This is a genomic window from Polyangiaceae bacterium (genome assembly GCA_020633235.1).
Taxonomy (GTDB): domain Bacteria; phylum Myxococcota_A; class Polyangia; order Polyangiales; family Polyangiaceae; genus JACKEA01.
Window position 1 is genome coordinate 1,544,617 of record JACKEA010000001.1, and the last position, 57,671, is coordinate 1,602,287.

The 57,671-nt window shown below is 66.8% G+C and carries 46 protein-coding genes and 4 tRNA genes (2 of these 50 only partly in view); 29 read left to right on the forward strand and 21 right to left on the reverse strand.

Translation table 11 applies throughout. The features are described 5' to 3' along the window. A protein-coding gene (locus H6717_06790) for a tetratricopeptide repeat protein (GenBank protein ID MCB9576718.1) crosses the window boundary here: on the forward strand, positions 1-271 show its end. 11,021 nt of this gene lie to the left of the window's left edge; 271 of the gene's 11,292 nt are visible here — the last part of the coding sequence; its start codon lies off the left edge, out of view; its stop codon occupies positions 269-271. Positions 272-311: 40 nt separating this feature from the next. On the opposite strand, the gene H6717_06795 is transcribed toward H6717_06790, so the two are convergent. Then, the gene (locus H6717_06795; GenBank protein MCB9576719.1) at positions 312-1,049 is read right to left on the reverse strand and encodes a hypothetical protein; all 738 of its coding nucleotides are present in this window, start codon (positions 1,047-1,049) and stop codon (positions 312-314) included. 92 nt (positions 1,050-1,141) lie between these two features. Between H6717_06795 and H6717_06800 the strand changes: the two genes are divergently transcribed. Continuing rightward, complete coding sequence (locus H6717_06800) at positions 1,142-2,434, forward strand: sigma 54-dependent Fis family transcriptional regulator (protein MCB9576720.1); 1,293 nt, start codon at positions 1,142-1,144, stop codon at positions 2,432-2,434. Positions 2,435-2,480: 46 nt separating this feature from the next. On the opposite strand, the gene H6717_06805 is transcribed toward H6717_06800, so the two are convergent. Beyond that, the gene (locus H6717_06805; GenBank protein ID MCB9576721.1) at positions 2,481-3,614 is read right to left on the reverse strand and encodes a hypothetical protein; all 1,134 of its coding nucleotides are present in this window, start codon (positions 3,612-3,614) and stop codon (positions 2,481-2,483) included. 81 nt (positions 3,615-3,695) lie between these two features. Continuing rightward, positions 3,696-4,709, reverse strand: coding sequence for a hypothetical protein (locus tag H6717_06810; GenBank protein MCB9576722.1), 1,014 nt, complete (start codon positions 4,707-4,709; stop codon positions 3,696-3,698). 208 nt (positions 4,710-4,917) lie between these two features. Between H6717_06810 and H6717_06815 the strand changes: the two genes are divergently transcribed. Then, positions 4,918-6,570, forward strand: coding sequence for an N-acetylmuramoyl-L-alanine amidase (locus H6717_06815; GenBank protein MCB9576723.1), 1,653 nt, complete (start codon positions 4,918-4,920; stop codon positions 6,568-6,570). Positions 6,571-6,675: 105 nt separating this feature from the next. On the opposite strand, the gene H6717_06820 is transcribed toward H6717_06815, so the two are convergent. Then, positions 6,676-7,548 (reverse strand): hypothetical protein, encoded by an 873-nt coding sequence (locus H6717_06820; GenBank protein ID MCB9576724.1) that lies wholly within the window; start codon positions 7,546-7,548, stop codon positions 6,676-6,678. Between the two features lie 195 nt (positions 7,549-7,743). Between H6717_06820 and H6717_06825 the strand changes: the two genes are divergently transcribed. Then, complete coding sequence (locus H6717_06825) at positions 7,744-8,106, forward strand: TraR/DksA C4-type zinc finger protein (protein ID MCB9576725.1); 363 nt, start codon at positions 7,744-7,746, stop codon at positions 8,104-8,106. A gap of 163 nt (positions 8,107-8,269) precedes the next feature. On the opposite strand, the gene uvrA is transcribed toward H6717_06825, so the two are convergent. Next, positions 8,270-11,134 (reverse strand): excinuclease ABC subunit UvrA, encoded by a 2,865-nt coding sequence (gene uvrA / locus H6717_06830; GenBank protein ID MCB9576726.1) that lies wholly within the window; start codon positions 11,132-11,134, stop codon positions 8,270-8,272. Between the two features lie 102 nt (positions 11,135-11,236). On the opposite strand from uvrA, the gene H6717_06835 reads away from it, so the two are divergent. The 10 genes from H6717_06835 (at position 11,237) to H6717_06880 (ending at position 20,999) form a co-directional block, all read left to right on the forward strand. Beyond that, entirely contained in the window at positions 11,237-12,166 is a 930-nt protein-coding gene (locus tag H6717_06835; GenBank protein MCB9576727.1) for an SUMF1/EgtB/PvdO family nonheme iron enzyme, read from the forward strand. Positions 12,167-12,169: 3 nt separating this feature from the next. Then, positions 12,170-13,000 (forward strand): SUMF1/EgtB/PvdO family nonheme iron enzyme, encoded by an 831-nt coding sequence (locus H6717_06840; GenBank protein ID MCB9576728.1) that lies wholly within the window; start codon positions 12,170-12,172, stop codon positions 12,998-13,000. A 207-nt stretch (positions 13,001-13,207) separates the two neighbouring features. After that, positions 13,208-13,281: transfer RNA gene (locus tag H6717_06845), tRNA-Ile, on the forward strand. Between the two features lie 59 nt (positions 13,282-13,340). After that, positions 13,341-14,102 carry a hypothetical protein gene (locus H6717_06850; GenBank protein ID MCB9576729.1) on the forward strand — a complete coding sequence of 254 codons (762 nt, stop codon included), beginning with the start codon at positions 13,341-13,343 and terminating at the stop codon, positions 14,100-14,102. Between the two features lie 33 nt (positions 14,103-14,135). Then, positions 14,136-15,440, forward strand: coding sequence for a serine/threonine protein kinase (locus H6717_06855; GenBank protein MCB9576730.1), 1,305 nt, complete (start codon positions 14,136-14,138; stop codon positions 15,438-15,440). 44 nt (positions 15,441-15,484) lie between these two features. Beyond that, the gene (locus tag H6717_06860) at positions 15,485-15,985 is read left to right on the forward strand and encodes a hypothetical protein (protein MCB9576731.1); all 501 of its coding nucleotides are present in this window, start codon (positions 15,485-15,487) and stop codon (positions 15,983-15,985) included. Positions 15,986-16,005: 20 nt separating this feature from the next. Beyond that, complete coding sequence (locus H6717_06865; protein MCB9576732.1) at positions 16,006-18,255, forward strand: serine protein kinase PrkA; 2,250 nt, start codon at positions 16,006-16,008, stop codon at positions 18,253-18,255. After that, positions 18,252-19,499: an APC family permease gene (locus H6717_06870; GenBank protein ID MCB9576733.1), complete on the forward strand. Its 1,248-nt coding sequence runs from the start codon at positions 18,252-18,254 to the stop codon at positions 19,497-19,499. The genes H6717_06865 and H6717_06870 overlap by 4 nt, the downstream gene beginning before the upstream one ends. A gap of 39 nt (positions 19,500-19,538) precedes the next feature. Further along, positions 19,539-20,867: a TonB family protein gene (locus tag H6717_06875; GenBank protein MCB9576734.1), complete on the forward strand. Its 1,329-nt coding sequence runs from the start codon at positions 19,539-19,541 to the stop codon at positions 20,865-20,867. A 58-nt stretch (positions 20,868-20,925) separates the two neighbouring features. Next, positions 20,926-20,999: transfer RNA gene (locus H6717_06880), tRNA-Met, on the forward strand. A 6-nt stretch (positions 21,000-21,005) separates the two neighbouring features. On the opposite strand, the gene H6717_06885 is transcribed toward H6717_06880, so the two are convergent. From H6717_06885 to H6717_06895, 3 genes are all read right to left on the reverse strand, one after another. Beyond that, positions 21,006-22,910: an OPT/YSL family transporter gene (locus H6717_06885; GenBank protein ID MCB9576735.1), complete on the reverse strand. Its 1,905-nt coding sequence runs from the start codon at positions 22,908-22,910 to the stop codon at positions 21,006-21,008. 90 nt (positions 22,911-23,000) lie between these two features. Beyond that, positions 23,001-26,732, reverse strand: coding sequence for a VCBS repeat-containing protein (locus tag H6717_06890; GenBank protein ID MCB9576736.1), 3,732 nt, complete (start codon positions 26,730-26,732; stop codon positions 23,001-23,003). Positions 26,733-26,820: 88 nt separating this feature from the next. Further along, entirely contained in the window at positions 26,821-27,429 is a 609-nt protein-coding gene (locus tag H6717_06895) for a response regulator (protein MCB9576737.1), read from the reverse strand. Positions 27,430-27,678: 249 nt separating this feature from the next. Between H6717_06895 and H6717_06900 the strand changes: the two genes are divergently transcribed. Further along, positions 27,679-28,203, forward strand: a complete 525-nt coding sequence (locus H6717_06900; protein MCB9576738.1) for an HD domain-containing protein — start codon at positions 27,679-27,681, stop codon at positions 28,201-28,203. Here the strand turns inward: H6717_06900 and selD are convergent. Further along, positions 28,190-29,149: a selenide, water dikinase SelD gene (selD, locus tag H6717_06905; GenBank protein ID MCB9576739.1), complete on the reverse strand. Its 960-nt coding sequence runs from the start codon at positions 29,147-29,149 to the stop codon at positions 28,190-28,192. The two genes, H6717_06900 and selD, sit on opposite strands and share 14 nt — an antisense overlap. 91 nt (positions 29,150-29,240) lie before the next feature. After that, positions 29,241-29,675 (reverse strand): hemerythrin domain-containing protein, encoded by a 435-nt coding sequence (locus tag H6717_06910; protein ID MCB9576740.1) that lies wholly within the window; start codon positions 29,673-29,675, stop codon positions 29,241-29,243. Between the two features lie 57 nt (positions 29,676-29,732). On the opposite strand from H6717_06910, the gene H6717_06915 reads away from it, so the two are divergent. Together H6717_06915 and H6717_06920 are read left to right on the forward strand one after the other, a co-directional pair. Beyond that, positions 29,733-30,113, forward strand: coding sequence for a VOC family protein (locus tag H6717_06915; protein ID MCB9576741.1), 381 nt, complete (start codon positions 29,733-29,735; stop codon positions 30,111-30,113). Between the two features lie 152 nt (positions 30,114-30,265). Continuing rightward, positions 30,266-30,751: a DNA-binding response regulator gene (locus H6717_06920; GenBank protein MCB9576742.1), complete on the forward strand. Its 486-nt coding sequence runs from the start codon at positions 30,266-30,268 to the stop codon at positions 30,749-30,751. A gap of 64 nt (positions 30,752-30,815) precedes the next feature. Here H6717_06920 and H6717_06925 read toward each other — a convergent pair whose 3' ends face one another. Further along, complete coding sequence (locus H6717_06925; GenBank protein ID MCB9576743.1) at positions 30,816-32,153, reverse strand: tryptophanase; 1,338 nt, start codon at positions 32,151-32,153, stop codon at positions 30,816-30,818. Between H6717_06925 and H6717_06930 the strand changes: the two genes are divergently transcribed. Together H6717_06930 and H6717_06935 are read left to right on the forward strand one after the other, a co-directional pair. Continuing rightward, the gene (locus H6717_06930) at positions 32,152-33,456 is read left to right on the forward strand and encodes a TIGR04053 family radical SAM/SPASM domain-containing protein (protein MCB9576744.1); all 1,305 of its coding nucleotides are present in this window, start codon (positions 32,152-32,154) and stop codon (positions 33,454-33,456) included. The two genes, H6717_06925 and H6717_06930, sit on opposite strands and share 2 nt — an antisense overlap. A 125-nt stretch (positions 33,457-33,581) precedes the next feature. Beyond that, a complete protein-coding gene (locus H6717_06935; GenBank protein MCB9576745.1) occupies positions 33,582-35,693 on the forward strand; it encodes a GHKL domain-containing protein in 2,112 nt (703 codons plus the stop codon). Here H6717_06935 and H6717_06940 read toward each other — a convergent pair whose 3' ends face one another. The 3 genes from H6717_06940 to H6717_06950 all read right to left on the reverse strand — a co-directional run bounded on the left by H6717_06940 (position 35,694) and on the right by H6717_06950 (position 37,585). Next, on the reverse strand, positions 35,694-36,407 hold the full coding sequence (locus H6717_06940) for a Crp/Fnr family transcriptional regulator (GenBank protein MCB9576746.1): 714 nt from the start codon (positions 36,405-36,407) through the stop codon (positions 35,694-35,696). Positions 36,408-36,628: 221 nt separating this feature from the next. Then, positions 36,629-36,702, reverse strand: a tRNA-Pro gene (locus H6717_06945). Positions 36,703-36,808: 106 nt separating this feature from the next. Next, positions 36,809-37,585, reverse strand: coding sequence for a class I SAM-dependent methyltransferase (locus H6717_06950; GenBank protein MCB9576747.1), 777 nt, complete (start codon positions 37,583-37,585; stop codon positions 36,809-36,811). Between the two features lie 1,476 nt (positions 37,586-39,061). On the opposite strand from H6717_06950, the gene H6717_06955 reads away from it, so the two are divergent. Further along, positions 39,062-40,489, forward strand: coding sequence for an IS66 family transposase (locus H6717_06955; protein ID MCB9576748.1), 1,428 nt, complete (start codon positions 39,062-39,064; stop codon positions 40,487-40,489). 9 nt (positions 40,490-40,498) lie between these two features. On the opposite strand, the gene H6717_06960 is transcribed toward H6717_06955, so the two are convergent. Further along, a complete protein-coding gene (locus tag H6717_06960; GenBank protein MCB9576749.1) occupies positions 40,499-40,894 on the reverse strand; it encodes a hypothetical protein in 396 nt (131 codons plus the stop codon). Positions 40,895-41,035: 141 nt separating this feature from the next. Between H6717_06960 and H6717_06965 the strand changes: the two genes are divergently transcribed. From H6717_06965 to H6717_06980, 4 genes are all read left to right on the forward strand, one after another. Next, a complete protein-coding gene (locus tag H6717_06965; protein MCB9576750.1) occupies positions 41,036-44,383 on the forward strand; it encodes an FG-GAP repeat protein in 3,348 nt (1,115 codons plus the stop codon). A gap of 329 nt (positions 44,384-44,712) precedes the next feature. Further along, on the forward strand, positions 44,713-45,132 hold the full coding sequence (locus H6717_06970) for a hypothetical protein (protein MCB9576751.1): 420 nt from the start codon (positions 44,713-44,715) through the stop codon (positions 45,130-45,132). 269 nt (positions 45,133-45,401) lie between these two features. Further along, positions 45,402-45,635 carry a hypothetical protein gene (locus tag H6717_06975; GenBank protein MCB9576752.1) on the forward strand — a complete coding sequence of 78 codons (234 nt, stop codon included), beginning with the start codon at positions 45,402-45,404 and terminating at the stop codon, positions 45,633-45,635. A gap of 81 nt (positions 45,636-45,716) precedes the next feature. Continuing rightward, complete coding sequence (locus H6717_06980) at positions 45,717-46,811, forward strand: tyrosine-type recombinase/integrase (GenBank protein MCB9576753.1); 1,095 nt, start codon at positions 45,717-45,719, stop codon at positions 46,809-46,811. Positions 46,812-46,860: 49 nt separating this feature from the next. Here the strand turns inward: H6717_06980 and H6717_06985 are convergent. The 3 genes from H6717_06985 to H6717_06995 form a co-directional block, all read right to left on the reverse strand. Further along, positions 46,861-46,934, reverse strand: a tRNA-Pro gene (locus H6717_06985). 78 nt (positions 46,935-47,012) lie between these two features. After that, positions 47,013-47,996, reverse strand: coding sequence for an electron transfer flavoprotein subunit alpha/FixB family protein (locus tag H6717_06990; GenBank protein MCB9576754.1), 984 nt, complete (start codon positions 47,994-47,996; stop codon positions 47,013-47,015). Positions 47,997-48,011: 15 nt separating this feature from the next. Further along, positions 48,012-48,842 carry an electron transfer flavoprotein subunit beta/FixA family protein gene (locus H6717_06995; protein ID MCB9576755.1) on the reverse strand — a complete coding sequence of 277 codons (831 nt, stop codon included), beginning with the start codon at positions 48,840-48,842 and terminating at the stop codon, positions 48,012-48,014. Positions 48,843-49,092: 250 nt separating this feature from the next. Here H6717_06995 and nadB point away from each other — a divergent pair, with 250 nt between their 5' ends. The 5 genes from nadB to H6717_07020 all read left to right on the forward strand — a co-directional run bounded on the left by nadB (position 49,093) and on the right by H6717_07020 (position 53,739). After that, a complete protein-coding gene (nadB, locus tag H6717_07000) occupies positions 49,093-50,703 on the forward strand; it encodes an L-aspartate oxidase (protein ID MCB9576756.1) in 1,611 nt (536 codons plus the stop codon). Continuing rightward, on the forward strand, positions 50,703-51,521 hold the full coding sequence (locus tag H6717_07005) for a CPBP family intramembrane metalloprotease (GenBank protein MCB9576757.1): 819 nt from the start codon (positions 50,703-50,705) through the stop codon (positions 51,519-51,521). Before nadB ends, H6717_07005 begins: the two co-directional genes overlap by 1 nt. Then, complete coding sequence (locus H6717_07010) at positions 51,518-52,600, forward strand: patatin-like phospholipase family protein (protein MCB9576758.1); 1,083 nt, start codon at positions 51,518-51,520, stop codon at positions 52,598-52,600. Before H6717_07005 ends, H6717_07010 begins: the two co-directional genes overlap by 4 nt. 98 nt (positions 52,601-52,698) lie before the next feature. After that, complete coding sequence (locus H6717_07015) at positions 52,699-53,184, forward strand: hypothetical protein (protein ID MCB9576759.1); 486 nt, start codon at positions 52,699-52,701, stop codon at positions 53,182-53,184. Positions 53,185-53,277: 93 nt separating this feature from the next. Continuing rightward, on the forward strand, positions 53,278-53,739 hold the full coding sequence (locus H6717_07020; protein MCB9576760.1) for a hypothetical protein: 462 nt from the start codon (positions 53,278-53,280) through the stop codon (positions 53,737-53,739). 3 nt (positions 53,740-53,742) lie between these two features. Here H6717_07020 and H6717_07025 read toward each other — a convergent pair whose 3' ends face one another. The 3 genes from H6717_07025 to H6717_07035 form a co-directional block, all read right to left on the reverse strand. After that, positions 53,743-55,065: a DUF1501 domain-containing protein gene (locus tag H6717_07025; GenBank protein MCB9576761.1), complete on the reverse strand. Its 1,323-nt coding sequence runs from the start codon at positions 55,063-55,065 to the stop codon at positions 53,743-53,745. An 11-nt stretch (positions 55,066-55,076) separates the two neighbouring features. Continuing rightward, complete coding sequence (locus H6717_07030; protein ID MCB9576762.1) at positions 55,077-57,371, reverse strand: DUF1588 domain-containing protein; 2,295 nt, start codon at positions 57,369-57,371, stop codon at positions 55,077-55,079. Between the two features lie 170 nt (positions 57,372-57,541). Continuing rightward, on the reverse strand, positions 57,542-57,671 hold the 3' portion of the coding sequence (locus H6717_07035) for a hypothetical protein (protein MCB9576763.1). 227 nt of this gene lie beyond the right edge of the window; the window shows 130 of its 357 coding nt (coding positions 228-357); its start codon lies beyond the right edge, outside the window — the gene reads right to left on this strand; it ends in the stop codon at positions 57,542-57,544.

Consider the following 57,671-nt stretch of genomic DNA (forward strand, 5'->3'; position numbering starts at 1 on the left):
GCTCGAGGGGTTGCGCATGGTGGTCAAGCGTTTCATCGAGGAAGGCGCCAAGGCCAACATCAAGCGCTGGAACCAGGCCGTGGAGGTCACGGCGTGTCGCGCCGGCTTGTTGGTCTCCGGAGATCTGGAGATCGCGAAGAAGATCATCGCCAGCGAGCCTCAGCTCCCGGGTGACCTATCGCCCCAGGACAAGATGAAAGAGCTGCTCGTGTTCAGCGTGAGCGAGAGCTACGCGGAGCTCCGCAAGACCCTCGGGATCGCCGTCGGCTAGCCAGACGCTCTGCTCCGTCGGGGCGGAGCGTCAGCCGAGCTTACTTGCCGGGCGTGTCGAAGACGACTCGCGCGCCCAGCACGAACTGCCAGTGGTTGGCGGAGCTTCCGAGGTCCCCTGGCGAGCGCGTCATGTAGCGGCCCATGTCGAGCTCCGCCGTGGGGCCAAAGCCGAACTTGTCGAAGGCGTACCAGTCGCCCCCGAGTTGGAGGCGTAGCCACTCGATGCCCGAGTAATCCACCGTGGTCGTTCCGGTGTCGATGCTCGTCATCCGGTAGCCGATCCCGGCGCTCATCCAGGGATCGAAGCGGACCCCTTGAACCAGGTGATAGCGGACAAACGCTCCGAAGGCGGTGCTGCGGGTGGAGCAGTCCGAGCAGTCGTTGCCAGCCCCCAGCATCAGCAGTTGGCCCCACGCTCCGACGACGACGGAGCGGCTCACGCCATAGCCGACGTCGACTCCAACGCCGGGGCCAGACCCGACCGTGTCCCGCTGTGGCACGCCCGCCTCGAGGCTCGCGAAGGGGATCGCCCACAGGGCGGATGCCGCCAACGTGAGGTGTCCGCCTAGCGTGTCGAGCGCGGGCGGAGTGAGCGGTTGCTCCGGAACGTCATCCTCGTCCGGCTCCTCCGTGGGGGTGACCTCTCCAACGGGGGCTTCGGAAGGCTCCACCGGTTCGGTGGTTTCTTCCGTGTCGTCCAGCGGCTCTTGGGCCACGGCCAGCCGCGAGAGGGAGAGCACCAGGGCGGCTGCCAAGGCGGGACGGAAAGAAGGCATGGGCGCTTGTTACCACGCTCGGGACCGGCCGAAACCCCTTCCTTTGGTCGCGGGTGGCAACCGCGTCGAGCATGGGCCGATAGACCCCCACGATGTCGGATTGGGAATGTGAGGCTCCCCCGGACTCCTCGGATTTCGAGGGCGAAACCCTGGAAATGGCATGCCGCCACCCGGCCCGCGGACCGTGGGTCCTCGAGGTCGGTTCGCAACGTGTCGGCAGCGCCTTTCAGCTCGGTCGCGGCGATTCGGTAGTCGTCGGCAGCGGGCGCCTCGCGGACTTCAAGATCGCCGACCGTGCCGTGAGCGCAAAGCACTGCCGCCTGGTGGCTACCGAGGACGGCGTGACCGTGGAGGACCTGAGCTCGAAGAACGGAGTATTCGTGGGTGGGGCGCGAGTGAAGACCGCGTTGCTTCCGGGTCTCGGAGCGACGCTCGTGCTCGGCGGCACGACTTTGGTGCTCCGCGCGGAGCCCGAGGTCGATGGTGTTCCCGACGTGTCCTTGCCAGGTCTCGTGGGAACGTCCGCGGCCATGCGCCGAGTCGCGCAGGTGGTTCGTCGGCACGCGCGCTACCGCGCGCCGATCCTGTTGCAGGGAGAATCCGGAACCGGCAAGGACGTGGTGGCACGGGCGATCCACGGTCTATCGGGCCGATCGGGCGACTACGTTCCCATCAATGTGGCGGCCATTGCCGAGACCCTGGCGGACGCCGAGCTCTTTGGGCATCGCCGCGGAGCCTTCACGGGCGCGGTGGGTTCCCGGGACGGAGCATTTCAGCAAGCACACCGCGGCACACTGTTCTTGGACGAGGTTGCCGAGCTCCCCCACAGCATCCAGGTGAAGCTACTGCGCGTGGTGGAAGACGGCGTCGTGCGACCGTTGGGGGGACGACCCGCGACGGTAGACGTACGCATCGTGTCGGCCTCCTGGGCGGATCTCGCGGAGCGCGTCGGCCAGAGCCGGTTCCGAGGCGATCTGTTCCATCGCTTGAGCGTCGTCGTGATTCGGCTCCCCCCGCTCAGGAATCGCAAGAACGACATTCCCGCACTCGCGGAAGCGTTGCTCGCGCGCTTCGAGCCCGAGGTCGGTCCCCGCACCATTTCCAGCGCCGCCCTCGCGCAGCTGGTTCACGAGGATTGGAGCGGCAACGTTCGCGAGCTAGCGGGCGTGTTGTACCGCGCCGCCGTATCCGCGCACCGAGGCCGCATCGAGGCCGCCGATGTCGAGGTCTCGCTCAGAAGGGACGAGGGGACGCGCCCCGAGCCCATGAGCCCCAGCGCCGCCCGCGCCTTGGTCGACGCCCACGACGGCAACGCTTCCGCGGCGGCGCGCGCAGCCCGGGTGCCGCGCAGTACGTTCCGCGCGTGGCTCGAGAAGTCGGATTAGCAGCGCGTCCAGAAACAACGCCAGTTGTTCCCGGACGGGCCCTGACTCAGAAGCTACCGACCAAGTTGAGGCTGCTCGCGTGGGGCGACGCGACGGGCACGAGCCCCGCGCGGAAGACCTGCGCCTGAGTCGAGTCCTTCGGCTTCTTGCTGTCCACGAAGTAGTAGACGATGGTGCCCCCCGCCGCAGCGCCAGCGACCACGAAGCTGACGATCGAGAGCGTCTTCTGGCTGTCGCCGGAGTCGACGTTGTCCTGATACTTCGTGCAGGCGCCGGAGAAGTCCACACCTTGGTAGAACTGCGGCGGAGTGCAGGGGCCGTTGACGTTCAGCTGGTTCGCCTTGTCGACGATCTGGGTCTTGATGCTGTCGGCGTTGTCGTAGTTCGACTTCGCTGACAGGCCGAAACCGATTCCTCCGGCGAGGCCGAGCACCGTGAGGCCGCCACCGACCCATGCGAGCTTGTTTTCGGCTGCCCACTCGAAGAACGGCTGCCGCTCGTCACCGCTGTCGAACTGCACGGAGCCGCCCGCTCCGCCGCCCGGCCCCGTCGCCGGTCCGGTGGGACCGCCGCCCGGTCCCATCGGGTTCTGGCCGGGGTTCTGCCCCATGGTGTTGCCTGGTCCCGGCACGGGGGTCGGCACCGGGGTCGCTCCGCTGGGACCCGAGAACGAGAGCGTCACCGAGCCGGTCTGCCCTGCGAGCGCAGTGACCGTCGCGGTGGCGACGTTCCCGTCCTTCTTGGCTTCGAGGGTGTGGGAGCCGGGCGTCAGATACACCGCGCCGGGGAGAGGCGAGCGCCCCTCCGAGGTGCCGTCGACGAAGACCTCGGCGCCTTCCACGTCGACAGTCACGTTCATCTCCCCGACGGCAGCCTTGGCCGCGGTGAGGCCCTTCTGGGCCTCGCCGCGTTCTGCGTCGCTGCCCGGCGCTTCGCGCAGGTACTGCGCGAAGTGCTTGGCCGCTTCTGCCTGGTGCTTCGAGCGCAGCTCGCTTTGAGCGAGGTTCAACAGCACCGCCGGATGCTTCTTCAGCGCGTACGCCTGCAGGAACGCTGCGCGCGCCTTTTCGTACTGCTTCTGATCGTAGAATTTCACGCCCTCTTGAAACCGCTCGCGGGCCATCTGGGTCGCGACGTCATCCTGGGCCAGGGCGGGCTCGGACCAAGCGACCACGGACACAGCGGGGGCTGCCGCAGCCAATACCAATGCGAGGATAGGTGCTCGTGAAGTCATGTCGGTATGGAGATGGGAAGGAGTGGATCAGAAAGGAGTTTCGCGGACGATACCCGAAGGCTTGCCAGCCGGCTTGGTGGCGGGCTTCACCACGGGCTTGGTGGTGGGCTTCGGCTTCGGTTTGGGAGCTGCGACGACCGGCGTGGGCTTGGGCTTCTCGGGCTCGGCAGTCTTTTCGGGCTCGGCAGTCTTTTCGGGCTCGGCAGTCTTCTCGGGCTCGGCAGTCTTTTCGGGCTCGGCAGTCTTCTCGGGCTCGGCAGTCTTTTCGGGCTCGGCAGTCTTCTCGGGCGCTGCGGTGGTGGGCTCTTCCGTCTTCGCGGGCACCGCTTCCGTCCGTCCGGAGCTGGTATCCGTCGTGTCGTCCCCCTTGGTGAGGGCGCGGATGCCGACGAACAACAGCACCAACACCGCCACCCCGAGGACGGCTCCGACCACCACCTTGTTGCTCTTGGCAACGGGGGGCGGCAGCACGGGATCGTCGTCTTCGTAGACGGGCGCGGCCTCTTCCACGGGAGCCGGCGTCTTCTTTTGTCGGGCCGGCGCGACAACGGGCGCTTCGGCCGGGACCGGCTCCGGTTCGGCCTTGGCCGCGGCAGGTGGCGCCTTTTCTGCCTCCGGCTCGACCTTCGCCGACTCCGGCGCAGCCGCCTTCTCGGCCGCCGCGGCTTCCTGCTCGGGCGCGGGGGTATCGGCTTTCGGCCCGTCGGTATCGGCTTTCGGCGCGTCGGCCTTTTCCGCCAGGGCCTGCTGCACTTCGGGGGGCGGTGCCACCCCGATCATCGTCTTCTTCGGGACCGACTTGGAGACGGCGGCCACCACCGGCATGGGGGCGATGCTCTCGCTCTTGTCCGGTTCCGGGTCGGGCTTCTTCGCTTCAGCGGCTGGAGCCTCGGCCTTCGCGGGAGCCTCCGTCGGCTTGGGGGGCTCGGCATCGGTCTTTGCGGAAGCTTCCGGCGCCTTCGCCTCGGCCGCGGCTTCGCCGTCACCTTCCCAGAAGGGGGTGAACGAGTCTGCGAGCCGATCGGCTTCGTCGTCACTCACATTTGCGCTCGATGAACGCCCCGTTTCCGAACTATCGGCCATCCTTACCCCGGTGCGCCCGCGCCCTGCGAGCCCCGGAAGGCTAGCACCGGCTCACCACTCGGCGCAACGGCGACAGGCCACGGATCTGGCCGGAAACCGGACGGATTTTCGGATGCCGGGGCCATTATTCGGCCCACTTCGGCATTCGGCGCTAGACCTCGAAACGATGCGCTGGTCGTGCCTGGCCCTGTTGGCCGTCGTGGGTCTCGGGCAGGGCTGCCGGAAGGCGAGCCCGGCGGCCGGCCACGTGGCGCCCGCCACCAGCGCCGTCGAGCTCGGGGTGCTGCCGTCCCGCCCAGAAGCGGTGGCTCACGCGGATCACCTTGCCGTCCAGGGGAGCAAGTCCGGCGGAGAGCGGGGCGCGGCGTTGACGCTGACAGCCGCAGAGCTCCGGGCGCGCCTGTGGCGCTTGGAGGGCAGGGAAGCCGACGCCCTCGAAGCCGTGGAGCTCTACCGCGGGGTGGAGCAATCTGGCGCGCCGAGCGCGTGCGACGCTCGACTCGATCGGGCGTTGTTGGAGGGCGAGCTGCGGGCGGATCCCGCCGAGACCTACCGCGCCGTGTACCAGACTCGCGTCGCCCACCCGAAGACGCCCTGCGCGAAGCGCGCGGGCAACGTGCTCGATGCTCTCGCGGCGTTTCGGCCGTTGCCCAACGTGCTCGCAGAGCTCGAGCGCAAGGTGGGTTCCCCAGACGGGGCGACGAGCGACGGAGGCGCGAGCGCGGCCACCGTGAAGCACGACCCCGCGGGGCCCGTGGTGGTGCCGACGCTGGCGGGTGCCGTCCCCAAGGGACCAGTGCGCATCACCCGCATCGAGAAGTACGGAGCGAAGGACGCTGCCCGCGTCGTGGTGTTCATCAACCAGCCGGCGACCTTCGACGTCGGCTTCATCGGGCGACAGGACGGGCGTGGTCCGCGCCTCTACGTCGACGTCGACAAGGCCAAGTACAAGGGCGCCCTCGAGATGAACGTCGGCGGCTTGGTGGAGCGCGTGCGCATCGGCAAGCACAAGTCGGCGACCCGCGTGGTGCTGGACCTGACGACGGACGTGTACCGCAAGGTGTTCTACCTGCCGGAGCCGTTTCGGCTCGTGATCGACGTGTCCAAGACCCCGCCGCAGCAGCTGGCGCAAGGTGCCGAGGCGTCGCGTACGATTCACCGGGTGGTGCTCGACCCGGGCCACGGGGGCCATGATCCCGGCGCCATTGGACCGAGCGGGCTGCGGGAGAAAGACGTCACCCTCGACATCGCGCACCGCGCGGCGCCGCTGATTGCCCGCGAGCTCGGCGTCGCGACGCTCCTGACGCGCGATTCCGACGACTTCATTCCTCTCGACGAGCGCGCCGCGCGCGCCAATGCCTTCAAGGCGGACCTGTTCGTTTCCATCCACTGCAACGCGAGCGAAGACGAAAATGGTCACGGGGTGATGACTTTCGTCCTCGACGAATCGCGGGACCAAGGGGCGCTCCGGGTGGCGGCCCGGGAAAATGCGGCGTCCCCCGCCGCAGCGGCGGAGCTGGCCAACGCGCTGAGTCAGGTGGCGGACGCGTCGAGTACGGCCCGCTCCGTTCACTTTGCCGAGCTGCTTCAACGCGCCGCTTCCGCGTCACTCCAACCCAAATATCAAAATGTGAGCGATCACGGAGTGAAGCGTGCGGGATTCTACGTGCTCGCGGGGGCGCGCATGCCCGCGGTGTTGTTCGAGACGTCCTTCATCTCGAACCCCGTGGAGGAATCCCGGCTCAACACCGGTGACTACCGGCAGAAGCTCGCCGACTCCGTCGTGAACGCCATCCGCGCCTATCGCGAAGGGCGCTGACTCGGCGGCGCGACGCCGCGCCCATCGCGAAGGGCGCTGACTGGACGCGGTCGTCACGACGCGATCGTCACGCTTACCGCGCCCTCGTCGCGGAGGGCGTCGAGCTCAGGGCGCGCGTTCGGCCACGAAACGACCGTCGCGCATCACGAAGCGCGTTGGAGCGTCGGCCGTGACTTCGTGACGTTCGGGGTACAGCGGGTCGCCGGGGAGCGCGAGGATTGCCTGCTCGCCGTCCATCACGAAGTACGGGCAGATCGGCTCCTGCGAGTGCGCCCGCGCGAGCTCGAGGGCGTGGCTCACGTCGCGCGCGGCGGCGAGGGTGGTCAGCGTGCTCGACGTGGGCGGCGCCAGGAAGATCTCGTCGGCTTCCCAGCGGGCGAGCACGCGCCGCGGTGTGGCCCAGAAGCTCTGGGTGGTCTCGTGGGCGTCGTGGGCGCCGGCTTGCTCTTCGTCGAGTGAAAGCAGGTAGAAGCGTGTGTCGTAGCGGCGGGATTCGGCGACGGGCGTGACCCAGCGGGCCAGGCCTTCGAGGCGGGCGGTGTCGAGCACCAGGTCGTGGGCCTCGAGCAGATCCGCAAACGCGTTCGATTCGTCGGTCGCACGGCCGCGCTCGGCGAGCTCCGCTCGCAGCGAAAGGGCCCGCTCGGAATCGACGTGCGCCCCCACCACGGGCAACAGGGCCGCCTCTTCCAAGAGCTCCCGCAGCGCTGCCACGGCGAAGGCTCGAGCGGCGCTCTCGTCTGCTGCCAGGCTTCGACTGCGCGCCGAGAGGGGCGTGGTGAGGCGCTGCCAGCGCTCGCTGCGGTCACCGTCGGCCAGCTTGCCACCAGGAAAGACCACCGCTCCGCCGAGGAATCCGGAGCGAACGTGGCGCTCCACGCAGAAGACCTCGGGGCCATCCGCCGCGTCCCGCACCACCACTACGGTAGAGGCGTCTTTGGGGGGAACCGCGTCTCGCTCTGCCGAAAAGTCGAGCATGGCGGGAGTGTAGCGGGGTTTTCTCGGCACCGTGGCCATGGGGGTGTGGCGCCCGCGCAAGGAGGAAAATTCCGCGAAAAATCCGCGCTCACTCCGCGAGAACGAAAGAGGTGCGCGAGCCGATTGACGGCGCTGAATGGAGAACTTACGTTCCGGTGCTCCGCCGGGGCCATCCCCGGCTCAGCCGACACGATCATGAACAAGGCACAACTCAAGAAGTTCAAGGATCTGCTCGAGTCCAAGCGCCAGGAGATCATCCGCCGCGCACAGCAGACCCTCGACGAGGACATGGCGCTCGACGCGAACGATCTGCCGGACGAGATGGATCTCGCCTCCAGCGAGTATCTCCAGTCCTTCACGTTCCGACTTCGCGGTCGCGAGAAGGTGTTTCTGGACAAGATCCAGAAAGCCCTCGACAAGATCGAGGACGGCAGCTTCGGCGTGTGTGACGATTGCGGAGAGAAGATCTCCGTCAAGCGTCTGGAAGCGCGCCCCGAGACCACGCTCTGCATCCGCTGCAAAGAGGATCAGGAGCGCGTCGAAAAAGACTTCGGCTGAAGCTCGCGCTTCGCGCTCCCGCGCCCCTGCATCCTGCCGGATGTGGGGGCGCACGTGCGTCCGGACGCAGAGTTTATTGGGGGTTTGTCTACCGCGGAAGCTCGTGGACGGAGCGCGAGGTCCCGCGCCGAACCAACACCCAAATGGAAATGGGCGTGCGCCCTCAGCGCCGAGACTTCTTCTTGGGTGCGGCGCTTTGCGCTGCGAGAGACGGCGCCAGGTACTTCCCGGTGTGGCTCGCGGCGGAGGCGGCGACGTCTTCTGGGGTGCCTTGGGCCACGATGCGGCCACCGCCCTCGCCACCCTCGGGGCCCATGTCCACGACCCAGTCCGCGCAGGCGATGAGATCCACGTTGTGCTCGATGACCACGATGGAGTTGCCGGCGTCTCGCAGACCGAAGAGGGCATGGGTGAGCATCTCCACGTCCGAGAAATGAAGGCCGGTGGTGGGCTCGTCGAGCACGTAAAGGGTCTGACCGGTGGCCTTGCGCGCGAGCTCGGTGGCGAGCTTCACGCGCTGTGCTTCGCCTCCGGAGAGGGTGGTGGCCGGCTGCCCGAGCTGGATGTAGCCCAGGCCCACCTGGCGCAGGGCCTCCAGGCGCTGTGAGATGCGGGGCAGGGAGTCGAACAGCGTTGCAGCTTCGTCGACGGTGAGCTCGAGCACGTCCGCGATGCTCATGCCGCGATAGCGGATCTCCAGCGTTTCCCGGTTGTAGCGGCGGCCCGCGCAGGTGTCGCAGGTGACGTAGACGTCGGGCAAGAAGTGCATCTCGATGCGCAGTACGCCATCGCCCTGACACGCTTCGCAGCGACCGCCCTTCACGTTGAAGGAGAAGCGGCCCGGTTTGTACCCGCGGGCGCGCGCGTCCGGGAGGCCGGAATAGAGCTCGCGCAGGTGGGTGAAGATGCCAGTGTAGGTCGCGGGGTTCGAGCGCGGCGTTCGGCCGATGGGCGCTTGGTCGATGCTGATGACCTTGTCGATGTGCTCGAGGCCTTCGATGCGGTCGCAGGGGCCGACCCAGCCGGTGGCGCCGTACAGCTCGGCGCGGGCGGCGCTGAGCAGCGTGTCGACCACCAGGCTGCTCTTGCCCGAGCCGCTGACGCCGGTGATGGCGGTGATGAGCCCGAGGGGGATCTCGAGGGTGACGTCGTCGAGGTTGTGGGCTCGAGCGCCCACGACCCGGAGCTTCTTCTTCCCGGGCTTGTGGCGTTTGTTCGGGACGGGCAGCTGCTTTTCGCCGGACAGGTAGGGGCCGGTGACGGAGTGGGGATCCGCCACGATGTCCGCCGGAGTGCCCTGGGCCACGATGCGCCCGCCGTGCGCTCCAGCGCCCGGACCCATGTCCAGCACCCAGTCCGCCGCCTCGATGGCGTCGCGATCGTGCTCGACGACGATCACGCTATTGCCCTTGTCGACCAACCGGCGCACCGCCTCCAAGAGGCGCGCGTTGTCGCGGGCGTGGAGGCCGACGCTGGGCTCGTCCAGGACGTACAAGACGCCCACCAGGGAAGCGCCGATCTGCGTGGCGAGGCGGATGCGCTGACCTTCGCCGCCGGACAGCGTCTGCGCCGGGCGATCGAGGGAGAGGTAGTCGAGCCCTACCTCGAGCAAGAAGCCAAGGCGCTCCGTCACGGCGCGCAAGAGCGGCTGCGCGATGGCCGCCTCCCGGGCGGCGAGGTTATCCTTCTCGGCGAACTCCGAGAGAAAGCCGCGCAGCTTGCCGAGGGGCAGCGCGCTGAGCTCGGAGATGTCCTTGTCGCCGAGCTTCACCGCCAGGGCCTCGCTGCGCAAGCGGCGCCCGTTGCACTCGGCGCAGGTCTGGGTGACCACGAAGCGTCCGAGATCTTCGGGGCCGATGGCGCCGTCGTCGAGCTCGTGGTCGGCGCCCTCTTCGACCTCGTCGGTCTCGAGCATGCGCTCCAGACGCTGCACGATGCCTTCGTACCCGCGGCTCTTGCCACGCCCCTTCTTCTTCTGTCCGTACAGGATCGCGTTCTGGCTCTCCTCCGGGAGATCTTGCCAGGGGACGTCGGCGTCCACCGACAGCGCGTCCACCAGGCGAGCGACCTCGGTGGCGGTGGCCAGAGAGCCCCGCCGGCCGAACGCGGCGATGGCTCCTTCGCGCAAGGTGCGCGTGGGGTCGGGCACCACGCGAGAAGGATCGATGGCGGAGCGCAGGCCGAGGCCGTCGCAGGAGGGACAGGCACCGTGCGGGCTGTTGAACGAGAACAGGCGCGGCTCCAGGGGAGGGAGCGTGATGCCGTAGTCCCAGCTCACGAGCCGCTCGCTCATCACTTGCGCTGGACCGTCGTCGTCCACGGCGTCGACCAAGAGCGTGCCATCGCCCAGCTTGAGTGCGAGCTCCACCGAGTCCGTGATGCGGCCCTTGGCGTCTTCCTTGACGACGATGCGGTCGACTACGACGTCCAGGTCGTGGGCTTTGGAGCGGTCGAGGGGGATGTCGTCCCCGAGGTCGACCTGCTGCCCGTCCACTCGCGCGCGGACGTAGCCGTCGCGGCGCAGCCGTTCCAGATCGCCGCGGAGCTCACCTTTCTTCTGCCGCACGATGGGCGCGAGAAGGGCCAGCCGCGCGCCTTCGCCGCGATCCATGATGGAGTCGACGATCTCCTGCACCGTGTAGGCGCGCAGCACCTTGCCGGACTTGGGGCAGTGCGGCGTTCCCACGCGGGCGAACAGCAGGCGTAGGTAGTCGGCGATCTCCGTGACGGTACCGACGGTGGAGCGGGGGCTCTTTCCCAGCGCCTTCTGCTCGATGGCGATGGCCGGGCTCAAGCCCTCGATGCTCTCGACCTCGGGCTTGGGGAGCTGGTCGAGGAATTGACGGGCGTAGGCGGAGAGGGACTCCACGTAGCGCCGCTGGCCCTCTGCGTAGATGGTGTCGAAGGCCAGGGACGATTTGCCCGAGCCGCTCGGTCCGGTGATCACGACCAGGCGGTTTCGGGGCAGCTCGCAGCTCACGTCCTGGAGGTTGTGCTGGGACGCGCAGCGGACGACGAGGTGGTCCATGGCGAGCTGCGAGAAATATCACAGGTTTACGTCGGTTTCGGCCCGCCGCCGGGGTGCAGGCAAAACCCCGACAAACTTGCCCCGGGAAGGCCGGAGGTGGCTATGGGACGAGGCGTGCTGCCTCCCGAGCTCCTGCCCCTGGTGCCCCTTCTGGTGGGTCTCGCGCCGTTGCCCGTTCCGGCGCAGGTCCAGCTCCACGCCATGAGCCTGGCGGCGGTGGAGGTAGTGGCCGCCCTGCCGGACGCGTGTCCCTCCAACATGGTGCTGGTGGACGGAGACTACTGCCCAGGGCTCGAGTACCAGTGCGACCGCTTCGTGGACGAAACCGCGCCCAGCTGCGCGAGCTACGCTCAGAAGCCCGAGTGCCGCCACAACGAGCAGAGCAAGCGCTTCTGCGTGGACAAGTACGAGTGGCCGAACAAGGTCGGGGACAAGCCCGCGGTGTTCGTGAACTGGTACGAGGCCAAGCGCTTGTGCGGCAGCGTGGGTAAGCGATTGTGCCAGCGCAGTGAGTGGACGCTGGCCTGTGAGGGACCCAAGCGCGCGCCATACCCCTACGGTTGGCAGCGCTTGCCGAGCCCCTGCAACGTGGGGCGCCCGGTGGAAGAGCCCGACGCCGACAAGCTGATCGATCCGCGAACCCGGGAGTCGGAGATCGCGCGGTTGTGGCAGGCCGATCCCATCGGCAGTCATCCCAACTGCGTCAGCGCGTTTGGCGCCTTCGACATGGTGGGCAACGTCGACGAGTGGACCGACAACAGCGAGGAGAGCAGCGAGGCAGTCTCCACCTTGAACGGGGGCTATTGGGGACCGGTGCGCAACACCTGTCGCTTGACGACCAAGACGCACGGGCCAGAGTTTCAGTTCTATCAGATCGGATTTCGATGCTGCTCCGACCCCCTCGATGGCGTGCCCGCGGCGGACAGCCCGCCGCGGCAGTCCCTCGACGCGTTGGATGCGCGCAAGGGGCCGGACGGTTGGCCCGTGCCCGTCAGCGAAGACCACCACCCGGTATCGACCCCGCAGGGCTGAGGCGTGCGCGTCCTGGCGCTCGTCGGGGTTGTCGCCCTCGCGGGGTGTGATCGGGAGCGGGAGGCGCCGCGGCCGGCGCCCTCCCGGCCGGCGCCCTCCGTGGTGGCGTCCACCGCGCCGCGAGACGCCGCCGCCGACGTGAGCCTGAGGCCGGGGCCATGTCCGGACGGCATGGTGTTGATCAGCGGAGCGTATTGCCCCTATGTCGGTCATCGCTGCGTCGACTGGATCGACGAGAAGCGCGACCGCTGCCGGCGATATGCGCCTCCTGCATTGTGCGAGGGCCGCATCCGAAACGAGAGGTTTTGCATCGATCGCTACGAGTATCCGAACGAAGCGGGGGCCTTGCCGGTGGTGATGGTGAGCTTCATCGAAGCCCGGGACGCGTGCCAGACGGAGGGCAAGCGACTGTGCACCGAGGACGAATGGACCTTCGCCTGCGAGGGCGAGGAGCGGCTTCCCTATCCGTACGGATACGAGCGGGATGCCACGGCCTGTAACATCGATCGCCCTCATATCCTGCCGGACTTCGAAGCGTTCTCCGACGACTGGAAAATCGCGCCGGAAGTGGCGAGGCTGGACAAGCGCGTGGCGAGCGGTGCAATGCCACGCTGCGTGAGCCCCTTCGGCGTGCACGACATGACGGGGAACGTCGACGAGTGGACCTTGAACGAGATGCCGAACCGCGACGCGGGCGTCGACATCTCGAGTCTCAAAGGCGGCTATTTCGGACCCATCCGCGCACGCTGTCGGCCGGCCACCCACTCCCACAACCGCTGGTTTCGCTTCTACCAGGTGGGCTTCCGCTGCTGTGCGTCGGCGAAGGCGGATTGAAGCGAGATTGTCGGGGCTCAAACAAAGCGCATCGGGGGCCGAACCGCCTGTTGCCCCCCCTGGGCGATTCGACTAGGTTTCCGGGCGTGGAGCTTGCATGTACCAGCACCGGGGTGGCCTCGTTCCCCAGTCGCTGGCACCGCTCTGCTCCGAACGGCGCGGTAGGGATATCTTCGGACCCTTCCGACGCGGCTTATCGTCGCGCCCGGGCCCATAGCTCAATCGGTCAGAGCCCCCGGCTCATAACCGGGCTGTTCCTGGTTCGAACCCAGGTGGGCCCACCGGTCTCGGCTGTGGAGCAGGACGGGACTTCGTGCCTTAGAAGGAGCTATTACCAGCTGTGACTCTTGAAGCTCAGATCGACGCGCTCGAGCGTTTGGCGGCGCTCGACGCCCAGCTCAAAGAACTAGAAGACGAGCTCAGCCGTGAACGGGATGCGCTCAGCGGAAAGCAGACGCACCTCGCGGCCCTCGACACGAAGCTCTCCGCTTCGCAAAAGAGCGTCTCGGAGATGGAAAAGGTCAGGAACGATCTGATGCAGGAGCTCCGGCAGATGAGCCTGCAAATCGATCGCTCACGAGAGAAGCTCTCCCGCGTTCGCACCGAGCGTGAGGCGAACGCGGTGCAGCGGGAGCTCGAAGAGCTGCGCAAGCTGTACCGTGACCGCGAGCTCGAGATCGAGAAGCTCACGGCCCTCGTGGACCAGGCGCGTTCGGAGATCGAGTCCACGGAGGGGGAGCAACAGGAATTGTCTGCCGAGCTCGGCCAGACCTCCAACGAGGTCGAGAGCCGCCTCGGTGGCGTCGAGAAGCAAGCGGCCGAGAAGTACGACGCGCGCAAGAAGATCGTCAGCGAAATCCAACCGACGCTCTACCGGCGCTACGAGTTGGTCCGCAAGCGCAAGGGTACCGCCATCGCTTTCACCGTGGAGGGGACCTGCAGCGAGTGCCACATGCTCTTGCCGCCCATGATGTTCCAGAAGCTCATGCGCAGCGAAGAGTTCGGCCAATGTCCGAGCTGCCATCGGATTCTCTACTTCCGACCTTCCGCCCCCGCGGAGGACGGAGCCGAGGCACAGGACACGCAATCGAGCGGAGCATGACGCTCCGGGCTTGCCCGGGGCACTGAGGGGCTCATGAAAGCGTGCGCGGTTTGTGGACGACTGTATCCGGACGACGCCGGGTTCTGTCCCATCGACGGCCGCGAGCTGGTGAGCGCGACCCAGGCACCCGTCGCGGCCAGCGCCGAAGATGCCCGCATCGGGCAGGTGATGTGCAATCGCTATCAGGTTCGCCGGGTGGTGGCCGATGGCGGCATGGGGCGCGTCTACGAAGCGCTCGACATGGCCGAGCGCCGTAACGTCGCGCTCAAGATCCTGCACCCCGACGTGGCGACGGACGAAGTCGCGCTGGAGCGCTTTCGGCGCGAGTTCGAGGTCAGCAAGCTGCTGCCGCACGACTACATCGTGGAGGTGCTCGACTTCCAGCCGACGCACGACGGCAGCTACGCCCTGGTGATGGAGTTCCTGTACGGCGAGGAGCTCAGGGCGACGCTCAAGCGGGAGCACGTGCTGCCGCCGGCCCGCGTGGTCCGCATGATGAGTCAGATCGCGATGGCGCTCGACGAAGCCCATTCGCGCAAGCTGGTGCATCGCGATCTCAAGCCCGACAACGTGTTCCTGGGTCAAACGCGGGAAGGCGACATCGTCAAGATCCTCGATTTCGGATCGGTGAAGGACAAGGGCGAGAGCGCGAAGAAGCTGACGGTGATGGGCACCACCATCGGCTCCCCGTACTACATGTCTCCGGAACAGGCGCAGGGCCTCGACACGTTGGATCACCGCGCGGACGTCTGGAGCCTCGCCGCCATCACTTACGAGTGTCTGTGTGGACAGGTACCGTTCCGCGGCAACAACGGCCCCAGCATCCTGTTGGAGATCCTGACCAAGGAAGCGCAGCCGCTCAGCAACGCTGCCAAGGGCGCCAAGTACCCGGTGCCGCCCACGATGGACCGCGTGATGCTCCACGCCTTCAAGAAGCAGGCGGCCATGCGCATCGCTTCCGTGGGCAATTTCGCCGATAGCCTGGGCATGGCCTATGGGCTCACCGGGAGTCACCGGGAGTGGGCCGCGACCCCGCAAGAAGAGCTGGATCGGACGATCCAGGAACGCCTGCCGTCGATGATGGCGTCGTCGGGTCCCGCCACGCGCGTGGATGGAGTCGCTGACGGATTCTTTGGAGAGAGCGCGGCGTTGGACGCGCCGGACCCCTTCGGCATGCCACCGCAGCCGGGCCCGATGATGGCGCCGCGCTACGGCGGCGAGGACGACATCGTTCCGATGGGCGTTCCGAAGAACAACAACCTGCCCATTATCTTGGCGGTCGCGGTCGGGGGCGCGGTGCTGCTGATCTTCGCGGTGGTGCTGATCATCGTGATCTGACGCCTCGGTGGCTGAGCATGGGCGCCCATGGTATGGCCCACGACATGAGGCTGTTCCTGATCGCCGTCGTCGTCACCACCTTGGGCTGCAGCAAGGAAGCCACGCCGGCCGCCGAGGAGCCCAAGAAGGGCAGCGGTACCGAGATCACGCCCGCAGCGGCCATGGAGCCCGCGGCGGACGAGCTGGCCAGCGCCAACGTCAGCGATTCGAAGTTCACCCTCGAGATCAAGCCCAACGGCAGCTACAAGGCGGGCGAAGCGGCGAGCGTGGAAGTGGTGCTGGACGCCAAGGCGCCGTTCCACTGCAACGACAAGTACCCCTACAAGCTCAAGCTCGATGCCACTGATGGCGTGAAGTACCCGGACACCGTGGTCAAGAAGGACGCCGTCAAGCTGGAGCACATGAAGGCGACCATGACGGTCCCCTTCACGCCGGAGAGCAAGGGCAAGAAGACCATCGCCGGGCAGTTCCACTTTTCCCTGTGCTCTGCGGACAAGTGCCTGATCGAGAAGCGCAAGCTGGCGCTCGACATCCAGGTCGACTGACCTCGTGGTAGGCTCTCGGGATGGGCTCGAAGAGCATTCTCGAAGAGCTTGAAGGCATCTCACGACGCGTTCAGCGCGGGTTCGAGGAAGAGCGCCGTCTGCTCTCTTTCTCGGAGTACCTGGAGCTGTTTTCGTCGGATCCAGTGCGGCACTCTCGGGACGCTGCGCGCTACCTCCGGGACATGTTCGACCATTTCGGGCGTACCACGGTGCAGCGTCCGTGGGGGGAGCTCACACGCTTCTCTCTGTTCGACCTGCCCTTCACGGAGGAGGACTCGCCGCGCGAGGCGCTCGTCGGACACGAGGCCGTGCAGGCCGAGCTGTACCGGATCCTGTGCAACTTCGTGCGCGAGGGTCGCCCCAATCGCGTGATGCTGCTCCACGGCCCCAATGGGTCGGCCAAGAGCACCGCCGCGGCATGTCTGATGCGTGCTCTGGAGCACTACTCCTCCGAGGACGAAGGTGCTCTTTATCGCTTCCACTGGGTGTTCCCGAATCAAGGCAAGCTCAAGGGCAGCATCGGCTTTACCGGGCAGCACAAGAACCGGCGAGACGACGGCAGCTACGCGCACCTGCCGGAGGACCAGATCGACGCTCGGCTGCACATCGAGGTGCGAGACCATCCGTTGTTCCTGTTGCCGCAGGAGATGCGGGCGAGCCTGCTTTCTCGGCTGTACGAGGAAGCGGAGGTCCCGGAGCCGCCGCCCGCTTGGATCGTCAACGGCAGCTTGTCGCACAAGAGCCAGCAGGTGTTCGAAGCCCTGCTCACGAGCTACGAGGGGTCTCTGGAGGAAGTGCTGCGCCACGTGCAGGTGGAGCGGTACTTCATTTCGCGGCGCTACCGCGTGGGCGCCGTCACGCTGGGGCCGCAGCTCTCCGTGGACGCCGGCGAGCGCCAGGTCACCGCGGACCGCTCGCTTTCAGCGCTGCCTTCCTCGCTGCAGGCGGTGACGCTGTTCGAGGCTTTTGGCGAGTTGGTCGACGCGGCGGGTGGCCTCTTGGAGTTCTCGGATCTCCTCAAGCGCCCCCTAGATGCGTTCAAGTACCTTCAGATCACCGCGGAGACCGGTGAAGTGGCGCTGCGTTCCCAGAACGTCCAGGTCAACTGCGTGATGCTGGCCAGCGGTAACGAGGTGCACCTGGCGGCGTTTCGCGAGCACCCGGAATTCGAGAGCTTTCGCGGGCGGCTCGAGCTGGTGCGCATGCCCTACCTGCGCAGCTGGGTCGACGAGAAGAGCATCTACGACGCGCAGATCGTCCCCAAGGTGCGCCGCCACGTCGCGCCCCACGCCACGGAGATCGCCGCGATGTTCGCGGTGCTCACGCGCATGCGGCGGCCGAAGGAAGATCGCTACGAGAAACCCTTGCGCGACCTGGTCTCCGAGCTGACGGCGCTCGAGAAAATGGACCTCTACTCCACGGGCAGTCCGCCGTCGCGGTTGGACGACGACGGCGCCAAGCTCCTTCGGTCGGCGATCTTCGAGATGTATCGGGAGAGCGACTCCTATCCCATCTACGAGGGCAGTATCGGTGCCAGCCCGCGAGAGATGCGAACACTGCTCCTCGATGCCGCCCAGAACCCGCGCTACCAGTGCCTGTCTCCGCTCGCCGTCTTGGAGGAGCTCGATCGACTGTGCGAGCGAACGAGCGAGTACGCCTTCCTGCAGGAAGAGAAGGTGCAGGGCGGCTACCACGACCACAAGCACTTCCGGGAGGCGCTGAAGGAACGGCTGCTCGATTCCCTGGAAGACGAGCTGCGGGTGGCCAGCGGCTTGGTGGACGAGATCCGCTACGTCGAGCTGTTCGACCGTTACATCACCCACGTCAGCTTCTGGGTGAAGAACGAGAAGCTCCGCAACCCGCTCACGGGTGACTACGAGGACCCCGACCAGCGGCTGATGCAGGAGGTCGAGGCCCTACTCGGAGTGCCAGACAAGCCGGAGACGCTGCGCCATTCGCTGATCAACACCGTGGCCGCCTGGGCCATCGATCACCCGGGCCAGTCGGTGGACAATTCTCGCGTGTTTGCCGCGCAGCTGCGACGCATGCGGGACGCGGCGTTCGCCGAGCGGCGCATCGCGGTGGCTCGCTTGTGTCGCGACGTGGTGATGCTGCTGCGCGAAGACGGCGACGGTCTGGACGACGCCCGCAAGAAGGCCGCACGCGAGGTCGTCGATAGGATGATCCGCGACTTCGGCTACGAGGAGGCGTCGGCCGGAGATGCCGCCGTCGTGCTCACCGGCGCGCGGTTCGCGGATCTCCTGGTGTGAAGCGCGCGGCCGAGTCGCTCGGGTTCGGCTCGCTGCTGGCCCTGGGCATCAACGGCATCGTGGGGGTGGGCATCTTCTTCGCGCCCAGCGAGGTGGGCGCCCTGGTGCCGGGCAACGCCGGCATTCTGGTGTACCTGGTGACCGCCTTGGCGCTGTCGCCCGTGGCGTTCGTGTATGCCACCCTCGGCGGGAAGTTCGCGGAGGACGGCGGACCGTACGTGTGGGCACGGGCCGCGTTCGGGCCCATGGTCGGCTTCGGGGTGGGGTGGATCGCTTGGGTCAGCGCGGTGTTCTCGACCTCTGCGGTGGTGAGCGGGTTGGCGGAGCACGCCGGCCCCGCGCTGGGGCTGACGCTGCCGCATCGCGTGCTTTCCCTGGCATGCGTGGCAGTCCTCGCGGGAACGGCGGCGAGCGGGCTTCGCCCGAGCGCGTGGGTGTGGAACGGCGTGACGGTGCTGAAGCTAATCCCGCTCGCCGCGTTGGTCGTCGCGTTCTTGTGGGCCGGCGCACCGCTCTCGACGACACCTGCGGGGAGCGTGAGCCCGACGAGCTTCGGCCGAGCCGTATTGGTGGTGGTGTTCGCCACCCAGGGGTTCGAGATCGTCCCGGTGCCCGCAGGCAACGCCCGGAAGAGCGCGCGAGCCGTTCCGGTGGCGACCATCGCGGCGCTTGGGACGGCGGGGCTCTTGTACGTGCTGCTTCACGCGGCGTGCGTGACGCTTCCGGATCTGGCGCACACCGCTGCGCCCCTCGCCGAAGCGGGTCGTCACTTCGGCGGCAGCTCGCTCGGGCGCCTGGTGCTCGTGGGTACCAACGTGTCCGCGCTGGGGATCGCGTTCGGCATGTTCGCGATGACCCCGCGCTACCTGGCCGCGCTCGGGAGCGATGACGGGCTCGGGCGCTGGGTGGCTCGCGGGAGCCCCCACCAGGTGCCGCTGCGAGCCCTGGTCGTCACCGCGCTGGCGGTGGCGGTGCTGGTCAGTGCCGGCGGGCTCAGGGAGCTGTTCGCTCTGTCCAGCGTCGCCGTGTTGGCGCAGTACTGCGTGAGCGCCGCCTCGCTGGTGGCGCTCGGGCTGAGACGGCGGCGCGGCCTCAGCCCGCGGCAGCTGTGGCCCGCGCCGCTGGTGCTGGTGGCGGCGGCCGTCGTGGCCCACGCAGCCACCGGCACGGAGCTGGCCGTCGCGGGCGGCGTGCTGCTGGTCGGGGCGGTCCTGCGCGGCATGCATCACGTGGTTTCACGCTGAGAGGTGGTCTCCCGGGCCGCGCAGGGCCAAGATCGGAGAATGCGTGCTGCAGACCCCGGAGCTCTGGTCACTTCGGTGGTCCTGCACGCTCTGCTCCTGGGCGTCGGCGCCTGGCTCCTGTCGCGCTCCCTCGGCGCCGACTCACAGGATGCCGGCGCACCGCCGAAGCTCGTGGAAGTGGCGGTCGAGCCCGCGCCCGCGATGGAGCTGCCGCGCATGAGCGCCGCCGGGCTTCATGGGCGAAGCGATCCGAAGGCTCTGCCGGAGCCTCGGCCCGCCGAGCCGGGTGGTGGGGAGCGGGTAGTGCGGCCGGACCAAGGTCGCACGGGTCTTGGTGGCACGGATGCGGCCAGTGAGACCGCGCTCAACCTCGCGGACAGTGTCGACGGACTGACTCTCGATCGCGATCCGATGAACCGATTGGATCGCAGCCAGGTGCAGCGCATCAAGACCGCGGCGGAGCGGCGGAGCCTCGACGACCGTCGCGCCACGCCGAACCCGATGCAGCTCGACTTCCTCGCGACGGGGCCCGGGGATCGCCCGCTGCGCCGTCCACCCTCGAACTGGGATCCCAGTGCTGGCGTCATGAGCGGCACGCGGCCCAGCGAGCGTGGGGGCGAGCTGGGAGGCCCGGCTGTCGACGACGGCTTGGGTCCCTTGCCGGAGCCGGGGGACGCGAACCCGGGAACCGATCGCAAGCGTTCGGCGCGAGGCGTCCCCGACGGGGCATTGGGGCGCGACGTTCGGCTCAGCGCACGAGTGGCCCTGGCGCGACCTTGGGTCCCGCGCGCGCGGGCGGCGGTGCCAGCGCCGGTCCGTGGCCGCCCCAACGACACCGTGGACAGCTCTCAGGAAGTGGCCAGCGCCGTTCGTTCACTGATTCACGCCAGCACTGCGGGCGGCGTTGCTGGCAAGGGGCCGGGTGGCCAGGCCGCGGAAGGCAGCCCGGGCAGTGGTGGCGTGACGGGACCCGGCTCGCGCTCGACGCCCGCGGGGAACGGCCCGGGATCGCTCCGCGATCGGAACGGGGACCCGCGCTTGACCGGATACTTCCGCGGCATCGAGAAGAAGGTCGAGTGGCGGGATGCTTTCCCGGATTGGGCGATTGCCGAGGGGCGCGGCGGCATGGCCGTGCTGGCGCTGACCCTGAGCCGAGATGGCACTCTTTCGGCAGTTCGCGTGGTGCGTCCCAGTGGGATCCCGGAGTTCGATCGGAACGTCATCGCGGCCGTGCGGCGGGCGGCGCCCTTCGGGCGCCTGCCGGCGGTGCTGGGCCGGGGACCCCTCACGTTGCACATGTCCTTCGACGCGCTGAACCCGGCCGTGGGGCGCGACGGAGCGGGTCGTGGCGGCCGCAAGCAGCCCTGAAGGGGCAAATTGCCGTTGACCTGCCCGAGGCGGCCCTTCATATTCCGGGCCCCAATCGGCCGAAGTAGCTCAGTTGGTTAGAGCACGCGCTTCATAAGCGTGGGGTCGTCAGTTCAAGTCTGACCTTCGGCACCGCGGCTACAGCACGAAGTTCTCGATCAGAATCACGCCGATGCCCATCAAGGCGCCGCCGGCGATCAGGCCGGCGCAGGTGGGCTCCTGGTTCTGGACGAAGATCCGGTTGGCCGCGCTCTCTTCGTTCTTGAACCGACGGCTGGCGATCCAGAAGAACGCCGCGCCAACGAACATCGCGAAGCAGGTATTGAAGGGGATCACGAAGGCGAGGCCGATGCCGACGCCGCTGAGCCAGAAACGCCCCTTGGTAGCGAGCTTGATCGCCTCCAGCGCGATGCCTGCAATGGCACCGAACAGCGCCGCCCAGCGCGCGGACATCTCCAGGTTCGAGAGCCCTTGGGTCAGGATCTCCGCGACCGCCTTCCAAATGGCTGCCGCCGGCATCGGGTACTGCTCGCTGATGAGCTGCGAGGGACCGTTGCGGAGGAACACCAGGTAGAACACCGGCACCGCTGCGAGGGAGCCCGCGATGATCCCGAGCACGTGACCCATGGCCTGCTGCCGCGGCTTGCCGCCCAGCATGTAGCCCGGCTTGATGTCCATCAGCAGGTTGGACGCGTTGCCCGCGACCTCACCGGTGATCCCGGCGGTCATCAGGTTCGTGGTGATGTTACCCGGAGCGATGGCGCCATAGGTGAGCTGGGTCAGCTTGCCGAGCGCGCCCGTGGGAGTGATCGAGGTGAGGCCCGTCGAGTTCACCGCGATGAGGGTGAACACGAAGATGAGGGGAACCGCCAAGGCGCCCATCCAGATGCTCACGTCGAAAAAGTGGTGCGCGAGGAACACCACCAGGCCGCCGACGACCGGGATGCCCACCACGAACACGCTCATGGGCAGCTCCACGTCCTTCAGCACGTCGCTCTGCTTGGCGGCGTCCTTCTTCCCGAACATTCCCTTGAACGCGCTGATCAACACCTGCGGCTTGGAGAAGAAAGAGAACAGCGACGCCGTGGTCATCATCGACACGCCGCCCCACAGTGACCACATGGTGATCGAGCGGAAGCCGTAGTGGGTCACGCCCTCCACCACCTTGCCGTGGATGTCGCCGCGGACGATCATCCAAGGCGCCAGCCACAGGTAGTTGATGAGGGCACCGATCATGATGGAAACGCCGGTGCGAATGCCCATCAGGCCGCCCGCCGCCATCATTACGAAGTCCGTGTCCGGCCGTACCGTGAGCTCGCGTAGGTCCACGCCCCGAAGCTTCAAGGTGCCGAGCTTGTACGCCCACTCGTCCAGGTACTCCGGCAACGCCAAGAACCCGAGCTTGAGCTTCTCCATGATGGCGTGGCTCTGCGCGACCTTGAGCAAGGCTGCGCCGCCGCCGGTCACCACCAAGATCTTCGCCTTCAAGAGGCCGCTCTTGGCGTCCCCCGTGTGCAGTGCGTCCATCACGATGCCGGCCGCGCGCCCCTCGGGGAAGGGGAGCTGCTCGTCGTTGATGAAGCGACGCTTGAGCGGAAACGCGAACAGCACCCCCAAGAGCGCGATGGACGCCGCCCACATCATTGCCGTCGTCATGGGGATGACCTTGCCGGTCACGATCATGTAGGCCGCGAGGCTGGAGATGAGCGGTGAGGTCATGTAGCCCGCCGCCGTGGCGATGGACTGCATGCAGTTGTTCTCGAGCAGGGTGAAGTCCTTGGCCACGCCCATGCGGCTCATGACCTTGAACATGGCGAAAGCCAAGATCACGCTCGTGATGCCGACGCCCAGGGTCCACCCGGTCTTGGCACCCACGTACAGGTTGGTGAGGGACAGCACGCTGCCGATCGCCATACCGGTCACCGCCGAACGGACGGTGAGCTGCGGCATGTCCCCCTTGTAGACGTTGTCACGCCACCACTGGTCCTTCTGCTCCAGGGTCCAGTCGCGGATCTGCTCTTCGGTCAGCTGCTCGATCGCCATGCCAGTGCTCCGGGCTATCGCACTGGCATGCTTTGGGCTGCAAGCCCTTTGACGGTCAAAAGGCCTCGCTGCACCCGTTCGGCGCAGCCACTAGGAGCGACGCCGACGCCGGAACAGGAGCCCCAGGGCGGCGAGCAGGCCGAGGAGCGCCGTGGGGGTTCGACGCGACGACGGCACGCTGCAGCCGCAACCGCCTTCCGGCGAGAGATCCTGCTTGGTCGCTGGCGTGGGCGTGGGTTCTTCGGCTTGGACGCACTTGCCCTCGCTATCGAGCTCCAGGGGCGTTGCGGCGCCCATCAGCTTGCCCTGGTCCAGGGGCACGTCCAGGTTCCCGGTGTTGCGGTTGTCGTGGTGGAAGCTCTCCCAGGTGATCACGCCATCGGTGGTGCCCTTGGTGTGCCAGGCGTAGAGCCAGCCGCTGCGCGAGTTGACGACCACCTCGAGCTTGTCGTCGCCGTCCACGTCGCCCACCGCGGTGGTGGCGATCACCCATTGTCCGGTGAACTTGGGCCAGCCCTCTGCTTCGCGGCCGCAGGCGTCCACCGCGTGGACGTAGTAGCCACCGCTTCCCGTCAGCACTTCCGGGTAGCCATCGCCGGTGAGGTCGGCGATGGCTTGGTTGTTGAAGAAGGTGAAGTCCTCCAGTACCACCGGGCTCGCGGGGAGCATGGCTCCGGTCTTGCCGCTCCACATCGCGAGCAGATGCTGCGCCGGGCCGTCCGACGGCTTGCTGGAGAGCAGGCTGCCGGCCATGCTGAGGGAGCCGCCGCTGGACACCACGTCGGGCGTTCCGTCCTGATCCAAGTCGCCCAACGAGGGTTGAGCGAACAGCGGAAACATGGTGTCGGGGGTCACCGCCTGGGAGTCCGGCCCAAAGATGCTGGTGGGCTCGATGCCGCGGGCCGGCTCCCCGGTGTTGGGGTCGGTCCGCTCCGGAAGGGCGTTCGTGGGAGTGGAGCCCAGCGTCTGCTGGGTGCCGGGATCCACCGGCAGAATCAGCGGTGAGCTGGCGTTGCCGTGGAAGATCACCTCGGGCTTGCCGTCGCCCGTCATGTCGGCGCTGACCGGGGAGTTCGGCACGCCTTCGGCCACCAGCGGGAACAGCTGGAAGCTCACCATGGTGACGGGCCAGTGGGGCAGGTAGGGCGGGTCGCCGGCGAGGTTGCCGCGGCCGTCGATCATGAAGAACGCACCCGAGCCGCCGCCCTTGCCGAGGCGCTCGTTCGAGCCGACCACCACGTCCTTGACGCCATCGCCGTTGAAGTCGGCGACCGTCGGCGTGGTCATGATGCGGTTGTACTCTTCGTCCGAGCTCGCGGAGTGGTGGACCTGCACAGGCCATCCGTCACGTGGCTTCCCGTCGGGCTCGAAGACGTACACCTTGCCGTCGAAAGCGGCCTGGATGATTTCGAAAGTTCCATCACCATCCAGATCTTCGATGACGGGGCTGCCGAACGCCCCGCGGTCGATGCGGGTCACGGTGTCCATGCACGGCTTGGCGGGGTCCTTGGGCTGATCCAGCGCGCAGCTGGGAACGTCGGGCAGGGCCACGGGGAATCCGCTCACCGGCGTGCCGTCGTGGTTCACCGCGTAGATCGTGCCCTCGTAGCTGGTGAACACGATCTCCGGCTTGCCGTCGTCGTCGATGTCCGCAATCGCCGGCGTCGTGCTGATCGATTCGCGTGCCTTGTCGGGATCGATCGCCTTGGGGTCGGTGTACCCGGGTGCCGACAGATAGCTCGGCGTACCGTTCTGGAGCAGTCCCCGGATCCGGTTCGCCAGCGCTGGGAACCCCGCCACCATCGTCGGCTTGCCGCTGGCCAGGGAGAACACGTTGAGCTTGCCGTCCGAAGTGGCAATCACGATGTCGCGCATGCCGTCGCCGTCGATGTCCACTAGCTTGGGGCTCGACTCACCGCTGCCGCCCAGATACACGGGAAAGCCGTCCAACAGATCGGGATCCTCGTGGACGGCGTAGGTGCGCCGGAGCTCCCCGGGCACGTCGCCAATGGACCCGCCGTAGTGGGCGACGGAGCGCACACGCACCGTAATGGTGTACTTGTTCTCGCCGTGGGGGCTGTCGATGTCCGGCTCGTGGCTGGGATCGATGTCCCGCACCTCGAGCTCCGCTAGCGGGGTGCCGTCTTCCCCCAGCACCGTGCTGCTGGGGATGTTCTCCATCTTCTTGACCAGCTTGAAGGCGGAATCCAGCGGCTGCACTCCCGGTGCCCACTCCACGAACACGTCGTAGCTGTTCGCTCGCCGCGCGCTCACGGTGCCCATGATGGGCACGGGCTGCGTGACCTGATCCTTGTACAGGGTCTCGAACCAGTAGGGCCGGACGATGTCGACGTCCGGCGGTATGCGGCCTTCCTTGACCCACTCCACCGCCGTGTTGGCGTTGATGCGGCCATAGCCGAAACGCTGGTCGAAGCCTTCCTGCGACCAGAAATACAGCGTGTTGCCCTCGCGGGACTCCGGGATGTCGATGTCCTCGGCGGTCATCGTGAAGAGCTGCATCGCCTCGCCCGCCGAAAGCGGGGGGGTGAGGTTCGACTGCTTTGCCATCGAATAGACGAGCCCCGAGATCCCCGAAAGGCGTCCCGTCGCCTCGCTCGAGCAGCCGGTACCAGACGCCGACAGGAAGTTTTGGCCGCCGTAGTTGGTGCAGGTGTTGAACGACAAGAAGCTCCGGGCCGTCGTGCTCTGCTCGTCCGAGCCGAGCATGGTGATGGCATGCACGGGCATCGTGTGGTTGGCCGTCGCGGGATAGTTGTGATGGCGCGAGTTCTCGTCGGCCATGCTCGCGACCACCACCGTGCCGTTCTTCCAGGCGTAGTCCATGGCGGACTGCGCGAAGCTGGACATGTTGATGGTGCCCAACGCTTCTTGGATCACGCTGGCGCCCTTGTCCGTGGCGTACACGACGGCCTGGCCGAAGTCGTTGGTGTTGGCGATGAAGCTGTCCCCCACACGGAGCAGCATGAAGCGGCACGCCGGACACACACCGGCGTCCCCCTGGCCGTTGTTGGTCGCGGCGGACGAATCGCGCGCCTCGCCGGTGCCGTGTCCGTAGCGTGTGTCGTCGTACGGATCGTTGTCGTCCTTCATGAAGTCCCAGCCGGAGATGTCGTCGACGTAGCCGTTGCCGTCGTCATCCTTTCCGTCCGAAAAGTTCAGGATCAGATCGCCGGCGTCGAGCAGCCCGTTCTGGTTCTTGTCGCCCTTGGGATGGTCTTGAGTGGCATCCGGCTGCAGGCCGGGGTGATCGGCGTAGTCGCCCACGGTGAGGATGCCGTCGCCGTTGCAGTCGAACAGGTCCTCCGTGGGCTTCTGCGGATCCAGCGGCGCGCACGGGCTGGAGTCGGCGTGCAGGGGTGGGAAGCTCGCCAGCTCGCCCTTGTTCAAGTAGGCCTTTTCCACCAGATCGCTCTCGTCCCAGCGAATGCCGCTGTCGAGCACGGCGATGAGCACTCGGTCGTCGCCGATGGTGTGGCGCCACGCCAGATCGATGCTCATGCCGGATGCCGTCTCTTGCGGCCTGAGCTCCGGCGCCCCGGGCGAACGATCCGGTATGAAGGAGTAGAACTGCCACTGTCCCTTCTTCCGCTCACTGGGCTTGGAAGACGCGACGTAGCCGTAGCCCGGATCGTTGGGCCAGTTGTCCGGGTTCTTCAGATCTTGGGCGCTGGCGCCGGAGGCCGGCGGCCACGCAGCGCTCACGGTGGCCTCGCTGACCAAGAGCAGCGCGGCGGTGCCAAGCAGCGCGGCTCCTGCGCGGCGGATCAAACGCGGGCGGGCGGCGGTCGTTCTGTCGATCATGGTCCTTCTTTCGGGCGACCCGCCGGCCGGACGGTGGAAGGGACGGACGGCGGCGCCGCAGCAGCCTTTTGGGGGGCGACCTGGGCGGTCAGTTGTCTCCGAAGAGATCCTGGATCTTGGTCTCGAGGGCCATCGCGATCTTGTACAGGCTCGAGATGGACGGGCTCGATTCCGCGCGTTCGATCTGCGACAGGAGCGAGATGCTGAGACCGGTACGCCGGCTCATCTGCTTCAACGTCAGCTCCTTGGACTTCCTCAATCCGCGAATGGTGTCGCCGATGATCTTGTGGAGCTGCTCTTCCGGGGTTCGCGCGAGCCCCTTCTTCTTCATCACGCGGGCGAGCACCTCTCGGAACTCGTCCACGTTGAAGGGCTTCTTGATGTAGTCGACGGCGTCGAGCTTCATCGAAGCGACCGCGGTGTCCAGGTTCGGATGTGCGGTGAAGATGATGACCGCCACGTCGCTGTCGAACGATCGAATCCGTTTCAGAACCTCGATGCCATCGAGCTTCGGCATCATCAGGTCCAGGATGATCACGTGGTAGCTACCCTGGCGGACTTCGTCTTCCACTGCTGTTGGATCGCTCTTCGTCTTGACGACGAAGCCGTCCTTCTCCAGCAAGGTCTGCATGTAATCGCAAATCGCACGGTCGTCGTCGACGATGAGAATCCGCACGGCGGGGACTTCGATCGGCACGGGTCACTCCTCAGGTCGCGGGACAGCGACCGATTGCAGTGACACTACAATAGCCCAAGCTGGTCCGGCAGCGCGACCCCCTATCCTGCTTTCTCTCGAATTACCGCAGTATTTGCGGCTTCTTTTTGTTGGTCCGGCGCGGCATCCCCGCGGACGACCCCGCGCTAGGCTCGCAGCGTGGACTCCACAACCCCCTGCTACAGCGAGCGCGTCGACGACGCGCTCGCCTTCGTGGCTCACGCCTTTCGCATGAAGCTGCGCAAGGGAACGGGTACGCCGTACCTCGCACACCTGCTCGCCGTGTCCGCGCTCGTCGCCGAGCACGGTGGTGACGAGGACCAGATCGTCGCCGCGCTCTTGCACGACACGTTGGAAGACATCGACGGCGTGACGGCAGACGACATCGAGCGACGCTTCAGCGCCCGTGTCGCGGCATTCGTCGTGGCGCTCAGCGACACGACGACGCGTCCCAAGCCGCCTTGGGAGGAACGCAAGCGGCGGTATCTGGCGCATCTGCGGAGTGAGCCCGCCGAGCTGAAGCTCATCAGCGCGGCTGACAAGCTCCACAACGCACGCTCGCTGGTGCGCGACTACCTGCAGGTCGGTGACGCGCTCTGGGACCGCTTCACCGCGTCCAAGGAGCAGACGCTCTGGTACTACGAAGCCGTGCTCGGCGCGCTGGTGGATGGCTGGGAGCACCCGATACTGGGCGAGCTCGAGCTCACCGTGCGCGAGCTGCTGGACATTGCCGGCGGCGAGTTCAACCGAGACTGATCGTCTTGGGCTCGTCGGCGACGATTTCGCCGATCACCACTGCCGGCGCCCCCAGCTCCGTGACCAGGGCATCGGCCTGGGCGGCGGGTACGCACAGCAACAGCCCTCCGCTCGTTTGGGCGTCCGCCAGCACGGTGAGCAGGGCAGGGGGCAGGCTCTCTTCTCCCCGCAGCTGGGCCTTCACGTAGCTCAGGTTCCGCTTCGAGCCGCCGGGCACGTGCCCCGCGCCGGCCGCCTCGAGGGCGCCCGGGAGCAGCGGGACCCGAGCGGCGTCGAGGCGCGCCGCGACGCCGCTGGCGCTCACCATGTGCCACAGGTGGCCGAGCAGTCCGTAGCCCGTGACGTCGGTGGCGGCGGTGACGCCGCGCCCGAGCCCGGCGGCGCAGGCCCGGGCGTTGAGGGCCTGCATCGAGCGCACGGCGTGATCCATGTCCTCGGCTCGGGCGGCACCGGCTCGCAGAGCCTGAGCCAGCACGCCCGTCCCCAGCGCCTTGGTGAGAACCAACTTCTGTCCCGCCGTGGCCTGGCGGTGGGTCCAGGCGCCATCGCGGGCGACCGAGCCGACGACCGCCAGTCCGACCTTCGGCTCCGAATCGCGAATGCTGTGCCCGCCGACGATCCCGCACTCTGCTTCCCGAGCCTTGTCCGCGACACCGTGAAGGATTTGTTCGAGCACGTCGAGGCCGACGCCGTCGGGAATCCCCACGAAAGAAAGCGCTACCTCCGGCCTTCCGCCCATCGCGTAGACGTCGGACAGGGCGTTGGCCGCGGCGATGCGCCCGAAGGTCTCTGGATCGTCCACCAGCGGGGTGATCACGTCCAGGGTGAGGACCATGTCGCGTTCGGCGCCTTCGGGATGGACCACCGCCGCGTCGTCGAGCGGCCCCGGCGCGGAGCTCACCCAACGATGGGAGAAGACGGGAAGGGTTTTCAGGACCTCGACCAGGTCCTCAGCGGGGAGCTTCCGCGCTCAACCGCCGCCCTTCACGAGCTCGGTCAGTCGAACCGTGCTCATGGCGCCTCCTTTCTCTCCCCGTTCAAAGGACGTTCCTGCCCTGGCGGGCGAGCGCGTCCAGGAGTCGCTCTCCGAGGCTCGGATCGCCGAGCTCGTCGGCCCAGCGGTAGAGCGCGTCGTCCTCGCGCTTGGCGTGGTCGCGCAGCCGCTGCAAGAGGTCCGTCGCCGCGTCTTGCCGCAGCGTGTGCAAGTCCACCCGGACGCCGAGATCTGCGACGCGCGTGAGGATGTCCTCGTGCTCGCGCCGGAGCTCGGCGACCTCGTTCGGGTGTGCGTCCTCGAGCCGTGGCAACAGATGGCGCTCCTCGGCGTCGAAGTGCGCCTTCACGCGCCGCTCGAACGCCGTCCAGCGCTCGACCAGGGTCGGAGCGTTCGCGCCCTCCACCACGCTCTCCAGCTCCTTGAAGGAGCGCTCGAGTTGCTCGTGGTCGTGGAGCATGCGCTCGCGAACGGTCATGCGCCAAGCCTTCCGGGGAAGGCTCCAGCCGTCAAGCGGATGCTATACGCTTGCACAATGCCCGTGACCGACAGCATCACCATCTTGGCAGTGGCGGATCTGGGGCGCGCCGCCGCGCTGTATGAAGCGCTCTTGGGAGCGCCGCGCTCGGTGGACACCCCGGTGTACGTGGAGCTGCCCGTCTCCGCCGGCCATCGCCTGGGGCTGTATCAGCGGGAGGGCTTCGCACGGAACACCGGTGAGCTTCCGGCCGCCATCGCCGGCATTGCTCCAGCCGAGCTCTACCTCCGCTGTGACGACGTGATGGCGGCCATCGAGGTTCTCGAGCGCTGCGGCGCCCGGCCGCTGAGCCCCCTCGGCCCCCGGCCCTGGGGCGACGAAGCCGCGTATTTCGCCGACCCAGACGGCTTCGTGGTCGCGGTGGCGCGGCGGGGTTGAGCCGATCTGCTATCAGTCTGCCAGCCATGGACCGTCCGCCCGACCGCCGCTCCAATCTGTTCGCCATCGCGCTGTTCGCGGTGATCGCGCTGTCCATCGGTGGCGATGCCGCGTTCGACTTCCAACACGGCGCGGGCATCGATCACATCTTGATGGAGATCTCGGTCACCGGTCTCGCGGTGGTCGGCGCTGTCGTGTTCACCGTTCGCCTTCGCCGTCAGGCGGCAGTCCTCGGCGAGCGGGCCGAGGTAGCGGAGCAGCAAGCGGAGACTTGGCGCGGCGAGGCCGAGCAGCTCCGCGGTGAAGCGGATTCCCTGCGCGATCATTTGGCGGACGTCCGCGCGGAAGCCGAACGCTGGCGGGCGGAGGCCAAGGAGGCCCTCGATGGGCTCGGCGTGGCGATCGACGCACAGTTCGAGCGCTGGAGCTTGTCCAGCGCCGAACGCGAAGTGGGGCTCTTGCTGCTCAAGGGACTCTCGCACCAGGAAATCGCCGACGTGCGCGGGGTGAGCGAGCGTACGGCGCGACAGCAAGCGCGAGCCGTGTACAAAAAGGCGGGCCTTTCCGGGCGCGCAGAGCTGTCCGCCTATTTCCTCGAGGATCTCCTGCTCCCGCAGGACCAAGCGCGACGCGGGTGAGCCGGGGCGCGACGGGGCTCGCGGCGGACCGACATGCTCTCGGACAAAAACGTTCGAGAGCGCTTCAGACCGGGGCGAGGCGCGCGCTGAAGTGGCGCAGCATGGGCGGCTCCTGCACGATGCGATAGCCGCGGATGTCGGCGAGGCGCGCGGCGACGCGCTCGGCGGTCTCGATCACCCAATCCACGTGCGAGGCGGTGTACACCCGTCGGGGCAGCGCGAGGCGCACCAGCTCCATGCGCGCGGCGTCGGCGAACATCAGGGTCCCGATCTCGACGCTGCGAACGCCGCCTTCTCGAAACAGCTCCACGGCGAGCGCCTGGCCCGGAAGCTCCGCGGGCGGAATGTGCGGCAGCGCTCGCGCCGCATCCACGAACACCGCATGGCCCCCCGGCGGCTCCACGATGGGCAAGCCGGCGGCGCGGAATCCCCGCGCGAGGTAGGCGATGGTGGCTTCGCGGTACTTCAGGTAGTCGGGGTCGAGGGCCTCCATCAGCCCGACGGCCATGGCCTCGAGATCACGGCCCGCGAGGCCGCCATAGGTGGGGAAACCTTCCGTGAGGATCTCGAGCTCTTCGAACAGCTGCGCCCAGTCGTCACGGTTCGTGGCCAGGATCCCGCCGATGTTGACGATGCCGTCCTTCTTGGCGCTGATGGTGCAGCCATCCGCGAGGCGGAACATCTCCTTGGCGATTTCCTCAGGCGAGCGGCCGTGCTGGCCTTCCTCCCGGCGCTTCACCAACCAGGCGTTCTCGGCGAAGCGCGCCGCGTCCAAGAACAGCGGCACGTTGTAGCGATCGCACAGCGCCCGCACCGCACGGGTGTTGGCGAGGGACACCGGTTGCCCGCCCGCGGCGTTGTTGGTCAACGTCATCATCACCAGCGGGATGCGCTGGTTGCCGCGGAGCGCGCGCTCGAGGGCGGTCAGATCCATGTTGCCGCCAAAGCCCGGCTCACTGACCACCGGGATGTCGAGCGCCACGCCGCCGCGGTGCTCGAGATTGGCGCGGGTGGTGTCGAAATGTGTGTTGTTCGGGATCACGTCGCCGTCGCGCACGATCGCCTCGAACAGGATGCGCTCGGCCGCGCGCCCCTGGTGCGTGGGAAACACGTGCGAGTACCCGGTGAGCTCCTTCACGATGTGCTCGAAGCGTTCGTAGGAGCGGCTTCCGGCGTAAGACTCGTCTCCGGACAAAAGGCTCGCCCACTGCTTGTCGCTCATGGCGCCGGTGCCCGAATCCGTCAGTAGATCGATGGTGACCTTGGTGGCGGGCAGCTTGAACAGGTTGTAGCCGGCCTTCTCGAGCAGGGCGCTTCGCTCGCCCTCGGTGGTGATGGGAATGGGCTCCACCGCCTTGATGCGAAAGGGCTCGATGATGGTGCGGAACGGTTCGTCGCTCATGACGCCTGGGGTTCTAGCCCGAGTCGACGGGGCTGACACTGACGGCCGCCAGCGCGGGGGAGCGCGAAAGAAATGCGTTCCACAATGGCTCAATCGGCAGAAAAGGCGCAGCGCAGCGCTCCCCCTGGGCACACACGCGGATTTCGCGTCGGCTCCGAAGCAACGGCACGAAGGTTGCTCTCGTGCTCCCCTCGTGACGTCCACGCGCTATGACGAGCGCCCGTTCATCGCCATCTGGGAAACGACGCAGGCGTGCGATCTGGTGTGCAAACACTGCCGGGCCTGTGCCCAACCGGAGCGTAGTCGAGACGAGCTCTCCACCCAGGAGGCGTTTCGGTTGCTCGACCGCTTCGCGGAGGTGCGGGTGCCACTCGTGGTGCTGACCGGCGGCGACCCGGCAAAGCGCCCGGATCTTCTGGAGCTCGTGCACTACGGGACTCGTCGAGGGCTGGCGATGGGGCTGACGCCATCGACCACGCCGCTGGTGACGCCAGAGCTCGTGGAGCGGCTGGCACAGGCCGGCCTGAAGCGCTTGGCGGTGAGCATCGACGGGCCGGAGCCGATGGTCCACGACGGGTTTCGCGGCGTGTCGGGGAGCTTCGAGCACTCCCTTCGGATCCTGGCGGCGGCGCGCGCAGCGGGCATTCCGACCCAGGTGAACACCAGCGTCCACGCGGGCAGCATCGATCGCCTGAGCGAGATGGCGGCTGTGGTCCGCAGGGCCGGCAGCGTGCTTTGGAGCGTGTTCTTCCTGGTGCCCACGGGGCGCGCCGAGGCCCACATGCTTCCCTCGGCTGATGCGGTGGAAGCAGCGCTTTCGGAGCTGGCGGACATCGCCCAGCGGGAGCCTTTTGCGGTGAAGACCACGGCGGCCCAGCACTATCGACGCGTGCTGCTGCAGCGCAAGAAGGCAACCGGCAGCCAGGCGCAGCACGGCGTCTACGGCCAGCAGGCGGTGCGCATCAACGACGGGCGCGGCTTCTTGTTCGTGTCTCACCGCGGGGAGATCTTCCCGAGTGGGTTTTTGCCCATACCGTGCGGCAACGTTCGCGGGGACGACGTCATCGCGGTGTACCGGGAGCACCCGGTGTTCCGGGCCTTGCGAGATCCCGGAGAGCTTGGGGGGAAGTGCGGTGCCTGCGAGTACAAGAGCGTGTGTGGAGGCTCGCGGGCCCGTGCCTTCGGGTTGACCGGGGACTACCTCGCCTCCGACCCGCTGTGCGCCTACCAGCCCCCCGGCTGGGTCGACGATCAGGAAGGAGCGCCACGACGGTTGCGCCACTTGGCGATGGCCCCGGCGTAACCAGAGGCGCGGCGAGAGCCGCCGTGGAGAGGGAAGCACCGAGTGTGGGAGTGAGCCGCGCGCGCAAGCCGCGGACTACAGTGCGGAACGCCGTCAGGTCGCTCCGAGGGCGGTTCTTCGTCTTGTTGGCGGCGCTGGGATTGCTCGCCGTCGCGCCTTGGCTCACGGCGCGAGAGGCCAGCGCGATGCTCGACGGCACGGCGCTGGAGCTGGATCTCGCGGGCTCCTTGCGCTTTCGCCTGCTGGAGCTGGAGCGGCGCGCCGAGGGAGCGCCGAGCGACGACGTTCGCACCTTCGAGCAGCAGCTGCGAGAGCAACGCGCGCTCCTCGTGCTGCTCCGGAAGGGCGACCCCACCCGCCACGTCGCCCGCTGCCCGACGTCGGAGCTGTGCCGTCGCCTGGACGAGCACCTGGCTCGCTGGGACGGCGAGCTCGGCCCCGGGCTTCGCGAGGCCGCGCGCGCCGAGAGCGTCCCCCGAGCACTGCTGACCAGCATCGGCACGGAGGTGACGCGTTTGGACGGCACCGTGCATCTGCTCGCGGCGGCCATCCAGAGCCAGGCCGAGGCGGCGCGGCAGCTCGGCATGTGGGCGACCCTGGCAGCGTTGGGGTTGGTCGGCCTCGTGGGTTTCGGGGTGTGGGACGTGTTCGGGCGCATCCGCAGAGTGCGCGATGCCGCTTCCGAAGGCGCCGAGGCCGTGCTGGTGGCGGAGGCCGGGGAAGGCACGGAGATCGGGCACCTGTCGCGTGCGTTGGCGATTGCCGCTCGCGAGGCACGGGAGCACCGGCGTCGGGATCGTCGCCGCCTTTCGGAGCTGTCGGCACAGCAGCTCGCCGTGCGGCGAACCGTGGCGGCCCTCGGGGATTGGATGGGACACCGCCACGACCTCGACGCCGTGCTGGAGCAGATCGCAGGGGTCGCGGGCTATGGGCGCGCCGAGCTCGCGTCGCCGGGCGCTGTGCCGGAGGTGGGTGAGGGTGACGTGAGCCTGGAGCTGCACCACGCTGGTGGCGACCTCGGCACCTTGGTGCTTCGTGAGCGCCAATATCCCAAACCCCCGAACGAAGAGCAGGACGTGCTGCTCGACACCCTGGGTCAGGTGTTGACCATCGCATTGGTCGCCGCCCGCACGCTGGAGCTCGGGGAGGTGCGCGGTGAGCTGTCGGCGGCGCTGGCCAGCGCCTCCTCGGTGCACGGCGCTGCGCCGTGGCTCGGCTCTGCCATCCGCCGGATGGTCGACTACGAAGAGGCCGTCGTGGAGCTCTTGGACGCCCGCGGGCGGGTAGAGGAGCGCATCGACGTCAGCGCTCCGGCCAGCGCGCGGACGGCTCCGCCGCGCTTGGAGGAAGGGCTGGAGGTGCTGGACCTACCCGACGGTGGCGAGGAGCTCGACCTGAGCCTCGGGGTGGACGGCGCCGCCGTGGGTCGGCTTCGCCTGCTGCGCCGAGCGTCGCGCTTCAGTGAGTCGGATCGGGCCCGTGCCCGCGAGGTGGCCGCTACCGTCGCCTCCGCCGTCGCGCGCATGGAGCTCACGGCACGGCTGCGCGCGACCCAGCAATGGCAGACGTTGGGCGCCTTTGGGCGGCTCTTGGCCCACGAGATCCGAAACCCCCTCAACTCGCTGTCGTTGCAGCTGCAGCTCGTGGAACGCAGCATGGCGCGCGCCGACGACGAAACCCGCCGGGGCTTCGAGAAGCGCATCGAGTCTGCGCGGCAGGAAATGCGCCGCCTCGACGCGCTGGTCAGCGACTACCTCGAGCTGCATCAGGTGTCGGGTCGCTTGACCTTCGCCCACGTCGACGTCGACGCCGTGGTCACCAGCGTGCTGCGTCAAGAGCGTGAGCTCCTCGAGCAGAGCCGGACGCGCGTGGAGACGGATCTGGCCCCGGTGTGCATCGAGGCGGACGGGGAGAAGCTCAGCGGCCTGCTGGTGCATCTGCTCCACAACGCCGTAGAGGCGATGCAAGGCTCGGCCGAGCGGCGCATCGACATCCGGCTCACCGCCGACGACGAACGCGTGGTGCTCACCGTGGCGGACACTGGTCCCGGCCTCGAGCAGCCCCGAGAGATATTCCTGCCGGGCTACAGCAAGAAGCCCGGGGGCACCGGCATGGGCCTGGCGATCTGCCGCCAGATCGCCGAGGGGCACGGGGGACGTCTGACCGCCACCAACGGCCCCCAGGGCGGCGCGGAGCTCCGGCTGGAGCTCCCCATCCGCCGTAGCGCAGAGACCTGATCAGGCCGCGGTCTCTCCGGAGTCACCCACGCCAGCGACGTCGCGCAGCACGTCGAGCTTGTGGATGGTGAAGCCGTCGGAGTTGGTCTCCAGCACGCCTTCGCGATCCCAGCGGCTCATCACCCGGATCGCGGTCTCGAAGGAGGTGCTCACCAGATCCGCGAGCTCTCGCCGTGAGAGCGTCACCAGGATCTTCGAGGTGTCGTCGTCGAAGTCGTCGCCGAACTGCTCGTACAGCTTGATGAGCAGCGTTGCCAGCCGCGCCTCCACCGAGCCGGCGCTCAGCACGTCGATCTTGTTGTGCAGGGCGGACAGCTTGCTCCACATCCCGGCAGCGACGGAGGTGGCCAAGTTCGGCGCCTGGCGCATCGCCTCCATCATCATGGCTCGGGGGATCTGGACGATGGTGGCCGACTCGGTCGCCACCACGGCGTCCGCCGGATAGGGCGAGTCCTTGAGCAGGGCCAGATCCCCGACGCTCTCGGGCGGGCCGAAGATGCCGCAGATCGCCGATCGCCCCTTGGGCGCCGGACGCACGACCTTCACCAGGCCGGAGCGCAGGATCGTGAAGCTCTTGGCGGGGTCCCCGGCCTGCCACAGGAGCTCGCCGCGATTGAGCGTCCGGGTGGTGGCGCTGCTGGCCATGCGGGTGAGGATCTCGGGCTCGAGGCCGGCGAGGGACGGAGTCTTTTCGAGGATCTGGAGCGTTCCCATGGGCGACCCGTCAAGCAAGGAGCGTTCCCATGCTGACGGGCGTCAATCCGCGAGGTGATCTGAGTCAAAGCCCCTTCGGATTCGCGCAGCCATTGCGTTTTGCCAACACCCTGCCGCACATCTGGCGTTTCGATGGGGTTTTCACGGCGCGAACCCCGTCGCGGCCGCGCTCGTCGCGGTGCGTCCCTCCGCGCCGCTCCCCCCTGCTTCACTTCTCTTTGTCGGGGCGGGCAGATTCGAACTGCCGACCTCACGGACCCGAACCGTGCGCGCTACCAAACTGCGCTACGCCCCGAATGGCGTGTCTCCCGGCCAGGGGCCGGATGGGCGCGGGACGATGAACGGTTGGCGCGGATCTGTCAAGGCGGACGTGGTGGCGGCGGGGGATTTGGCCCGCGACCTCAGCTGGGGACGCCGTAGAAGTAGTAGCCGCGTCCCCAGGGCTTGTAGGCGTAGCGGCCATAGCTCCAGCGGTAGGCGGAGCCGGCGACCATGCGGCGGAGGTCGGATTCTTCGTAGATGCGGAGCGTGCTGACCACGCCGTCCCACACGCTGGCAGCGAGGAGCAGCGGAGAGAGCCAGGTGACGGCGACCTTGCCGAAGCTCGGCTCGGGGGTGAGCAAAGGGTTCGCGAGCACGGCCGGGATGCCCACCGGTGCGAAGCTCGCGAACCGAACCGGATTCCGATCGAAGGCCTCCGAGATGAACAACGGGGCGCGCTGAGCGATGGCGTCGTCGACGATCCGCTGGGCGAGCTCCGGGGGAAAGTGGTGGAAGGCGTTGATGATGGCGCGAGCGCGACCGCGGGTGAGCTCTGGGGGAATGCGCGTGGCGTCCACCGACTCCGGAACGTAGTCGATGTTGCCGGGGGCAGCGCGCTTCACGCGTTCCCAGGCGCTCGCTTGCGGATGGAGATCCGCGAGCAAGAAGTGCGGCGGCGAGAGGCCCGCGCGGGAGAACTCCTGGGTGAGGATCGCGGCGGGACCGCCGGCGCCGCAGCAGAGATCCAGCACCCGGTCCGTTTCGGCCTCGCGCAGGAACGCTTGGAAGGGCGCGACGAGGCCCGAGAGCATGGAGCCCCAGGACAAGGTGCGGCTCAGGGTTTCGACGATGGACTCGCGGATCGACGGCGGAACCCAGGTGAGATCGTTGAGCTCGAAGAGCTGGCGACGGCGCATGCGGTGGCTCGAGGGTAGCGCGAATGTGGGCGGGCGCGACGCGCCTGCGTGGCGCGTGGTTCCGCGGCGGACCGACATCCAGACGGGGAGGCTGCGGCTTTGTGTCACGATGGCCTTTGTGCGACGTCGGCGTTCGCTGTGCAGCGCCGCGATTCGGTGGGTCGTTGTTGTGCCAGGAGAGTGGGGGCAAAGTCTCGGCCTCTCCTCGTGCGGGCGCCAGTTCAGAGCGGCCAGCGCGAGAGTTTGTCCTGCCGCTACGGCCAGCAAAACGCCGACGAGGTCGAGGTCCTCTTCACCTCATGGCCGAGCGCTACGAGCGGCGCTCGCTTCTCATCTCCAGCAACCTCGTCTTCGGCGAGTGGGGCAAGATGCCCTGGCTCAAACGGACCATGGCGTGGTCGCCGCCGACGTCCATCCACCTGGCGACCACCTGCATGGTTGACGTTCATCATCAGGCTCCCGCGTCAGCGCAAGGGCACCGAGTTCGCGCCGCTCGGCACCGTCATCACGGTAGGTCGAGTGACTGTCGGCAGAGGTGCGCTCATGTCGGTGTGGGACGCTGCGCGCGTGGACAACCAAACAGACGCCGCGTAGCATGCATCTATGGTGGGGTGGGCTTCGCACGACGATCCGCGTCGCACATTGCCGGATCGTACTTCGGACTTGCCGTTGCGGCGGTTGATGATGCCAGTCAGATCAGGGCCGCGCTTGTTCGCGCACGCCACCGAGCGGCTGGCTAGACCGAAGCCGTGTTGGGGGAGCGCGAGCGAGCGGCCGAAAACGCAGCGCTTGTCGAAGATTCTGGTTTGCGCGGTGGTGGTGCTTGGACTCGTAGGTTGCCATGCGTGTTCGCCGGCACGTCCGACAGAGTCGCCAGCGAGTGCCAAGGTGCTGGAAGTATCACTGGCTGAACTGACCAGTAGACCACAAGCGTACGTGAACAAGTCCGTGCGCGTCAGGGGCTGGCCACACCCTGGCCTTGACGAATGCACGGGGATCCGATGCCCAAGCACCGGGCCACTCGTCTTCGCGTCGCGCGAAGTGCTGGCGCCCGAGGATCTGGAATCCCCACCGTCCCAGTTCGTCGAGCTTACCAACGACCATGCCGGCTTCGGCTGCTCAAAGGCGCTGCCGAAACGGTGCTTTCCCATGCGGATCGGTCACCACTACGAGGCCGTCGGGGTTTTTGGCTCGGATGAGAAACTCCACGTCGAGTCGTTCCGGCTGTTGACAGATGAGAAGGGCGTTGCGCCATAGAAGAAGGAACCTGGATCATGTTCACTCGATCGATAGGAATCTGCCTGGCAGGCGCGGGGGTGCTCATTGGTAACCGTTCACGGGGGTGGTCTCGTCGAATCGGAGCACGCGTAAGTGATCGATATCGCTCCATTCCCGAGTTCTCGCTTTCCATGAGCCCCAGCTTCAGGCATTGCGTTTCCCGTGGAGCGGGACTGGCGCGACGATCGGATCGAGGAGCTGGAAAACCAGCTTCGCGACAGAGATGCCGATGTCCGAGTCAGGGACGAGCGCATCGCTCAGCTTGAGCAACAGGTCGCGCTGCTGAAGAAGCAGGTTGCAGAGTTGCTCGCGAAACTCGGGCAGAATTCGAGCAACTCGCACAAGCCACCGTCCACCGATACACCCGATGAGCGGCGAAAGCGCCGCAACAAGGACAAGGCGAAGCGCAAAGAGCGCAAGCGCGGTGCCCAGAAGGGCCACGCTGGTGCGCACCGCGAGCTGGTGCCTGCGGACAAGGTCAACAAGTTCGTCGACCTGTTTCCGTCGGAATGCGAGAATTGCTGGAGCGCGCTACCGGAAGTCCCCGACCGGTCGGCGAAGCGCTATCAGCAGACCGAAATCCCGCCAATCGAGCCGTACACAACGGAGTGGCGCCGGCACGAGGTGACCTGCCCGTGTTGTGGCTACCGGACGCGCGCCGCGTTCGACGGGGACGTGATCCCGACGTCGGCGTTCGGTCCCCGGGTGATGGCGATGATGGCGCTACTGACGGGCTTCTACCACTTGAGCCGGCGCAAGGCGGCGGACTTGCTCTCGGACATTGTCGGCGTCCGGGTCTCGCTCGGGGCGTTGAGCGCTGTCGAGGAGCGTGTGAGCGACGCGGTCCAGCCGGCTGTGGACGAGGCGTGGCAGCTGGTCGAGCACGCCGACATCAAGCACACCGACGGTACGAGCTGGTCGCAGGCCGGGGCCACCATGGCGCTATGGGTGATCGCCTCGGCAACGGTCACGGTGTTCAAGATCGTGGCCAACAGCGCCAAGGTGACGCTCCAGCCGCTGTATGGCGCGCTACACGGGATCCTGGTCAGCGACCGCGCGAAGGCGCTCGGGTTCTGGGCGATGGAGCGGCGGCAGATTTGCTGGGCACATCTACTCCGCAAATTCGTGTCGTTCTCCGAGCGCGACGGACCTACAGGCAAGTTCGGCAAGGAGCTGCTGGACTACACGGGGCTCGTCTTCGACTACTGGCGTGAATTCAAGGCGGGCAAGCTCGACCGCGACAAGTTCATGGTGCGCATGCTTCCCGTCCGCAAGCAGATGGAGGCACTGATCGAGCGCGCGGCGGGCTCGAAAGTCGCGGGCTTGTCGGGCTCGTGCGCCGACATCTTGGCGCACAAGGCCGCGCTCTGGACCTTCGTCGAGACCGAGGGCGTCGAGCCCACGAATAACCATGGCGAGCGCGAGATCCGTGCCTTCGTTCTGTGGCGGAAGCGATCGTTCGGGACCCAGAGCGAGCGCGGCAACGTCTTCGCCGAAAACCTGATGACCGTCGCCCACACCGCCCGCAAACAGAACAGGAACGTGCTCGAGTTCCTCACCGCGTGCTGTGAGGCGCAGCGCGACAAGAAGGCCGTACCGTCCCTGTTCCGCGCTGCGACCGCGTGAGCAACGCGCTCAAGAATCCCTTATCGGGAAGTAGCGTGTGAGGTGGCGGCTGCCGACAGTCCTCACGCGGCCAGCGCGACGGAGTAGCGTCACCGACCGGTGAAGCTCCCGCGCCGATGCGCCCACATCCGCCGCTAGCACGGTCATCGGCTCCCCCGGTTTCTCACACAATGCTTGGTAGAAACGCTCGCCAAGCGCGGCTATTTCATCCGAAGGCCGCTTCACGCCCGACGACGACCGGACCCGGCGTGCCGGCTTCTCCGCACCGCGCGTGCTCGCGCTCGTCGTTGTCGTAAACGCCCGCGCGACCGCCTCCTGCGCGCTGGCGCGGATCGCCGCAAGCTGCTCCGCAATCATCTGCTCTATACGCTGGCCCAAATCCTGGGCGCTCGGGGTGTTGCTCATGCCGACGCAATCGCACGCCCCGCGTCAGACCCTCAACCCCACCCGTGAACGGTTACGCTCATTGCATCAGTCTCGTGCTCTTCTGAAGAGCAACCAACGCATCGTAGTGCGCAGGCAATCTACGGTGGCACGACGTTCGACATGGCCCAAATCGGTGCCGTCGAAATCGGGTGGTTCTATACTCCGCCCGGTTCCAGCAACATGCAGCTTTGCAGCGTTGGAAGTGGCGTGATGCTGACCAACGAATGGTTGCTGTCAGCGGCTCACGTTCTAAAGGATCCGTGTGACACCATAGTTCCTGAGAAACTGGTCGTTTCGATGAAGGGCTCGCCGTTCGATCAGAGCCAGATCTATGGTCAGTCGGAACTTGCTCAGCTGAAGGTATACGCACATCCGAGGTACGTTCCCGACTCGACCGGACAGGCAAACTATGGGACGGACGCTGCGCTCATGAAGCTCAAGGCCCCGCTGCTGATTCAGGGCGCAGCCACCGGTCACAAGCGCTGGATGACGCCGAAACCCGCAGCGGATTTCGTCCTCGCAGGCAAGAAGTCGTTCTACGGCTATAGCTTCAGCAGCCCGCCTGCCACATGGCCACCACCCGACTCCGTCTTCGGCAACCCAACTACGGCCGATTTCACCGTGGTGCCATACCCTGGGCTCAGTGCCGATCCTGCCAAGGAACAACAACTGCTGAAGCGTGCTCCATCGCCGAACGAATTCGCGGTCCTTCGCGGGGGTGGTTTCTTCCCCTCGAGCAACACTACGGACATCATCCCCGTTGCCGGCGACTCCGGCGGGCCGCTCATCGACGTGTCCGACCCGATCCTCTGGACTGGAGACATTGTTGGGATTCTGGAGACGGGCGACAGCACTGACATGTTTCCCAACGGCGCGCCGCAGCCGGAGTACGCATACTTCTCGGCCGCATCCGGTTTCCGGGACTTCGCACGCAGTGTGCTTGGCGTTACCGCACCGCCGCTTGTCGTGGATGCCACCGGTGATGGCTTGGACGACACATTCACCATGACCGAGGTGCCTGGTGGCATTCAGCTGACTGCGACGTTCGGTGGTGGCGGGAGCGTTTCCGTCGGTCCGATTCCACTCCCTTCGCTTGGCCTCGCGGGGTTCTTCCCTGGCGATTTCAACGGCGACTCGAAAGCGGACCTGATTGGACATGTTGCGGGCGTGCCGTACTACTTCGCAGGTGCTTCGCAGGCCGACTTCGACTTCATTTCGAATGTCGTGACGAGCTGGAATGTCCTGTCGTCAGCGAGTAACCCGCTCAGCTACTTCGAGGTCGGCGATTTCAACAGGGACGGCATTGATGACGCCGAGGTGGTCCGCGCCGACGGTACACGGGTCACATACTTGGGTGCGCCTCAGGGCGCGGCGTCGCCAGGACTCTCGCAGCCGGCGCACCTAGTGCCGCGTGGGTTTCATTTCTACGGGCCTGCGGAAGAGCAATCGCTCGCCATGGGTGCGCCTGGCAGTGCTGCGGCAGAGTTGGTCCCAGGCGGCAACTTCGATCCTGTCGTTGGGCACGCCTATTTGTTGACGGAGAACCTGGCTCAAGACGGGATGGACGTGCAGATCGCGGACCTTTCCGCGCTGAAGAAACTGAAGTCTGGCCCGGGTTCCGAACTCGGCGACGAGTTCGGCGCCGCACTGGCTTGGGGCAACTTCGATGGGAATACGGATGGGTACGACACCCTGGTGCTGGGTGCGCCGGGCACAACGCGCACGGACGCAACGCCCAACGGAGCCGTTCCTCGCGCCCATGCGGGTATTGTCGCGCAGCTGCGGTCCGATTCCACCAACCCTCCGTCAAACGCTGCGATCGCGTACATCGATCGATTCGCTTTGGAGAAGACGGTTGCCGCGGAAGATCGCTTCGGTCGATCCTTGGCTGCCGGCGACTTCAATGGCGATGGCATCGACGACTTGGCCATCGGGCAATCCGGCAAGGTTCATGTGCTCGCGGGGGTGGCGGGCCAACTGGTCACCAACTTGAACCCGCACGTTGCGCTGACCGCCCAAGATTTCGGCTTCGCAGGCGCTTTCGGATTTGGCAGCGTGCTATCGACGGGCGACTTCAACTGCGACGGGTATGAGGATCTCGCGATCGGTGTGCCCAATGCACCGGCGGACGGTTTTGGAAGCGCCGGGCAGGTAGTTGTTGTGTATGGAGGCAGTGCTGCAACCGGTATCGTCGTGCCTCAGGCTAGCGAAGTGAGTCGCGCCCAGCTGATTGACGAGTCCGTTGCTGGGGGGAGCCCTGCTGTCGCCCACTTGCTGGGTGACCGGCTCGCCGCGGGTAACTTCAACGGGGACAGCTCGCATGGGCGGCCCTGTATTGATCTTGCGATGAGCGCGTCGGACGGGGGCGGCGCAGTCCACGTTCTCTTCGGTGGCCCCGGTGGTCTCAGCGGAACAGGCGCGCAGGAGCTACGCCAGGGCGCCAGCATCCTGGGGGGCAAGATTGCCGATCAAGAAGAGCAGTACGACGACTTCGGAGGATCACTTGCGGTGACGGCCGCGGACACGGATGAGTTCGATGATCTGGTAATCGGAGCCTGGAACGAAGACGTCGGCAAGGGGGTAGCGCACGTCTTGCGTGGCAGCGCCCTGGGAGTAACCGCAACAGGTCAAGCGCTCTGGCTACAGGGTCAGAATGGCATTCCGGACATTGGCGAGACGGCAGGCCCCCCGGGCCCAGTTCCCTTGGGGGACCATTTCGGTTGGACGGTAGGCGGGACCGCGAACGGAATCGTGGCAATTGCTGCGCCTTGGGAGAACGACGAGACCAAGAGCGTCGACAGGTCTGGTTGGGCCACGCTCATTCGCGTCAATGATTCGGCCACCCTTCAGCAGCCAAGCAGTGCCGTGGCCGTGACCGAGGCACTCCTCACGGTGAACGGGAGCGTCAAAGTGCCGCTTCGTAAGGACGCTTTCTTCGGGAGCGCCATCACGCGCGCGCGACCGGCTTTTGTCCCAGTCGCTCAGCTTCCGTCCCGATTCGATGCGACCATGGTGTTCTCCGGTGGTGGCTACGTCGGCAACGCGTGCGCGACTGACAATGCTCCGCCGGTATTCGTAGCGACAACCGTTTCTCCTGGTTGTCTCTGGCCGGCCAACAAGAAGCTCATGCCATACAGGTTGGGCGAGAACATCTCCGCGTTTGTGCTGGACGACTGCGATCCACAACCGGACGTGCGAATCCTCTCCGTACAGAGCAACGAAGCGACCCAGGGCAACAAGCCGCAAGCACAGTACATACTAGGAGAGTCTGGCGCGTGCTTGCGCGCGGATCGCAATGGTGGTGGTCCTGGGCGGGAGTACACCGTCACCCTCCAGGCCCGGGATGACGCCGGCAACGCCGCGACAACGACGATTGTGGTTGTCGTGCCTCACAGTCAAGTTGGCGGCTCCTGTCCGAACTCCGGCAACCAGTTTGTGAAGGACGGCGATCCGGCGTGTGACTTCTAGCGTTTCGAGCCGGAAATGCGGCGACGGTTATCGCGGCTCTCGAGTCGCCGACCGCCTACTTGTGGCGGCCACTCTGAACACCGCGACGCCCTGGCTGGATTGGAAGGTCCGCCGGTGCCGTGGCGACGAGCGCTACCCTGTCTTGCTCAAGCGTAGCCACCCCGGTCCAAACGTCCAAACGCTGTCCGCAACCGGTCGCAGACCGCCCTAAGAGCGGTCCAAGAGCGGTCCAAGAGCGGTCCAAAAGCGGTCCGGAAGCGCTTCAAATCCGGTGCAAATGGGCCTTGCGCCCTTTCCATCGCGGCCGCGCATGCGCATCCTAGCGGGACATGGCCCGCTCACCCCAGAAACCCCCGGAAGATCCCCCCGAGAAGCCCGATCTCGCCGCTGCCATCGACGAGGCGCGCGACGTCGCGCGCCTCGTCGTCGCACTCGCCGAGGGGATGGCAATTCTAGATGAAGGGAACAACGAGCGCGTGCGGGCAGTGTCGTCGCACTACTGGCGTGCCGTGACCCATGGCTGGAGCGCCGAGCGTCACGCGCGGGTCTATCTGCTGGAGGTCGTGCGCAGCCCCCCGGCGGTTGCGGGCTGGCCGATCGAGCGCTTGCCGGCGCCGGTGCGCGCGGGAACGAAGCACTGCGGACGGCCTTCGCGCTGGACTGCCCCGAATCCGAGCATTGCGATGACGGGGGACGTCGGGCCTGGTTCGCGTTCTGGCTGTTCTATCCGGAGCACGCCCGGCGGTTGAGCGCTGCCGATGTCGAGCGGGTGGGCCGTCTCCTTCGCGGCGAGGAGCCGAACAAGTGGATCGAGCTGTCCGAGCTCTTCGACGGCATCCGTTTGGGGGGCTTGAAGCCCGATTCCCTTGCGTCCGAGGACCGGAAGTGGAGGGCGGTCAGGGGCGAGAAATAGACTCTCGTCGGGGCGCGATCCGAGAAGGACGGTCTCGCCCGAATCGCGTTGCGCCAGGGGCTCGCTGTGCGTCAGTGAATGGGTACCCGCTTTCTGGAGGATCCCGTGACGCACGCCGCTCCCGAACCCATCCCCCGCATCGCACACACCACCGCCGAGGTTGCCGCCATGCTCGGCCTCAGCCCCGACGCGTTGCGGCGCCGATGTGAGCGCGCCGCCGTTCCCGGCGAAGGCGCCGAGCTGGTCGCCCACCTCGACCTCGGGATCATGGCCCGCAAGCGTGGGGGACGCTGGGTGTTCCTGGTTCCGCCGGAGCTTCTTGCCCACTGGCGCAAGTGAGAGCCGTGCTACCTTTCATGTTGTCGCGCGTGATCGGCCGCTCGTGAGGTACTCATGAGTGTTCGATCGCCAATTCGGCGTGTGAAACGTGGGGACACCACCCGCCTGGTCATTGATTTCTTCTTTCTGGACGAACACGGCAAGCGGAAGCGCTTTCGCCGCGACGCCCGGGTACAAACGGCAACGGCGGCACGGGCGGAGGCGCAGCGGTTGATGGAGCTCGCGGCGCGGACGGGATCGCCCTTCGGGTCCAGCAAGGTCGCGCCGACCTTCGCGAGCTTCGTGGAGACCACCTATCGACCGCTGTTCATGCCCGAGCTCCGGCCGGGGACGCGCAAGCGCTACGAAGGGATCTTGCGACAGGGCGTGCTGGCGGAATTCGGCAGCAGCAGCCTGGACGAGATCACTTTCACGCTAGTCCTTCGCTACGTGGCGAAGCTCCGGGAGAGGCCGCGGGTGCGGCCGCTTCGGGGCAAGACGACGGGCATCGACCCGCGAGGGCACGTAAACCTCATCAGGAGCGTGCTGCGTGCAGCCGTCGCGGCCGGGGAGCTGTCGGAAATGCCGAAGCTTCCCAGCTTCAAGCAGCCCCGGAAGCTGCCGGAGGCTCCGGATGGCCGGCACGTCGCGGCGCTGCTCGACCAGGCGCCGGGCTGGCTCCGCGTGGCGGTGGCCCTTCAGTCGATGGGTGGCCTCAGGCAGGGCGAGGTGAGGGCGCTGGAAGTCGGTGACATCGATTTCGAGCAACGGATCCTCCACGTGCGCCGCAGCTACAGCGAGGACGAGCTGGTGCCGCCCAAGGGCGGCTCGGAGCGGATTGTGCCGCTGTTGCCCGAGCTGCTGGAGGTGCTGCGGGACTTCTCGCAGGGCAAGCAGCCGCGGGAGGCGTTGGTGGTCGACGAGCAGGGCGTGGTGCCGAGTCGGCAGAACTTCCTGCATCGGCTGAAGGCTTTCCAGAAGAAGGCCGGACTCCGGAGCTGGGGCTCCCATTCGCTGCGGCACTACTTCTGCAGCGCGCTGGCGCGCGGTGGCGCCAACATCGAGGCGGTCCGCACCCTGGCGGGCCACTCGAGCGTGCGCGTCACCGGGCGCTACCTGCACGCCACCGGCCAGGACCTGCACGACGCCATCGGTCGGCTCTCGACCCAAACTGGCAACGGAATGGAAACGAGCTGAGCGTCGCCGAAACTTGTTTCGTGTTCTTCGACGCTTAGCTTCTGATTTGTCGGGGCGGGCAGATTCGAACTGCCGACCTCACGGACCCGAACCGTGCGCGCTACCAAACTGCGCTACGCCCCGAGGGTCGCGTTCTGCTGGAACGCGGTGGATGGACGAACGGCGGAGCGCCCGAGTCGGGAGCGCCCCGCCGCGTGGTCCTCAGCCCTTGGCTGCCTTGTGCTTCTTGAGCTCTTCCGTCAGCGCGGGGACGGCCTGGAACAGGTCCGCCACCAAGCCGTAGTCGGAGATCTGGAAGATGGGCGCCTCGGGATCCTTGTTGATCGCGACGATGGTCTTGGAGCCCTTCATGCCGGCGATGTGCTGAATGGCACCGCTGATGCCGATGGCGATGTACAGCTGCGGGGCGACGATCTTGCCCGTCTGACCCACCTGGAAATCTCCGGGGGCGTAGCCCGCGTCGCAAGCGGCGCGGCTGGCACCGATGGCGGCGCCGAGTACGTCTGCGAGGGGCTCGATGATCTCGAAGAACTTCTCCTTGATGGCACGACCACCGGACACCACGTTCGCGGCTTCGGTGAGCTCCGGGCGCTCGCTCTTCACGGTCTCGAGACCCACGAACTCGATGCGCGCCGCGGCCTCTTCTGCTGCGACCTTGGCCACGTCCTCCACGGGGGAAGACCCGCCGCTCGCCGCCGCCGGATCGAACTCGCTCTGGCGGCAGCTGGCGACCTGGACCGCCGTCGACAGCTGGCAGTAGCCGATGGCGTTGCCGGCGAACATGGGTCGCTTGAAGGTGAGCTTGCCGCCTTCCGCCACCACGCCGGAGCAGTCACCCGCGTAGGAGGCGTCGAGGCGAGCGGCCACCCGTGGCATCAAGTCCTTACCGAAGCTGGAAGCCGTGGCCACGATCAGCCCGAAGCCCTTGCCCACTTCGGCGACCGTGGGCGCGTAGTGCTCCGCCACGTAGTCCTTGAGCGAAGCGTCCTCGCACACCAACACCTTGGTGGCGCCGAAGGCCGCGAGCTCGCCCGCGGCGGCTTTGGCCTGAGCGCCGAGCACGAGGATGGAGAAGGAGCCGCCCAGGATGGCGCCGGCTTCCTTCGCGAACGTGATGGCCGAGTGCGTGGTCTTGCGGACCTTGCCGTCCTCGGTGAGCTCTGCAACGACGAGTACGTCTGCCATGTCTCTTGCTCCTCCTCAGATGACCTTCGCCTCGGAGGCGAGCTTCTCGACGAGCTCCTGCACGTCTTTGACCTTCACGCCGGCCTTGCGAGCGGGCGGCGCTTCGAACTTCACGTAGGTGGTGGTGGAGGCGGCGCCGCCAGCCAAGTCGGCGAGGTTCTTCACCGCGAGGGGCTTCTTCTTGGCCTGCATGATGGCCGGCAGCGGAGCGAAGCGAACCTCTTCGTAGGGGTACTTGAAGCTCGCGTCCGTCAGCGTGGAGTGCACGCTGTCCGGCGCCACGATGCGCAGATCCACCGTGACGATGGCCGGGTACTTCACCCGGACCTTGGCCACGCCGCCGTCGACCTCGCGGTCGACGAGAAGGCCGTCCGCCTCCTGCTTGATGGTGGCGGCGAAGGTGGCCATCGGCCAACCGAGGAGCTCGGCCAGGGCCTGCCCCACCATGTTGTTCTCGCCATCGACGACCTGCTTGCCCATCACGACCAGGTCGGGCTTCTCTTCTTCGACGAGCTTCTTCAGCGCGAGAGCCACGAGGCGGCCGTCGAGGGCCTCGTCCGTGGTCTCCACGCGGATGGCGCGGTCTGCGCCCGTCGCCAAGGCAGAGCGCAGGTTGGTTTCGGTCTCTTTGGGACCGAGGGTGATGACCACGACCTCGCCTTCGCGCTTCTTCGGGGTCTTACCGTTTTCGGTCAGACGCAGCGCCGTCTCGAGGGCGTACAGATCGAAGGGATTGATCTGCCATTCGAGACCGCTGGTATCGATCTTGTCGCCCGAGGGCGGGATCTTGACCTTGTTGTGGTTGGCGGGGTCTGCCACCCGCTTGAGGGGGACCAAGATCTTCACGACGTGACCTCCTTGAGGGGGCTTTCCGCACGGCAGGCCCGAGGCGAAGCCGTGCTGGGAAGGGAGTGGGCACCACCGGCCTGGCGGCCGAAGCGCGAGACTGGTGGCCGCCGTGGGGGTTAATGCCTGAGAAGCGCTGCGTCAATCGCGCACGCTGACCACAGTCACCCGTGCTCCGCCGAGGAGCGGACGCTCGGACGGAAGATGGGGTGAACCCGGGGATCGTTGGGGGGCATACTCGGGCCCCATCATGGCCCTCTCCACCGATTGTCTGGTCCTCGGCAGCGGCATCGCCGGGCTTTCCTTCGCCCTCAAGGCGGCCGAGCACGGTGAGGTCACCGTGGTCACCAAACGTGCTCGAGACGACTCGTCCACTGCCTGGGCCCAGGGCGGCATCGCGGCGGTGCTGTCTCCGGACGACAGCTTCGAGCAGCACGTGCGCGACACCCTCACGGCGGGGGCCGGGATGTGTCACGACGTCGTGGTCGAGCTGTGCGTGAAGGAAGGGCCGGATGCGGTTCGCTGGTTGATCGAGACCGGGGTCGAATTCTCTCGCGCCGAAGACGGCGAGCTCGATCTGGGACGTGAGGGAGGGCACACCGCGCGTCGCGTCGCCCATGCCGGAGACATCACCGGCCGTGAGATCGAGCGAGCGCTTTTGGCGGCGGCGGGCAAGCACCCGCGCATCCGCATGCTCGAGTGGCACATGGGCGTGGACTTGATCACGCTCTCCAGGTTTGGCGGTCCGGATCAATGCGTGGGCGCCTACGTGCTCGACGAGAAGCGCGGAATCGTCGAGACGATCTTGGCGAAGAACACGGTGCTGGCCACCGGCGGCGCGGGCAAGGTCTACCTCTACACGACCAATCCCGACGTCGCGACGGGGGACGGCGTGGCGATGGCGTATCGCGCCGGCGCCGAGATCGCGAACATGGAATTCTACCAATTCCATCCCACCTGCCTGTACCACCCGCAGGCCAAGAGCTTCCTGATCAGCGAGGCGCTCCGCGGCGAGGGGGCCATCTTGCGGCTGCCCGAAAGCGGTGAGGCCTTCATGAAGAAGCACCACGCCATGGCGGATCTCGCGCCCCGCGACGTGGTGGCTCGCGCCATCGACTTCGAGATGAAGCGCACCGGCTCGGACTACGTGGTGCTCGACATCACGCACAAGCCGGCGGACTTCGTGCGTGAGCGGTTTCCGAACATCCACGCCGAGGTCCTCCGCCTGGGTATGGACATGACCCGGGAGGCGATCCCCGTGGTGCCGGCGGCGCACTACATGTGTGGCGGAGTCACGTCCGATCTGCACGGGCGCACCAGCCTGCCGGGACTGTGGGTGGTCGGAGAGTCGTCGTGTACCGGGCTCCACGGCGCCAATCGTCTGGCCAGCAACTCCTTGCTCGAGGGCCTGGTGTTCGGCCGCCGTGCGGCGGCCAAGATGGCGAAGAAGCTGGACGAGCAGCGGGGGCAGCCGACGCCGGACGTGCCGGATTGGCAGATTGGCTCCGCCGTGGCCAGTGACGAGGCCGTGGTCGTAACCCACAACTGGGACGAGCTCCGGCGCTTGATGTGGAACTACGTTGGGATCGTTCGCAGCGACGCGCGCTTGCGCCGAGCGGGGCGCCGCGTTGCCCTGCTGGAAGAGGAGATCCGGGAGTACTACTGGAAGCACCTGGTGACCCGCGATCTGCTCGAGCTGAGGAACATCGCGACGGTGGCGGAGCTCATCATCGCTTCGGCTGCCAGTCGCAAGGAGAGCCGGGGCTTGCACTCCACGCTCGACTACCCCGACACCGCAGCGGAGTGCGCCGAGGACACCGTCATGAAGCGGGGCGTCGCGCCCCACCTCCGCGGTCGGTGATGACGGAGCGACCGCTCGCTTATCCCCTGGTCCTGGTCTGGACGCTGTTCGCCACGGTGCTGCTCTCCGCCACCATGGCGGTGTTGGTCAAGGTGCGGCCGGCCGCACAGCTGGACATGGTGAGCGTGGGGGCGGCGGAGGCGTTCTCCTTCCTGCTCCTCACCTTCGGCATCTTGCGGGTTCACGCTCCCGAGCGCACGGCCATGGATGCTCTGGGCTTGCGCTCGACCCATCCGGGCCTCTCCGCCCTGGGTTTCGCTCTCGGCATGGTGTTGCAGGTGCCGGCGGAATCCCTGCACCAGCTGGTCCTGCGGCACTTTCCCATGTCGGAGCTCGAGCTCGCCAACCGCGCGGCGCTGCTGAGCGCGAGCTCGACGTCGAAGATCGTGGCTTTGGTGGTGGTGGTCACCTGCGTCGCGCCGCTGGTGGAGGAGCTGTTCTTCCGCGGAGCGATGTTCGGCGCCCTGCGCCGGAGCCAGTCCGTGGGCGGCGCTGCCGCGGCCACCGCCGTCGCCTTCATGCTCGGGCACCTGGACGTTCGCAGCTGGCCGGGTCTTCTGGTCGTCGGCGCGGTGCTCGCACACCTACGCGCGGTCAGTGGCTCCCTGTTGCCGTGTCTCGCCCTGCACGTGGGCTTCAACGCGGTGAGCATAGCGGCGCTGCTCACGGGAGTGGTATCCGTGGGGTCGCCAATGCCGATCGGCGCGGCGCTCGCCGTCGGGGGGTGGCTCGTCACCGCCGGTATGGTGTGGGGCGTGCAGGTCGTGGCGAGCGGCAGCGAGGAAGCCGAACGAGCACGTGCGGAGGATGCGACATGAAAGACGGCGGCAAGATCGCGCTGTGCCTGCCCGGCGGCGGCGCAACCGGAGCGATGTATCAGATCGGCGCCCTGGCGGCCCTCGAGGACGGCGTCGAGGGCTTGGAGGAGAACGGTTTCCACGTGTACGTGGGCACGTCCAGCGGGGCGAGCGTCGCTTCACTGCTCGCGGCCGGACGCCCCTCGCAGCGGATCTACCGAGCGTTCCTCGACCCTGCCGACGTGTACTTCCCGCTGGAGCGGAAGCACCTCCTGCGCATGGATCTGGGAGAGTGGCGCCGCACGGGCATCACCATCTGGCACACGCTGCGTCATGGCAGCGCGAGCCTCTTGTCGCGTGGACCCGCGCCATCGCCGGCCAAATTGTGGGAGGAGCTCGACCGCCTGTACGACACCTTGCCCGCGGGCTTCTTCACGCTGGATGCCTACGAGCGCTTCTTGGAGGACTTCTTCGTCCGGCGGGGCATTCCCAACAGCTTTCATCTCATGCCGCGGGCGCTGCGCGTGATGGCGCACGACCTGGACTCGGGAGAGCAGGTGCTGTTCGGCAGCGATGGCTTCGATCACGTGCCGGTCACGCGCGCCTGCATCGCGACGATGGCGATGCCGCCGTTCTTCTCGCCGGTGCGCATAGGCGATCGCCACTACATCGATGCCGGCGCGGCGCAGGTTTCTCACCTGGACGTCGCCATCGCCGAAGGTGCCGAGGTGGTGTTCGTGGTCAACCCCATGGTGCCGGTGCTCGCGGAGACGGTGCCCACCGGTCACGGCAAGAAGAACAGCGTGCGCGACAAGGGCCTGATGTGGGTGATGAACCAGGCGCTGCGCATCAGCATGCACAAGCTGATGATGGAGTCCGTGGCGCGCATTCGAGCCGAGGGCAAGGTGGAGGTCGTGGTGATCGAGCCGGAGCCCACGGACGCGATGCTGTTCATGTACAACCCGGCGAGCTTCGCTGCGCGTCGCATGATCCTCGAGCACGCCTATCGCACGACGCGGGCGCGTATCGACGAGTGGTTCGGCGACAAGAGCCCGGCCTTCGAGCGCGCCGGATGGAGCCCGCGCCGCGCCTCGGTTTGATTGTGTCGGTCCGCCGCGGAAACGCCGTGCCCGCGCCGGACCAACAACCAAATGCAACGGGGCGTTGACGAATGCTCAGGAGCTGATAGCTGAGCGACATGTCACTCCGCTTGCTCCGCGTTCCGCTGTTGGCAGCGGCGCTCTTGCTCACGGCCTGCAAGGAGCCGTATCGAGTGGGGGAGCACGTGTGGGTGGAGTGGGACGGCAAGAACTATCCCGCGTACATCATCGAGGCGCGCGGGCGAGGCCGCTTCCGGGTGCACTTCGATGGCTACGAGTCGCGCTGGGATGACGACGTCACGATCGATCGCATCAAGGGCAGGGTGACGGGACCCGTGACGGCGCCGCCGCCACCGGAAAAGGTAGCGCGGGCAGCCGGGATCAGCCCCAAGGCCGAGACCTCGGCGGCGCCCGTGAGTCCCTACAAGGCCGGCGACAAGGTGAAGGTGCGCTGGCGCGGCTCGGTGTACTCGGCGACGGTGACGGCGGTGGTGGCGCCGGACAAGTTCCTGATCCACTACGACGGGCACGAAGCCGCGTGGGACGAGATCATCACGTTGGACCGCGTGGTGACCAAGCGCTGAAAATTGGGCCCGGCCTCGGCGCCTCTGATAGCGACGAAAGCAGGCGGCCGACTCTTCGTCAGCGGCAGCCGCAGGCGTCTGAAGGAGGCGAGCATGGTCGGTCGCGCACGGCTCGGTGTGGGTAGAGGTGTGAGTGTTGGGATCGTCCTTGCGGCGGTGCTGTTCGCACTGGCGGCGGACGCCAAGAGCTCACCGGTGGCCCTAGGCGAGGTGAAAAACCGCGCCGCCGAGGGAGACGTGCGGGTCGATCGGACCTTCCGCAGCGCCGTGGAAGCGGAGCTGCGCTCGTTGGATCTTTCGAACGTGCACCCGAGCGAACGCTACGTGCTGAGCGCTACCCTGACCAAGATGGACGTGAAGTCGCGAAAGCGACAAGCGGAGTCCACGGCGGTCGTGAGCGCAACGCTGCGGAGTGCGCGGGGCGGCGCGCTCCGCGCCATCATCGAAGGCCGCGCCAAAGCCGTGGAAGACGGCGAGAGCGCTTCCGTGAAGGAATCGGCGGTGCGGGGGGCGGTGCGGAGCGCGTTCCGACGGGTGCCGGAAGCGCTCCGTTGAGGGTCAGCCGAAGAGGGGTAGGTCCTCGCCGGGGAGCGGGAACTTCGCCTCTACGTCGCTGCCCGTGATGCCGGACACGTTGCGGAGCGCGCGGTGAATGTGCTCCGGGCGGATGCGAACGCCGTCACTGCTGTTGTCCAGCGTGGCTAGGCTGCCCGGGTCGACGTTCAGCGGCTTCTGATCGGCATCCGTGGTGGCGCCGATCACGCGGTTGCCCGAGATGCTCGGACCCATCGCCAAGAAGCTGGTGATCGACCAGTGGTCCTTGCCAGAGCCGCCATTGGTGCCGTTGTAGTGGGGCGTGCGGCCGAAGTCGGAGGCCACGACCACGTAGGTGTTGCCGGCGAGGCCCTGGGCCGCCAGCTCGTCCATGATGAAGTTGATGCCACCCAGGAGCTTCTGCTGCTGACGCCGCTGGTTGGTGTCGTGGTTGCCGTGGGTGTCGAAGCCGCCAATGCTCACGTTGGCTGCCACGGCGAGGCCCGATTTGAAGCCCGCGATGGCGAGCTGAGCCTGCTGGCACAAGCGCTCGAGATCCCCAAGCTGATTGGGCAGGTCCACGGGATTGTCCGGTAGCTTCAGGTTTTGCAGCTCGTTCTCGCTGAGGCGCGCCAGGTACAGCGCGTTCATCGAGTCCTTGAGGCGCGGTAGGTGTTGCGCTCCGCGTAGGGCCTCGTTGCGTTTCGCCTGGTACATGGCGATGCGCTCGTAGGTTTCCTTGGTGTGGTAGGTGTCCCCGGTCAGATCGTTGGGATCCACGTTGTTGGGGTACGCCACCTTGCGCAGGGTGCTCACGCTGCTGACGCGCGTGAGGGGCACCACGTTCTGCGTGGCGTCGTAGCCGCCGCTCGAGATGAAGGCCATCGGCTTGTCCGGGGCCTTGGCCCCGGCGATGAGCGCGCCCAGCGCGGGGTAGCCTTCCGCGATGCGCCCACACCACATGGTGCGGTTACCGGCGTCGTGGTTGTTGGTCGATGTATCGATGCCGTTGACCACGCACAGCTGGGAGCCGAACTTGTTCAGGAACGACTCGTTGTCCATCAAGTACTGTTCGTTCCCGGCGTCGATGCCGATGGCCCCGACGTCCATCGGAATGCCAGCGCACTTGATGTTCCCGACCTGCTTGATCTCCGTGTAGATGCGGTTGGAGTCGGGGTTCAGAGTCGGGTCGAACATGAACCGGGGATCCCAGCCGCCCCCCGCGTTGACCATGATCCAGTAGGGACCCGCGAAGGGCTCTGCTGCACCTACGTCACGGGTGACGACCGGGGCGGAAACGGCGAGCCCGGTGAGGGCCGCGGCTTTCAAAAAGCTTCGACGATCCATTGGGGCTCTCCTCACTCGTACAGGAATTTGTAGTCACTCAAGAGATAGGTCACGACCGCCATCCAAGCGCGGACCGTGTAGTCGGGATCCTTCTCCAGCTTGTCGCCGTCGGCCAGATCCTGATCGGTGTAGGGGTTCTTGCGAGCGCGGCAGGCGTAGACCAGGTTTTCGCTGACCTCTGTCGAGGCGATCTTGGCCTGACCTTCCTTCCACGTCTCTTCGAACAGCTGATAGGTTCGCGAGACCTCCGGGTCGCCGAGGTCGAGCGCCTCACCCAGGATCTGTGCGTGCAGGTACTGGATGTTCTTCTTGATCGCATCCGGATTGCTGTCCGGCGTGTCCTCCACGTTCACGTAGGGGAACAGGTAGCGATCCGAGGGCTTGTCGATCGAGAGGTCCCAAGCCGTGGTCTGACACGCCACCTCGTCGGCCATGCGCCAAGCGACGTTGGCCATGATGCCGTTCGGCACCGTGAGCCGCTGGGTGACGTCGTCCGAATCCATACCGCCGTACAGGATGCGGTAATCGCTCGAGAGGTAGTCCGTCTTGTAGTAGCCGCTGCCCTTGCCCCAAGGCAGGCCCGTGACGGCGGTGATCTTGCGGCCCAGCACCTCCGGGATGCTGAGTCGGCCGGTGCCGACGGCGGACAGCTCCAGGGCGCGCTCCGGCGAGACCTCTCCCGTCGCGTTCTTGGCCCGGAAATAGGGCGAGAGGATCACTCCCTTGAACACCGTCTTGAGATTGAAGTTGCTGGCCACGAAGGCATCGCCAATCTTGCGGAACAGCGCGTCTTGGGCTTCCCACGCCGCTAGATCATGCTCGAAGCCGGGGGCGTCGCTGTCGGGCGGGTAGGCCAGGGGTTCCTGACCGGTCAGCTCGGTGAAGGCCGTGTAGACGACAGACAGCGTGAAGCGCGGGTCCTGGACGATGCGCTGGGCGAGCCAGCCCAGGGCGTTGTCGTAGTCGTTCGTCTGCATCACCTCCTTGCCGAAGCCGGGAGGGAACATCTCCGGGTGCCAGGAGTTGTTGGGCTCGTATTTCTCCTGGTCGTTGTCGTCGAACTTCTGGAACGCGCCGGCGATGGGATCGATCATGCGGTGGCACACGTTGCAGGAGTTGTCCTCCCGCGTGGGGTTTGCGTAGTTCGTGGCCTGCGTGGGATCGATGGGGCGCTCGGCGATCTTGAGGATGTCCGTCGCCAAGAAGAACTTGAACACCATGCGCGCCCGGTGGCGGTTCACGTTCGTGGGCGTAGTGGGGAAGCGATTCAACCACACCGGAGAGGTGAGCAACCCGGAGGTCGGCAGCGGCATCTCCGCGGGCTCACCCTTGCTGGTGTCGCCCATGGCGATGATCTGGCCTTCCTTCCACTCGTTTTCGTTGGTGGGGTCGTCGAACTGCAGCTTGGCGTTGAAGATCTTCGCCGAGTACGGGTTCATCACCGTGTAGGGGGCGGTGAGGATCTCGGTGAAGGGCCGGTCGTTCTTCACGATGTAGGCGACCAGCTGCAGCGGCTCGCGGGCCACCGCCAGGTTGATCTTCTTCTTCTCGTCGTCCGACAGGTTGTCGTAGGAGTCGCCGGAGTTCGGGTATTGCGTGTCGTTCAAGATGTCGACCGCGTAGCCGTTGTAGCCGAGGTAGCGGTCGGTCAAGAACTGGTCGTTGTACATCTCCTTGACGCGATCGAAGAACGCATCTTCGGTCATCATCTTGTCGAGGAGCGGCTCGAGGCCCGCATCACCCTGATCGAGCAGCGCCTGGACCTCCGCCGGTGTCGGCAGCCGCCCTACCAGCTGGAGGCTGGCCTTGCGCAATGTCTCGAGAGGGTCGAGGAAGGTGACGTCGCCGAAGTCCGCTACCGAGGCGGCGCCGGTGCAGTTGTCTGCGGCGGCGAGCTTCTCCACGAAGCCTTGCAGCGCCTTGTACTCGGCGCTGCCCTCCTCGATGACCTTGCCGCCGCCGTGGTCCATCTCGCCCAGGGGCTTGCGCAAGAGCTCGCTCTTGCCCTCGAACTCCGTTTTGGCGATCAGGCGCGCGCTGTCCAGGTTGGCGTCCATGAAGCCGGGGTAGGAGGGCGGCAGCAGGAGGAGCTTGGCGTTTTCTTCCGTGGCCACGCCATCGGGCGAGTGGCATTTGATGCACACCTTCGCCATCACCGGCGCCCACACCTTCTTCGCGAAGTAATCGCGCTCCGTGAGGCACTGACCATTCGTGCCAGTGCCGCTGCCACCCCCGTCTCCTGAGTCGCTGGAACAGCCGAATCCAGCCATCGCCGCGACGCTCGCAGCCCCGATCAGGGCCTTCACTGCGAACGTCCATCGCGGCTCGGGTGCGCGCGTCCTCGCTCGTGTCATCGCTCGCTCCTGGGTCGCCCGCGGGCACAAGCGCCCGCTGCGTAACCTAGGTTACGGGGCCGCGCCTCATGACGTCAATCAAGTCTGCGAGTGCGTGCATGTGTGCAGGTTGAGCACACGAGTCAGTAGCGACTGTTTTCGCCGGGCATGTAGCCGAGCGCGCGCCACGCGACGGCGAGCCGCTCTTGATCCGAAACGCTCAATAGTTTCGGTTTGCGCTCGGTCGCGCGCTTCGCGAGGCCGAGCCAGTGG

Excerpts from the sequence above, each read along its gene's own strand:
- H6717_06795 (MCB9576719.1), bottom strand. The coding sequence starts at position 1,049 with ATGCCTTCTTTCCGTCCCGCCTTGGCAGCCGCCCTGGTGCTCTCCCTC.
- H6717_07005 (MCB9576757.1), top strand. The coding sequence starts at position 50,703 with ATGACGGAGCGACCGCTCGCTTATCCCCTGGTCCTGGTCTGGACGCTG.
- H6717_06885 (MCB9576735.1), bottom strand. The coding sequence starts at position 22,910 with ATGGCGATCGAGCAGCTGACCGAAGAGCAGATCCGCGACTGGACCCTG.
- H6717_06835 (MCB9576727.1), top strand. The coding sequence starts at position 11,237 with ATGGGACGAGGCGTGCTGCCTCCCGAGCTCCTGCCCCTGGTGCCCCTT.
- H6717_06970 (MCB9576751.1), top strand. The coding sequence starts at position 44,713 with ATGGCCCGCTCACCCCAGAAACCCCCGGAAGATCCCCCCGAGAAGCCC.
- H6717_06860 (MCB9576731.1), top strand. The coding sequence starts at position 15,485 with ATGAGGCTGTTCCTGATCGCCGTCGTCGTCACCACCTTGGGCTGCAGC.
- H6717_06890 (MCB9576736.1), bottom strand. The coding sequence starts at position 26,732 with ATGATCGACAGAACGACCGCCGCCCGCCCGCGTTTGATCCGCCGCGCA.
- uvrA (MCB9576726.1), bottom strand. The coding sequence starts at position 11,134 with ATGGACCACCTCGTCGTCCGCTGCGCGTCCCAGCACAACCTCCAGGAC.
- H6717_07015 (MCB9576759.1), top strand. The coding sequence starts at position 52,699 with ATGTCACTCCGCTTGCTCCGCGTTCCGCTGTTGGCAGCGGCGCTCTTG.
- H6717_06915 (MCB9576741.1), top strand. The coding sequence starts at position 29,733 with ATGCCCGTGACCGACAGCATCACCATCTTGGCAGTGGCGGATCTGGGG.
- H6717_06990 (MCB9576754.1), bottom strand. The coding sequence starts at position 47,996 with ATGGCAGACGTACTCGTCGTTGCAGAGCTCACCGAGGACGGCAAGGTC.
- H6717_06940 (MCB9576746.1), bottom strand. The coding sequence starts at position 36,407 with ATGGGAACGCTCCAGATCCTCGAAAAGACTCCGTCCCTCGCCGGCCTC.
- H6717_06960 (MCB9576749.1), bottom strand. The coding sequence starts at position 40,894 with ATGAGCAACACCCCGAGCGCCCAGGATTTGGGCCAGCGTATAGAGCAG.
- H6717_06865 (MCB9576732.1), top strand. The coding sequence starts at position 16,006 with ATGGGCTCGAAGAGCATTCTCGAAGAGCTTGAAGGCATCTCACGACGC.
- H6717_06825 (MCB9576725.1), top strand. The coding sequence starts at position 7,744 with ATGAACAAGGCACAACTCAAGAAGTTCAAGGATCTGCTCGAGTCCAAG.
- H6717_06930 (MCB9576744.1), top strand. The coding sequence starts at position 32,152 with ATGACGCCTGGGGTTCTAGCCCGAGTCGACGGGGCTGACACTGACGGC.
- nadB (MCB9576756.1), top strand. The coding sequence starts at position 49,093 with ATGGCCCTCTCCACCGATTGTCTGGTCCTCGGCAGCGGCATCGCCGGG.
- H6717_06855 (MCB9576730.1), top strand. The coding sequence starts at position 14,136 with ATGAAAGCGTGCGCGGTTTGTGGACGACTGTATCCGGACGACGCCGGG.
- H6717_06910 (MCB9576740.1), bottom strand. The coding sequence starts at position 29,675 with ATGACCGTTCGCGAGCGCATGCTCCACGACCACGAGCAACTCGAGCGC.
- H6717_06875 (MCB9576734.1), top strand. The coding sequence starts at position 19,539 with ATGCGTGCTGCAGACCCCGGAGCTCTGGTCACTTCGGTGGTCCTGCAC.
- H6717_06925 (MCB9576743.1), bottom strand. The coding sequence starts at position 32,153 with ATGAGCGACGAACCGTTCCGCACCATCATCGAGCCCTTTCGCATCAAG.
- H6717_06965 (MCB9576750.1), top strand. The coding sequence starts at position 41,036 with ATGGCCCAAATCGGTGCCGTCGAAATCGGGTGGTTCTATACTCCGCCC.
- H6717_06820 (MCB9576724.1), bottom strand. The coding sequence starts at position 7,548 with ATGCTCGACTTTTCGGCAGAGCGAGACGCGGTTCCCCCCAAAGACGCC.
- H6717_07025 (MCB9576761.1), bottom strand. The coding sequence starts at position 55,065 with ATGGATCGTCGAAGCTTTTTGAAAGCCGCGGCCCTCACCGGGCTCGCC.
- H6717_06800 (MCB9576720.1), top strand. The coding sequence starts at position 1,142 with ATGTCGGATTGGGAATGTGAGGCTCCCCCGGACTCCTCGGATTTCGAG.
- H6717_06815 (MCB9576723.1), top strand. The coding sequence starts at position 4,918 with ATGCGCTGGTCGTGCCTGGCCCTGTTGGCCGTCGTGGGTCTCGGGCAG.
- H6717_06950 (MCB9576747.1), bottom strand. The coding sequence starts at position 37,585 with ATGCGCCGTCGCCAGCTCTTCGAGCTCAACGATCTCACCTGGGTTCCG.
- H6717_07020 (MCB9576760.1), top strand. The coding sequence starts at position 53,278 with ATGGTCGGTCGCGCACGGCTCGGTGTGGGTAGAGGTGTGAGTGTTGGG.
- H6717_07010 (MCB9576758.1), top strand. The coding sequence starts at position 51,518 with ATGAAAGACGGCGGCAAGATCGCGCTGTGCCTGCCCGGCGGCGGCGCA.
- H6717_06920 (MCB9576742.1), top strand. The coding sequence starts at position 30,266 with ATGGAGATCTCGGTCACCGGTCTCGCGGTGGTCGGCGCTGTCGTGTTC.
- H6717_06900 (MCB9576738.1), top strand. The coding sequence starts at position 27,679 with ATGAAGCTGCGCAAGGGAACGGGTACGCCGTACCTCGCACACCTGCTC.